The organism is Inquilinus sp. CA228 (assembly GCF_052078665.1).
Taxonomy (GTDB): domain Bacteria; phylum Pseudomonadota; class Alphaproteobacteria; order DSM-16000; family Inquilinaceae; genus Inquilinus.
Map to the genome: position 1 here is coordinate 1 of NZ_JBQJIK010000027.1, position 52,544 is coordinate 52,544.

A 52,544-nucleotide genomic window follows, 5' to 3' on the forward strand; every position below is an offset into this window, starting at 1 on the left:
CGACCCCAGCCTGCGGGTGCTGACCTCTCCGCCGGCGGTGCCACCGCCCTTGCCGCGCCCATGCTCGACCCAGCCTGCCGCCGTCGCCGCGGCGCCGGCCGAGCCGGCACCTGCCGCGACCGCGGCCCCGCAGCCCGCCGCGCCGCACGTGGTCGAGATCGACCCCAGCCTCCGGGTGCTGACCTCGCCCCCGGCGGTGCCTCCGCCGCTGCCGCGCCCAGGCTCGACCCAACCTGTCGCCGTTGCCGCGGCGCCGGCCGAGCCGGCACCCGCCGCCGCGCCCATCGCGCCGGCTCTATCCGCGGCGCTGGCCTCGCCCCTGGCGCCGGCTGCGCCCCCGGCCGTGCCCCCGGCACCGGCCGCTTCGCCCGTCCCGAATCCCGTGGCGGCAGCCTCCGCCCCGAAGGCGCCGGAATCGCTGATCAACGTGCCGCCCGCCGCCTTTGCCCCGGCCCCGGCGGTGGAGGCGCTGCTGCCCCGGACAGACACTGCGGCGACAGTGCCGGCGCCCTTCACCGTGCCGCCGCCGCGGTTCCGGCCGGTCGTGGCCGCGGCCCGTCCGGTCCAGGGCGTCGCGCCGCCGGCAACCCGGCCGCCGCCGCCCACGGCGGTGGATGTGCCGGTGCCGCGGCGTCGTCCCGGCTGAGCTGCCGGCGTGACGGTTCCGTGCAATCACCCTGTGCGACGCCCCGGGTGCGCCCTATAGTCCTTGCATGAACATCGTGTTTCTCGTCCTGGCCGTGATCTGCATGCTCGGGGTGGTCGCCTCGCTGGCCACCGGCGTGTTCGGCATGGCGCAGAGCGGCCCGTTCAACCGGAAATGGGGCAACAAGCTGATGCAGGCCCGCATCGGTTTCCAGGCCCTGGCCATCCTGTTCTTCCTGCTGGCCCTGTGGACGGCTTGAGCGACCCGGAAATGCGGCAGCCATGGTCACGCTGACCCGGATCTACACCCGCGGCGGTGACGCCGGGCAGACCTCGCTGGTCGGCGGCCGGCGGGTGGCCAAGCACGACCTGCGGGTCGAGGCCTATGGCACGGTGGACGAGGCCAATGCCGTGATCGGTATGGCCCGGTTGCATACCGAAGGCGAGGCTGACGCCATGCTCGGCCGGATCCAGAACGACCTGTTCGATCTCGGCGCCGACCTGGCGACGCCGGAGGAGCCTGATCCCAAATATCCGCCGCTGCGGGTGACGGCGGCGCAGGTGGAGCGGCTGGAGCGCGAGATCGACGCCATGAACGCTGTTCTGGCGCCGCTGAACAGCTTCGTGCTGCCGGGCGGCAGCGCCGCCTCCGCCCATCTGCATCACGCCCGCACCGTGGTGCGGCGGGCGGAGCGGCTGGTCTCGGCCCTGATGGCGGTGGAGGCGGTCAACCCCGAGGCGCTGAAATACGCCAACCGTCTGTCCGACCACCTGTTCGTCCTGGCCCGCCACATGAACGGCGACGGCAAGGACGACGTCCTCTGGGTTCCCGGAGCCCACCGGTGAGCCCTTTTGCCCACGGCTTGGGCAAGATGCTTGCGTGGGCGGCAGTCGCGTTGACAAGCTCTGTCGGACATCACTATCGTTCGACCTCTTTGCTGCACCGCACCAATGCGGGCGGCCGGCGGGACAGGGACGTTCGGAGCGGAACCCAGGCATGATCCAGACGATCGGCGTCATCGGCGCAGGGCAAATGGGCAGCGGCATCGCCCAGGTCGGCGCCCAGAGCGGCTTCACCATCCGGCTCCTGGACGTCGATCCGAAGGCCCTGGATCGGGCGCGGGAGTCCATTGAAGGCCATGTCGACCGGCTGATCGGCCGCGGCAAGCTCACCGCCGAGGAGAAGCCGACGGTCCTGGCCCGGATCCACACCGCCGCCGAGTACCAGGCGTTCAAGGATTGCGACCTGGTGATCGAGGCGGCGACCGAGAGCGAACCGATCAAGCGCGAGATCTTCAAGCAGCTGGTGCCGCATCTGAACGAGCGGGCGATGGTGGCGACCAACACCAGCTCGATCTCGATCACCCGCCTCGCGGCCACGACCGACCGGCCCGAGCGCTTCATCGGCATGCACTTCATGAACCCCGTGCCGGTGATGAAGCTGGTGGAGATCATCCGCGGCATCGCCACCGACGACGCGACCTACGAGTCGATCCGCGACCTGGCGCTGAAGCTGGGCAAGACCCCGGCGGTGTCGGAAGATTTCCCGGCCTTCATCGTCAACCGCATCCTGCTGCCGATGATCAACGAGGCGGTCTACACCCTCTATGAGGGCGTGGGCTCGGTCGAGGCGATCGACACCTCGATGAAGCTCGGCGCCAACCACCCGATGGGGCCGCTGGAGCTGGCCGACTTCATCGGCCTCGACACCTGCCTGTCGATCATGAACGTGCTGTATGACGGCCTGGCCGACAGCAAGTACCGGCCCTGTCCGCTGCTGGTGAAATACGTCGAGGCCGGCTGGCTCGGCCGCAAGACCAAGCGCGGCTTCTACGACTACTCGAAGGACGTACCTGTTCCCACCCGGTGACGCCGCCGACCCAGGTCGGCTCATTGCGTTGCCTCTCCCGCCTGGCGGGAGAGGTCGGGCTCGCGGAGCGAGACCGGGTGAGGGCGGGCACTGGCCTCGACAAAATCCCCTCACCCGGAGGCGCCAGCCGGTCGAGCATGCGCGCCGCCTGCTCGGCATCGGCCTGGTCGAGGGCCGGTGCGGCTGGCTGAGGGGTAGGGACGGACTGCGCCTTGTTCATAGAACGTATCATGCGATGGCGGCGCGGATGCCTGGTCGGTCATTGCTGAGCGCTTTAGCAGGGGGGCGACCGTCGCCTTTGGGCGCGGAAAGCAGACATGTCTGCTACTCTAATCGCTTCACCGATCCTACGGTCCTGACAGGGATGGCAATTAGACGTCTCTTTGAAGTCGGGCGGCGCTGAAAGGGGGCATCATGGTCAGGGTCGGATTTCTTGCCGTGATGGCGATCATGGCCGCAGGCTGTGCGCCCAAAGCACCTGAGGTGGTGGTGCTAGATGAAGGCCGACGACCAACCTTGGTGGTGTTCGAGAAGGGCAGTGCGGCGCTGTCTCCTGCGCAAGAGGGGACCGTTCTCGGCGCTGCCTACGAGATCTGCATGAGGGAGACCACGAAGGTCCTCCTGACGGGAGAGGCTGACGATGAACCCATACCAGCGCTGAACCGAGGCCTGTCAATGCGGCGCGCGGAAGCGGTTCGGCTCAAGCTGATCGAACTTGGCATTTCCGATCAGCTAATCACGGTCGAGGCGAAAGGCCAAGACAACCCTCTTTTCTCGGAGGAGGAGAGGAAAAGCGCTGGCCTCGGCCGGATTGTTATGATCGCCTTCGAGCCGGTGAGCCCGCCGCTAGGCAAGGCTACCTGTGCCCCGGGTCTGGATTAATCTGGCGATAGGTGTCCTTTAGCGAGGCCGAAGTGGCCCGTCTGCAATGGGTCCGAAAGCGGTCAACCGCCCTGCTGGCTCGGCCGCAAGACCAAGCGCGGCTTCTACGACTACTCCAAGGACGTGCCGGTCCCGACGCGCCGAGCGTCAGGCCGTGTTCCGGCCATCCTCGAACCAGACCAGGGCCAGGCACAGCGCGGCCGCGCCGGCGGCGATCGTGCGCGCCCAGTTCCAGGCGTCCCACGGTCCGAAATAGCGGGCCCGCGCCGTCGCCAGATCGGCCGTGCCGTCGAGCGGGACCGTCGCCAGCCATTGATTCAGCGGCACGCTCGCCAGGAAGGTCAGGGCGAAGCCGGCCAGGCCGTACAGGGCCACCGCCGCGGCCAGCCAGATCTCCGACCGGCCGAACCGGGCGCGGGCCAGCCGCAACGCCAGCAGCGCCGCCGGGAAGGCGAGGGCGCCGAAGAACGCGAAGGCGAAGACCGGGTTGCGCACGGTGGCGTTGATCGCCTGCATGGCGCCGATCGCGGCGCGGTCGTCGAGCTGGGCCAGCCCGTACAGCACCGAGCAGGCATAGGCGTAGAAGAAGCCCGCCGCCAGCGCGACGGCGAGGGTCGACAGCGCCAGCAGGCCACGATCGAGATAACGAAGCCGCAGCATCGGGTTCCTCCAGATCTGTACCGTACCGATCGGTACTGATAGAGTGTCGGGACTGAGTTGAAGGGTCAAGAGGGAACGGATGGCGCGGCAAAGCGAGGAACGGCGGCGGGCGGTGCTGGATGCGGCGCTGGCGGTGCTGGAACGCCAGGGCTATGCCGGCACCAGCATGCTCGACATCGCCCGCGAGGCCCGCGCGTCGAAGGAGACGCTCTACGCCTGGTTCGGCGACAAGAAGGGCTTGTTCGCGGCCCTGGTCGCCGACAATGCCGCGGCCGTGAACGCGGTGATCGAGGCGGTGCCGGCGGACCCGCCGGAGACGCCGATCCGCACCGTCCTGTCGGAGTTCGGCGTGGCGCTGCTCGGCCTGCTGCTCGGCCCGCGGGCGGTGGCGATCAACCGGGCCGCGGCGGCGGAGGCCGCCCGGGACGGCGAGCTGGGGCGCCTGCTCGTCGCCTCCGGCCGGGCGGCCACGGGCGGCCGGATGGTGGCCCTGCTGCGGGATCGCGCCGCACGGGGCGAGATCGAGGCTGCCGATCCGGAGGACGCCTTCTCGGTCTTCCTCGGCCTGCTGCTGCGCGACCTGCAGATCCAGGTGTTGCTCGGGGCGGCCGCGGCGCCGGACGGCGAGGCCCTGCGGCGGCGTGCGGCGGCGGCGGCGGAGCTGTTCCTCAGGCTCTATGGGCCCAGCTGACGCGTCACGCCCCGATCGGCACCTTGGTCTCGTACTTCACCCGGGACAGGTTGAAGCTGGTGCGGAAGCGCTTGATGTTGTGCTCGTTCGCCAGCACGCGGCGGCAGAACAGGTTGTAGGCCTCCATGTCGCGGCAGGTGACGACCAGCAGGTAGTCGGTCTCGCCGGACACGAAATAGCATTGCTGCACCTCGGGCTCGGCCGCGATCTTGCGCTCGAAGGCGGCCAGCACGTCCTCGCGCTGGCGGTCCAGCTCGACCCCGACGAAGGCGACGATGGTCTGGCCGACCTTCTCCGGGTCGACCAGCGCCACGTCGCGCACCACCACCCGCTCCTGGCGCAGCCGGCGCACTCGCTTCAGGCAGGCCGGCGGCGACAGGCCGACCCGCTCGGCCAGCGCCAGATTGGTGATCTGGTTGTCCTCCTGCAGCGCGTCGAGGATGCGGCGGTCGATGGCGTCGAGCTCGATCGGGGCCGGGCGGATTCGGTCCGGGCTTTTCATGGATTTCTCCGAAGCGGCATCGGCACATTCCACAACGGAAATTCCGGACGCGCAAATCGAAATCCGTTGCCGATGATTTCGTCATAGCCTCGATCGAACGAACAGGAGGCGACCATGGACTCACCGGATCTGTCGAACCGCATCGAGGTGCATGACCGGAAGGCGCTGGCGACGGCGCGGGCCGTGCTCGATGCCTGCGCCGATCCGGCGGCGATGGGCGAGGCCGTGAAGGCGGCGGTCGGGCACAACGCCCAGTGGCGCGGTGAGGACTGCATCAACCTGCTGGCGCCCGAGGCCCCGACCAGCCCCGGCGTGCGGGCGCTGCTGGCGGCCGAGATCGGCACCCGCGCGGCGGAAGGCCATATCGGCCGGGTCAACCGCTGGTTCGCCGGCACCCGCCATATCGACGAGGTCGAGGCGCTGTGCGTCGAGCTGCTGAAGCGCCATTTCCGCTGCGCCTACGCCGACCACCGGCTGTGCGCCTCGATGATCGGCAACGCCGTCGTCTACACCGCGCTGACCGCGCCGGGTGACGTGGTGATGACCGCGGCGCAGCCCACCGGCGGCCATTCCTCGAACCGGCATGACGGCCCGGCCGGCGCCATGGGCCGCACCATCGTCGACATTCCGATGGACCCGGAGGAGCTGGTGGTCGACCTCGACCTGTTCCGCCGGGCGGCGCCGCTGGCCCGGCCGAAGCTGGTCGCGCTCGGCCTGTCGATGACGCTGTTCCCGCAGCCGGTGGCGGCGATGCGCGAGGTGATCGCGGAGTGGGGCGGCCGCTTCTTCTTCGACGCGGCGCATCAGCTCGGCCTGATCGGCGGCGGCCAGTTCCAGGACCCGCTGAAGGAAGGCGCCGACATCGTCACCGGTTCGGCCGGCAAGACCTTCGCCGGGCCGCAATCCGGCATCCTGCTGTGGGACGACCCGGCGATCACCGAGGCGGTGACGACGGCGGTGTTTCCGGTCTGGGCGGCGACGCACCAGGTCAACCGGGTGGCGGCGCTGGCCCTGGCGACGGCGGAGGCGATCGCCTTCGGCACCGAGCTGCAGGCCCAGATCGTCGCCAACGCCCAGGCGCTGGCGCGGGCGCTGCAGGAGCGCGGCATCCCGATGCTGGGCGCCCATAAGGGTTTCACCACCACGCATCAGGCGATCGCCGATGCGCGCGGCTTCGGCCGCGGCTTGGCGGCGGCGCAGATTCTGGAGCGCGCCAACCTGATCGTGAACAAGAACCTGCTGCCGGCCGACCGCAAGGAGGATTGGGATTATCCCGGCGGCCTGCGCATCGGCACCATCGAGGTCACCCGCTTCGGCATGCGCGAGCGCGAGATGGAGGCGATCGCCGAGCTGATCGCCCGGGTCCTGGTGCGCGGCGAATCGCCGGAATCGGTGCGGCCCGACGCGGTGGCGCTGCGCCACAGCTTCCCGACGATCCACTATTGCTTCGAGAATGGCTTGCCCCCAGGTTGAGGCTACAGGTTGCCCAGCGCCTGCTCGATGTCGGCGAGGATGTCGGGCGTGTTTTCCAGCCCGATCGACAGGCGCACCAGCCCCTCGCCGATGCCCTGCGCCGCCCGTTCCTCCGGCGTGTAGTTCGCATGGGTCATGCTGGCGGGGTGCTGGACCAGCGATTCCGCGTCGCCCAGGCTGACCGCCAGCGTCACCAGCCGCAGCCGGTCCATGAATTTGCGGCCGGCCTCGATGCCGCGCTCCAGCTCGAAGGCGATCAGGCCGCCGGGCAGCAGCATCTGCCGGCCGGCCAGCGCAAATTGCGGATGCGACTCCAGCCCCGGATAGAACACCCGCGCCACCGCCGAATGGCTCTGCAGCAGCTGCGCCACGGCAGTGGCGGAGCGGGAGTGCTGCGCCATCCGGATCTCCAGCGTCTTCAGCCCGCGCAGCACCAGATGGGCGTTCATCGGCGACAGCGTCGCGCCGGTCAGGTAGCGCAGCCCCTCGTTGCGCACCCGGTCGATGATCGGCTTGGGCCCGACCAGCACGCCGCCCAGCACGTCGCCATGGCCGCTCAGGACCTTGGTCGCCGAATGCAGCACCAGGTCGGCGCCGTGGTCCAGCGGCCGCTGCAGCACCGGGGTGCAGAAGGTGTTGTCGACCACGATCAGCGCCCCGGGCGCGGCCCGCCGGGCCAGGTCGGACACGGCGCGGATGTCGATCACCCGCAGGTTCGGGTTGGCCGGGGTCTCGAAATAGACCACCCGCGTCTTCGCGGTCAGCGCGGCTTCCAGCGCCTCCAGCCGGGTCATGTCGACCTTGGTGACCTTGACGCCGAACCGTGGCAGGCCCTGCATGAAGAAGGCGTAGGTGTTGCCGTACAGGGTGTGGTCGATCACCACCTCGTCGCCGGCCTGCAGCAGGGTCCACATCGGCGTGGTGACGCAGGCGATGCCCGACGCCATCGCCACCGCCGCGGCGCCGCCCTCCAGCCGGGCGAGCCGGTCCTCCAGGATGGTCTGGGTCGGGTTGTGGCGGCGGCCATAGACGTAGCCCTCGGTCTCGCCCCGGAACACCGCCGCCCCGGTCGCGGTGTTGGGGAAGGCGTAGGTCGAGGTCATGTAGATCGGCGGCGTCAGCGCGCCCTGGGCGCTGGCCGGATCGTAGCCATGGTGGATCGCCGTGGTGGAGGGGCCCCAATGCTCGTCATCGGGATCGGGTTCGGTCATCGGATCCTCCGGAGGATTGCGGCCTATTTGCCGGCGCGACGGGCCCTGGGGTGGGCGTCGGCATAGACGCTCATCAGCCGCTCGGTGTCGATCTCGGTGTAGCGCTGGGTGGTCGACAGGGCGGCATGGCCCAGCAGCTCCTGGATCGTGCGCAGGTCGCCGCCGCCGGCCAGCAGATGGGTGGCGAAGCTGTGCCTGAGGGCGTGCGGGGTCGCCGAATCGGGCAGGCCCAGCACGGCGCGCAGCTGGCGCATCTGCCGCTCGGCCACGCCGGGGTTCAGCGGCCCGCCGCGGACGCCCAGGAACAGCGGGCCCGTGGCGGCCAGCGGGAAGGGGCAGGCGGAGATATAGGCGTCGACCGCCTCGCGCACCGCCGGCAGCACCGGCACCATGCGCTGCTTGCGGCCCTTGCCGGTGACCACCAGCGTGTCGCCCTTCGGCGCCTCGCGCCGGGTCAGCCCCAGCGCCTCGCCCAGGCGCAGGCCGCAGCCATAGAGCAGGAACAGGAGGGCGCGGTCGCGCAGCCCGATCCATTCCTCGTCGCTCAGGGTTTCCACCGTGTCGACCGCGGCCAGCGCATCGGTCACGGCCAGCGGCCGCGGCAGGCGCTTCGGCAGCTTGGGGTTGCGCAAGCTGCCGATCGCCGCGTTGTGCAGCACCCCGGCCCGGTCGAGATGGGCCAGGAAGTTGCGGACGCCGGACAGGCCGCGCGCCCGGGTGGCGGCGCCGGCCCCGCTTGCGGCCCGGTGCGACTGAAAGGCGCGCAGGTCGGACAGGGCGGCGGCGGAGAGGTCGTTCAGGCTCGGCGGCCGGCCGAGATGATCGGCCAGGAAGCCGACGAAACGGCCGACATCGCCGAGATAGGCGCGCAGCGTGTGCGGCGACACCCGCTTCTCGTCCTCCAGCCAGACCCGCCAGCGGCCGGCGGCGTCGCGCAGATCCGCTGCCGCCGGCCAGCCGGCCATGAAGTCCGATGAGGGAATGAGCGCCGTATCGTCCGGGGCGCCCATCGGGCGGGTCCTAGTCCTGCCCGGGGCCGGTCAGCCAGGAACGGATGCAGCGCTCCAGCACCCGGCCGAGGAAGCCGACCAGCTCGGTCCGCATGCCGGGATGGAACATCTCCGGGTCGCGGCTGCCGAGGGCCAGGACGCAGGGCGGCACCTCCGGCGACACGTTCAGGCGGACCAGCGCCTGGCTGCGCACCAGCCCGGCGCCGGCGCCGAACAGCGCCTCCTCGCCGGCGATGTCCGATTCGAGCATCAACTCCTGCCCGCCCAGGCGGCGGCCGACCTCGCCGGGCCCGACGATGCGGACCTCGGCGCTGTGCGGCGGCGATTCCTCGCCCTCCGTCGCCTCGACCAGCAGCGTCACCACGTCGAGGTCGAGCAGCACGGCGAGGTCGGTCGACACCGTGTGGATCAGCTGCTCGAAGCTTTCGGCGTCGAGCAGGAACAGGATCGCGGCATGCACCCGGTTCTGGGTGTTGTGGTTGGCGCGGCTGGCGCCAATGAAGGCGCGCTGCTGCTCCTTCAGCCGGTCGACCTGGCCGCGCAGCCTTTCGGCCTGGAAGCCCTGCAGGTCGATCACCCCGTCGCCGCGATCCCGCGGCGGCAGGGCCAGCCGGCCCAGCAGATCCGGGTGCTGGACCAGGAAGTCCGGATGGGCCAGCAGCCAGGCCGAGACGTCCGCCGCGGTGAGCGCGGGGGCGTCCGGCTGCTTTACTTCCTGTGCCAACGGGCCGCCCTCACGCCGTCTTCTTGACGGCGGCGAGCTCGTGCTCGTCGAGGATGCTCTGGCCGGTCTTCGCCCAGTCGGCCACGAAGGCGGACAGGCCCTTCTCGGTCAGCGGGTGGCTGAACAGGGAGCGCAGCGCCGCCGGCGGCAGGGTGCCGACATGGGCGCCCAGCTTCGCAGCCTCGATCACATGCCGCGGCCCGCGGATCGACGCGACCAGCACCTGGGTCTTGATGTCCGGGTACTGGCGGTAGATCTGGACGATGTCGGCGATCAGGCCCATGCCGTCCTCGCCGACGTCGTCGAGGCGGCCGACGAAGGGCGAGACGAAGGTCGCGCCCGCCTTCGCCGCCAGGATCGCCTGGCCGGCCGAGAAGCACAGCGTGACGTTGACCATGGTGCCGGCGTCGGACAAGGTGCGGCAGACCTTGAGCCCGGCGGGCGTCAGCGGCACCTTGACCGCGATGTTCTTCGCGATCTTGGACAGCTTGAGGCCCTCGGCCATCATGGTGTCGAAGTCGGTCGCGGCGACCTCGGCCGAGACCGGTCCCTTCACCACCTCGCAGATCCGCGGGATCAGGTCCAGGAACTTGGCCCCGGACTTGGCGATCAGGGAGGGGTTGGTGGTCACCCCATCGACCAGGCCGGTGGAGGCCAGGTCACGGATTTCGTTGAAGTCGGCGGTATCGATGAAGAACTTCATGGGCCTCGTTCCAATGGCCAGCGGTCGCTTCGGGCCGATGCGCGGCACCGGTGTCGGCCCGCGGGAGCAAGTCTAGCCCATGGCGGAGTCCGAGGCCACAGCAGCGACAGCGGTCGAGGAGGAGAGTGGCGCGATCGCCACGGTTCGGGTGCTGCTGCCGCTGCCCTTGGCAGAAGCTTACGATTATGCGGTGCCCGAGGGCCTGGATCTTGCGCCCGGCAGCTATGTCGAGGTGCCGCTCGGCCGGCTGCGGCGGATCGGCGTGGTCTGGGGGCCGGGCACCGGCAAGGTCGCCCTGGCCCGGTTGAAGCCGGTCGCGCACCGCTTCGACCTGCCGCCGCTGCCGGAGGTGGCGCGCAATTTCATCGACCGGGTCGCCCGCTACACCTTGTCGCCCCCGGGCGCGGTGCTGCGCATGACCCTGTCCTCGACCGGGGCGCTGGAGCCGCCGAAGCCGATCACGGCCTATCGCCGGGCGGAGTCTCTGCCGGACGGAGCCAAGCTCAGTGGCGCCCGGCGGCGGGTGCTGGCGGTGCTGGAGGACGGGCCGGCGCGGCTGCCGGCCGAGCTGGCGCGCGAGGCCGGCTGCGGCGCCGGCGTGATCAAGGGCATGGCCGAGGCCGGGCTGCTCGAGACCGTGCTGCTGCCCGGCTTCGACCCGGTGCCGCAGCCCGATCTCGCTCGGCCGCGGGCGGTGCTGGGCGAGGCCCAGCGCGAGGCGGCGGACCGGCTGATCGACGCGGTCGCCGATGGCGGCTATTCGACCACGCTGATCGACGGCGTCACCGGCTCGGGCAAGACCGAGGTGTATTTCGAGGCGGTCGCGGCGGCGCTGGCGGCCGGCCGGCAGGTGCTGGTGCTGCTGCCGGAGATCGCGCTGTCGGCGCATTGGCTCGACCGCTTCGCCGCCCGCTTCGGCGTGCGGCCGACCGAATGGCATTCGGAGCTGAGCTCGACCCAGCGCCGGCGCAACTGGCGGGCGGTGGCCTTCGGCGAGGCCCGCGTGGTGGTCGGCGCCCGCTCGGCCCTGTTCCTGCCCTATCCCGAGCTCGGGCTGATCGTGGTCGACGAGGAGCATGAGAGCGCCTTCAAGCAGGAGGACGGCGTCGTCTACCAGGCCCGCGACATGGCGGTGCTGCGCGGCCATCTCGGCGGCTTCCCGGTGGTGCTGGCCTCGGCCACGCCGTCGCTGGAGACGCTGGCCAATGTCGAGGCCGGGCGCTATGCGACGCTGGAACTGCCGTCGCGGCACGGCGCGGCGCAGATGCCGGCGGTGAGCGCGATCGACATGCGCCGCGAATCGCCGCCGCGCGGCCGCTTCCTGTCGCCGACCCTGCGCGAGGCGGTGGTCGAGACGCTGGCGGCGGGGGACCAGGCGATGCTGTTCCTGAACCGCCGCGGCTACGCCCCCCTGACCCTGTGCCGGCAGTGCGGCCATCGCCTGGAATGCCCGCATTGCACGGCCTGGCTGGTCGAGCACCGCCTGGCCGGGCGGCTGGAGTGCCACCATTGCGGCCACCGGGCGCCGCTGCCCAAGGCCTGCCCGTCCTGCCACGCCGAGGGCAGCTTCGCCGCCTGCGGACCGGGGGTGGAGCGGATCGCCGAGGAGGTTGACGCCACCCTGCCGGAGGCGCGCTGGCAGATCGTCGCCTCCGACACCTTCTCAGGCCCCCAGGCGATCGCCGACCTGACGGCGGATCTCGACAGCGGCGCCGTCAACCTGCTGATCGGCACCCAGATCCTGGCCAAGGGCCACAACTTCCCGGGCCTGACCCTGGTCGGGGTGGTCGACGCCGATCTCGGCCTCGCCGGCGGCGACCTGCGGGCGGCGGAGCGGACCTGGCAGCTGCTGCACCAGGTCGGCGGCCGGGCCGGGCGCGGCGAAAAGCCGGGCCGCGTGCTGCTGCAGAGCTTCATGCCCGACCACCCGGTGATGCAGACCCTGGTGGCCGACGACCGCGACGGCTTCTTGGCGTCGGAGGCGGAGGCGCGGCGGTCGCGCGGCCTGCCGCCCTACGGCAAGCTGGTGGCGCTGATCGTCTCCGGCCCCGACCGCGGCGCGGTCGACCGGGTGTCGCAGGATCTCGGACGGGCGGCGCCGCAGGGCGACGGGCTGATGGTGCTAGGCCCGGCCGACGCGCCGCTGGCGATGCTGCGCGGCCGCCACCGCCGCCGCCTGCTGCTGAAGGCCGACCGGCGCATCGGGGTGCAGCCGCTGGTGGCGGACTGGGTGTCGCGGGTGCAGGTGCCCGGCACGGTGCGGGTGCAGGTCGACATCGACCCGTACAGCTTCCTATGAGTGCGGTCGTAGGCCCGTCGATTCAGACTTAATCGAAACCAATCGGCATGATTATATATGATTGAAGGAGATGCCGATGGATACCAAGGTGTTGACCGCGCATGTGCCGTTGCCGCTCGCCGAGAAGGTGGACGAGCTGGCTGCCCGGCTGGAGCGCTCGCGCGGATGGATCGTCCGGCAGGCGCTGGCGGCCTGGGTCGACCAGGAGGAGGAACGCCGCCGCCTGACGCTGGAAGCCCTGGCTGATGTCGATGCCGGGCACGTGATCGATCATCGGTCCGTTCAGGCCTGGGCCGACAGCCTCGACAGCGACACGCCGTTGCCGGTCCCGCGTTGATCGAGCTGAAATGGACCGGCAGGGCGCTCTCGGATCTCGCGCGTCTCCATGAGTTTCTCGCGCCGGTCAATCGCCAGGCTGCCGCCAGGACCGTGAGGTCGCTGACGGCAGCGCCAGCGCGGCTGCGCGCACATCCCCGCATCGGTGAGAAGCTGGACGAGTTCGAGCCGCGCGAGGTCCGGCGCATCCTCGTCGGCCGCACCGAGATGCGGTACGAGATTCAGGGCTCGACCGTCTATATCCTGCGCCTCTGGCGCACCCGCGAGGATCGCTAGGCCGCCCCCGCCACGTGAATATCGGTCTTGGAGAAGTCGTCGCCCTTGAACAGCAGCGGCACGCCATGCGTCCGGGCGCAGGCATAGGACATGCAGTCGGCGAGGTTGAGCTGCGCCGGATGGCCTCGGCCTTTGCCATAGGCGGCGAAGGCGGCGACGGCTGCGGTCGCGGCGTCGATCGGGATGACGGCGATCCCGGCATCGTCGAGCAGCATATGGATCAGGGCTTCAGCCCGGACCGGAGCGAGTTTGAGCAGTGTGGAGAGGCGCATCGCCGCCTCGAGGATCACGAGGCCCGAGGTCAGGCGCCGTTCGGCCCCCGCCAGGAGGTTGGTATAGCGGGGCGCATCCGGCTCACCGGCGATCAGGGCGACGATCACCGACGTGTCGACGAACATCAATGGCCCCACATCTCATCGATCTCGTCCTTGGTCATGGCACGCCCGCCCGGCCCGGCTTCCGCAGCGGCGATGGCCGCGATCCGGGCGATGCGATCGGCGAGGGGCTCCTTCTCCGCCTCGCGGCGCAGCTCGGCCTCCAGCGCCTGGATGACGGCTTCGGTCATGGTCACCTTGCGCCTGGCGGCCAGTTCCTGGGCAAGCTCGCGCGCACGGCCATCTCGGATCTGCAGCGTCACGGTAGACCTCCGCGGTGGATGGATCGGCTATCCATACAGCACTATATCGCTATCCATACGTGGATTGTGAAGGGTGTCGGGCCAAGCCCTGGCATCAGCCCTTCGCCGGGGCGTGGCTGGCGCGCAGCGGCAGCTCCGGCAGGAACAGGATCGCCACGAAAGCGGCGGCGATGACGCCGGTGCCGGCCAGGAAGGTGGTGGCGATGGCGTGGCGGTACAGCTCGACCGCGGCGGCATGCGCCTCGGGCGGCAGCGTGGCCAGTTGCTGGAGCCCGGCCTGGGCCAGGCCCTCGGTGCCGGCCGCGACGCGCAGCTGCCCGGCCAGCACCGCCCCGGCCGCGGCCACGCCGACGGCGCCGCCGAGCGAGCGGCAGAACGCCAGGGTGGCGGTGGCGGCGCCCAGATCCTCGCGCGGCACCGCGTTCTGCACGGCGATGGTCATGTTCGGCATCACCAGGCCGAGGCCGATGCCGACCGCGATCAGCGCCGGCTCGATCACCGGGATACCCTGAGCGGTCGCCGCCGCCCAGCTCAGCCAGGCGAAAGCCAGGGTGGCCAGGGCCAGCCCGCCGGTCTGCGCCGGCTTGTAGCGGCCGGAGCGCAGCAGCACCCGGCCGTTGAAGATCGCGGCGGCGACCAGCCCCACCATCAGCGGCCCGGTCAGCAGGCCGGAGCGGGCGGCGCTGACCCCCAGCACCAGCTGGAAGAACAGCGGAAAGAACACGCTGGCGGCCAGCATGCCCATGAAGGTCAGGGCCAGGACCAGGCAGCCGACGGCGAAGACGCGGTTGCCGCGCAGATGCAGCGGCAGCACCGGGTCGGGGAAGCGGCGGGCATGGCCGACGAACAGCACCGCCAGCGCCACAACGGCGGCGCCGATGCCGAGGATCTCGGGCGACGTCCAGGCGAACTGCGATCCGCCCAGGGTCAGGACCAGCAAGAAGGCGGTGGTGGCCCCGGTCAGCAGCAGGGCGCCGAGATAGTCGATCCGACGCTGTCGGGCCCGGTGCGGGCGGCGCAGGGCGCGGTGGACCACCACGAGCGCCACGGCGCCGATCGGCAGGTTGACGAAGAAGATCCAGTGCCAGGACAGCAGGTCGGTGATGGTGCCGCCGAGCGCCGGCCCGACCACGCTGCAGACCGCGAACACCGCCGCCACCGACCCCTGGCGGCGGCCGCGCTGGGCCGGCGGCACCAGGTCGCCGATGGTGGCCTGGGCCAGCGGCAGCAGCCCGCCGGCGCCCAGCCCCTGCACCGCGCGGAAGGCGATCAGCTGCGTCATGCTCTGGGCCAGGCCGCACAGCGCCGAGCCCAGCAGGAACAGCAGCACGGCCAGGGTTAGCATCGGCTTGCGGCCGTGCTGGTCGCTCAGCTTGCCGTAGAGCGGCATCACCGCGGTCGAGGCCAGGACATAGGCCGTCACCACCCAGGACAGGTGGGTGCCGCCGCCCAGGTCGCCGACGATGCTGGGCAGGGCGGTGGCGACGATGTTCTGGTCGAGCGCGCTGAGCCCGAGCACGATCATCAGCCCCACCAGCACGGCCCGGACCTCGCGGGAGGTCACGTCCGGCTCGGTTATCGGGGGAGGGGGAACCGCGGTCATTCGCCGAGCCTGACCAGGGCCGGGATCGCCGCCGCGATCGCCTGCCGCTCCGCCGGCGACAGGTGGTCCAGCCGGCGCGCCAGCCAGTCGGTCCGCTGCCGCCGCAGCGCCTCGGCCCGGCGGACGCCTTCCTCGGTCGCGACCAGGCCGGAGCGGCGGCGGTCCTCCGGGTCCGGCGGGGTGCGGGCGACCAGCCCGGCCGCCTCCAGCTGCTTGACGTGGCCGCTGACGGTCGGGCCGCGCAGCCCCTCGATCTCGGCCAGGGCGCCGACGCCGATGCCGGGGGACTTGATGATCAGGACCAGCAGCAGGTTCTGCAGCGGCGAGATGTCCCCGTCCTGGGTCTCGCGCCGTATCCGCCGGTACAGCCGCGCCAGCGCCGGGCGCATTGCCTCGGCCAGGATGTCGGAGGCACCGGACGGCGCCGGATCCGTGGAAGCCATGGCTGTGTCCCGGATATATAGATAGGTTGCCTATCTATATATCCGGGCCAGGACGCCTGCAATGATCCAGGCGCCGCGGCGCGTCAGCGCGGCGGTTCGCTCAGCTCCAGCCGATTGCCGGCCGGGTCGCGGGTGAACAGGCGGCGGTAGCCGACGGGCGGCCGCGGGTCGTCCTCGATCGGCGCCCCGGCGGCGCGCAGCCGGGTCTCGGCCGCATCCAGATCGGCGGCGATCAGGCAGAGATGGCGGTCCGCCGCCAGCTGCTCGGCGCGGCCCGGCGCGTCCGGCGACAGGTGGATCTCGGCGGCGCCGACCCGCAACCAGGCGCCCTGGCTGCGTCGGCCCTGCGGTTTCGGCAGGGCCTCCAGCCCCAGCGTCTCGACATAGAAGCGCACCGTCTCGGCCTCCAGCTCGGCCGGGAAGGTCAGGTTGACATGGTGCAGGGCGAGGATGGCCATCCGCCGCCCTAGTTGCCGGGCCGCCCCAGCAACTGGGCGAAGGCGGCCAGCACGGTGGCGTAGACGTCGCGCTTGAACGGCACGATCTCGGCCAGCACCCGGTCCGGTGGCGACCAGCGCCAGGCGTCGAACTCCGGATGCTCGGTCTCGAGGTCGATGTCGCGGTCCTCGCCCAGGAAGCGCAGCGCCACCCAGCGCTGCTCCTGGCCGCGGTAGCGACCGCCCCAGACCTTGCCGACCAGATGGTCCGGCAGGTCGTAGCGCACCGTCTCCGGCGCCTCGGCCAGGAATTCGGCCCGGTCCGTGCCGATCTCCTCCTTCAGCTCGCGGAAGGCGGCCTCGCGCACCGTCTCGCCCTTGTCGATGCCGCCCTGCGGCATCTGCCAGCCATCGGGTGTGTCGCGGCGGCGCGCCACGAAGACGCGGCCGTCGCGGTCCAGCAGCATGATGCCGACGCAGGGCCGGTAGGGCAGGGAGTCCCTTGGTTTGTCTGGCGTCGGCATGGCGCGGCGGCTCAGCCCGCCTGCCCCTTCTGGAACAGCGCCAGGCCGCGCAGCAGGTCGAGCGCCCGCGACAGCTGGTAGTCGACATCCGCCGGCTTGTTCGCGTCGGCCGCGCCGTCGGACGGCGGCGACGCCGCCTTGTCCTCGCCCGGGGTGGCGGGCTTGTCGGTCTGGGCGCCACCGCCAGCCGGCGGCGTCGTCGGCGCCGTCTGGTCGGCGCCGCCCTGGCCCGGCACGGTCTCCTTGTTGTCGTTGTTCAGCGCGCCCTTCAGGTCGGCCTCCCGATAGCCGCGCATCTGCGCGATCTCCTCGATCCGGGCCTGCTGCACCTCGATGTCCGGGGTGATGCCGAGCTGTTGGATCGACCGGCCGGACGGGGTGTAGTAGCGCGCCGTGGTCAGCCGCATCGCGCCATGGCCCGGCAGCGGGATGATGGTCTGGACCGAGCCCTTGCCGAAGCTCTGCGTCCCCATCAGCACGGCGCGGTGGTGGTCCTGCAGCGCGCCGGCCACGATCTCCGACGCCGAGGCCGAGCCGCCATTGATCAGCACCACCAGCGGCAGGCCGTCGGCCAGGTCGCCCGGGGTGGCGTTGTAGCGCTGCGCCTGGTCGGCCTTGCGCGACCGGGTCGAGACGATCTCGCCCTTGTCGATGAACGCGTCGGACACAGCGATCGCCTGGTCCAGCAGGCCGCCCGGGTCGTTGCGCAGGTCGAGGACATAGCCCTGCAGCTTGTCGCCGAGCTTTTTCTTGATGTCGGCGATGCCGCGCTTCAGCCCGTCCTCGGTGCGCTCGGTGAAGCTGGTGATGCGGATGTAGCCGATGTCGCCTTCGGTCCGCCAGCGCACCGATTCCACCGGGATGGTGGCGCGCGCCAGGGTCAGGTCGAAGGGTTCGGTGTCGCCGCGGCGGACGGTGATGACGATGTTGCTGCCCACCGGGCCGCGCATCTTATCGACCGCCTCGTTGAGGCTCATGTTGACGATCGGCTTGCCGTCGATGGCGATGATCAGGTCGCCGGCCTGGACCCCGGCCTTGGCGGCGGGGGTGTCGTCGATCGGCGACACCACCTTCACCACCCCGTTCTCCATCGTCACCTCGATGCCGAGGCCGCCGAAGCTGCCGCGGGTCTGGGACTGCATGTCCTGGAACTCGTCGGAGTTCAGGAAGTTGGAGTGCGGGTCCAGCGAGGTCAGCATGCCGTTGATCGCGGATTCGATCAGCTGCTTGTCGCTGACCTGCTCGACATATTCCGCGCGCACCCGCTCGAACACCTCGCCGAACAGGTCGAGCTGCTTGTAGGTGTCGGTGGCGTCGCTGCTGGTCGCGGCCTTGTCGGGGACCTTGTCCTGCGCCCAGCCCTGGAAGGTCAGGGTGTGCCCGCCGACGAAGGCCAGGCCCATCAGGGCCCCGATGGCAACGGCGTTCAGGTGCTTCTTCATGCTTGCCCTCGCTGGCGGCGGGTCGCCAGGCGCTCGAGTCAATCGGCCGGCCGGCCGTCTCCGGATCCGGAGGGGCGGCTGGCCAGGGTGGACGCCCATCGATGATATCTGCCGGGTTTCGGCGGGATCAAGTTACCTGACGTCCACTTTTGCAGTTTCGCGTCACCTTGCCGCCCTGATTGCGGTATTCAGGCGGCGTCGATGAGGCTGCGCCCGGTCATCTGCTCCGGTTGCGCCAGCCCCATCAGCTGCAGCAGGGTCGGCGCCACATCGGCCAGCCTGCCGTCATGCAGGCTGCGGCGCGGCTCCGGCGCGTTGACCAGGATCACCGGCACCTTGTTCAGCGTGTGCGCGGTGTGCGGGCCGCCGGTGGTGGGATCGCGCATCAGCTCGGCATTGCCGTGGTCGGCGGTGACGATCATGGCGCCGCCCTGGCGCCGGACGGCGGCCTCGACCTTGCCGAGGCAGGTGTCGACCGTCTCGCAGGCCTTGATCGCCGCCGCCAGGATGCCGGTGTGGCCGACCATGTCCGGGTTGGCGAAATTGACCACCACCAGGTCGTATTTGCCGCTGTCGATGGCCGCCACCAGCTTGTCGCACACCTCCGGCGCCGACATCTCGGGCTGCAGGTCGTAGGTCGCGACCTTTGGGGAGGGGACCAGGATGCGGTCCTCGCCGGGAAATTGCTTCTCCTCGCCGCCGTTGAAGAAGAAGGTCACGTGCGGGTACTTCTCGGTCTCGGCGGTGCGCAGCTGGGTCCTGCCGGCCTCCGCCACCACCTGGCCCAGACCCTTGTCGATCGATTTCGGCGGGAAGATCGCCGACATGAAGCGGTTCAGCAGGTCGGAATACTCGACCAGGCCGCAGGCATCGGCGAAGCGGATCGGGGTGCGGGCGAAGCCGTCGAAGGCCGGGTCCAGCAGCGCCTGCAGGATCTCGCGCACCCGGTCGGCCCGGAAATTGGCGCACAGCACGCCGTCGCCGTCCTTCATGCCGGCATAGTCGCCGATCACGCTCGGCAGGATGAACTCGTCGCCGGTGTCGGCCTTGTAGGCGGCCTCGATCGCGGCGACCGGGTCCGGCGCCGCCTCGCCCTTGGCCTCGGCGACGGCCCGGTAGGCCTTCTCGACCCGCTCCCAGCGCTTGTCGCGGTCCATGGCGTAGTAGCGGCCGTCGACCGTGGCGACGCGGGCGTTCGGCAGCCCGCCGATATCCTTCAGGAAGCGGCGCAGATAATCGGCGCCGGCGCGGGGCGGGGTGTCGCGGCCGTCGGTGTAGGTGTGGACGGCGACCGGCACGCCGGCCTCGGCGACGATCTTGGCCAGCGCCGCGATCTGGTCCTGATGGGCATGCACGCCGCCGGGCGACAGCAGGCCCATCAGGTGGCAGGTGCCGCCGGAGGCCTTCAGCGCCTCGATGTGCTGGCGCAGCGCCTTGGCCTTGGCCAGCGAGCCGTCGGCGATGGCGTTGAAGATCATCTGCAGGTCCTGGAACACCACCCGGCCGGCGCCGAGATTCATGTGCCCGACCTCGGAATTGCCGATCTGGCCATGCGGCAGGCCGACGGCCTCCTCGCTGGCCTGCAGGAAGGCGTGCGGCTCCGCGGCCCACAGCCGGTCGAAATTCGGCGTCTCGGCCAGGCGCACGGCGTTGTCCGCCTCCTCCTCGCGCCAGCCCCAGCCGTCGAGGACGCACAGGACGACGGGGCGGGGTGGGGTCACTGCGCTCATCGCATGTCCTTTCTCGGAATCCAGCCTTCATGTATCGATTGGCGCCGCCGGGGCAAGGGCGTTTCGCCCCGGCAGCGCGGAACGGAGGCGGCATGGCGACGTTCGATACCCGATGGTTCCCGGCGGCCCTGCTCCTCGTGGGCTGTGCCGGTCCCGTGGTCGGTGCCGCCTATGACACCAAGGACCCGGTCGACCGCTGGCAGGCGGCGCTGCGGGCCAACGCCGCGCGCTATGTCTGCGGCGCGGCGCTGGAGGAGGGGCGGGAGGCCCGGCTGTCCGACGCCATGGTCGAGGCCCAGCGCCAGGCGACCGAAGCGCTGGCCAAGCGGGAGGACACGGTGCCGACCGATCCGGAGGTGCTGGGCGACATCGCGTCCCGCCGCACGCAGCAGGAGCGGGTGGTGCGCGATGCGGTCGCAGAGCGCGGCTGCTCCGATCCGCAGATCATGGATCTGATCGCCCTCGCCGAACGTTTGTCCGCCGGTCAGGGCTGACCCGGCCTGGAACGACAACGGAGAACCGGATGCGCATCGCGCGCTTTGCATCGGTCGCGGCGGTCGCGGCTCTTGCCCTCGGGGCCTGCGTGCCGCAGCAGCCCTATTACGACCCCGAGCCGGCGCCGGTCTCGCCGCAGCCGGGCTATGCCGGCGATGCGCTGCAGCGCTACGACGCCATGGTCCGGGCCGAGGCCGCGGCGCGGTCCTGCCGGGTGCGGCTCGACCCGCAGCAGGAGCAGCGCTTCGGGGAGGTGCTGTCGCAGGCGGAATCCGATGCGGCGGGGCAGCTCGCCGGCGCCTCGGGCGCGCCTGGCGGCGAGTCCGCGGTGTGGCAGGAGCTCGGCTCCCGCCGCGCGGCGAATGAGCGCGACGCCGCCAGCCTGGCCCGCCAGCGCGGCTGCCGCTCCGGCCCGGTCGAGGAGTTGATCGGCAGCTACCGCAACTTCGCGGCGACCGGCTGACGGCACCGCCTCGGCGTGCCTCAGGGCCCGAACAGGACCTGGAACATGATCCGTCCGGGAACGGCGAAGGCCACGATCAAGGGGATGCCGAGGGCGAGATAGGCGATCCTCCGCATGATCCGGCGGTGACGCTCGACGTCGTGCCGCCGGGCGGCGGTGACCGCCTGCCATAGGCTGGCCAGGGTGAGGACGGCCAGGAGGTGAAGCCAGCTCACCGGCCCGACATGCGGCGGGATTGGGCGGTCCAGGATGAAGAAGGCGCTGATGCAGACGCCGACGACCGCCGCGGTCCAGATCCAGCCCATGGCGCGGTGGCGCGGCGTTCCCTTCGGCAGGATCAGCTGCAGCGGCGCCAAGATGACGGCGATGCAGACCGCGGCGACGTGCAGCTGGATGGCGAGTGGAGCGTCCAGCAGCGGTGCAAGCGACATGGCCTTCCGCCCCCTCTCGTCACGCCCTCAGGCCCGATGATACGGATGGCCGCTCAGGATGGTCTGGGCGCGGTAGATCTGCTCCGCCAGCATCGTCCGGGCCAGCATGTGCGGCCAGGTCAGGCGGCCGAAGGACAGCAGCAGCTCGGCGCGGTCGCGCACCGCATCGTCATGGCCGTCGGCGCCGCCGATCAGGAAGGCCGCCTCGGCGCGGCCCTCGTCGCGCCAGCGGCCGAGCAGGCGGGCGAAGCCGGCGCTGTCGAGGTCGCGGCCACGCTCGTCCAGCGCCACCACGGCGGCCCCGGCCGGCACCGCGGCCAGCAGCAGCGCGGCTTCCTCGCGCTTCAATGCGAAGCCGGACAGGCCCTTGCGGGCCTCGACCTCACGCAGGGTCAACGGCCAGACGGAGCGGCCGGCATAGTCGTCGAACAGGTCGCGCAACGGCCCCGTGCGGGCGCGGCCGACCGCGGCAATGGTCAGCCGCATCGCGGAGCCGTCGGGACCGGCTCAGGCGGTGCCGATGCGGCTCACCCGCTCGGCGTCGTCGTCCCACATCTTCTCGAGGGCGTAGAAATCGCGCACCTCGGGGCGGAACAGATGGACGACCACGTCGCCGGCGTCGATCAGCACCCAGTCGCCGCGCGCCTGACCCTCGATCTGGATCGGGCCGGGCGCCAGCGGCTTCAGCTTCTCCAGCAGATGGTCGGCCATGGCGGCGACCTGGCGCGAGGAGCGGCCGGTGGCGATGATCAGGCTGTCGGCGATGGAGGACCGGCCGGTCAGGTCGATCACGACCATATCCTCGGCCTTGTCGTCGTCGAGCGACGTCAGAGCAGTCTCGAGCAGAGGCCGGGCAAGGCTGGCGGCGAGACCCGGCGGCAGACGCCCGGCTTCGGCCCGGGGCGTCACGGTGTTCGGTCGTATGGCGGTCACCTCATGGTTGTGCGGCTGCACGGCGCTGATGCGCCCCCTTAGACTAACATAGTCATGGCGCGTCTGCGCCATGGGCGTCGACGGGGCTGGGGCGAGGCGACCGCGCGGCTCTCAGCGCCGTGGCCGAGGCCGGATGACGCTTCGCCAGGAAGAACACCCAGGCCGGTGCGGCCGTTCCGGCCAGTGCCCGGGTGTGATCCTGGTCGATCCGCGCCCGCGCGAACCGCTGCGCCGCCAATCCCGACAACGCTCTTAGAGAATAGGTAGGCCGGTCGTAGACGGCAACCGGCACGGTCTGGAAGATTTTCGCCCAGCGCTGCCAGTGGCGGATCTGCGCCAGGTTGTCGGCGCCCATCAGCCAGACGAACTCGGTCCGCGGGAAGCGGGCGGTCAGCGCCCGCAGCGTGTCGGCGGTGTAGCGGGTGCCGAGCTCGGCCTCGATGCCGGTGACGACGATGCGGGGGTGGCGGGCGGCGCGCCGGGCGGAGTCGATCCGCTCGGCGAAGGGCGCCATGCCGTCGGCCGGTTTCAGCGGGTTCTGCGGCGACACCAGCCACCACACGGCGTCCAGGCCCAGACGCTTCATCGCCTCCAGGCTGATGTGCCGGTGCCCGTCATGGGCCGGGTTGAACGACCCGCCGAGCAGCCCGACGCGGCAGCCGTCCCAGATCCGGCCATGCCGGGGATTGGGCGGAGTCAGCACGACGCGAACCTGCCTGAGGAATGAGCTGCGGCTGCATCATCCGTCCGGAGTGTGGATGGCAAGGGCATTGCTGATGGGTGCAATCGAGGGGGATCCCGCCGGCCGTCAGGGCCGGGTCTGGCCGGTGCCGCGGACGAGGTATTTGTAGCTCGTCAGCTGCTCGGTGCCGACCGGGCCGCGGGCGTGCAGCCGGCCGGTGGCGATGCCGATCTCGGTGCCCATGCCGAATTCGCCGCCATCGGCGAACTGGGTCGAGGCGTTGACCAGCACGATGGCGCTGTCGACCCGGGCCAGGAAGGCCTCGGTCGCGGCCTCGTCGGCGGTGACGATGCTGTCGGTGTGGTGGCTGCCGTGCAGGTTGACGTGCTCGATCGCGGCGTCCAGCCCGTCCACCGTCTTCACCGACAGGATGGCGTCGAGATACTCGGTGTCCCAGTCGTCGTCGGAGGCGGCGAGGACGCGCGGGTCGATCGCCTGGACCACGGTGTCGCCGCGGATCTCGCAGCCGGCCTCGATCAGGTCGTCCAGGATCGACCGCAGCATCGACCCGGCGACGCTGCGGTCGACCAGCAGCGTCTCGGTCGCGCCGCACACGCCGGTGCGCCGCATCTTGGCGTTGTAGACGACGCGCCGCGCCATCTCCGGGTCGGCCGCCTCGTGCACATAGGTGTGGCAGATGCCGTCCAGGTGCCACAGCACCGGGATCCGGCTGTCCGCCGCCACCCGGGCGGTCAGCGACTTGCCGCCGCGCGGGATGACGACGTCGACGAACTCGGTCAGGCCCAGCAGCTCACCGACCGCGGCGCGGTCACGAGTCGGCACCAGCTGCACCGCGCTGCGCGGCAGCCCGGCCTTCTTCAGCCCGTGCCCGACCGCGGCGGCGATGGCGGTGGAGCTGCGGAAGCTCTCCGACCCGCAGCGCAGGATGCAGGCGTTGCCGGATTTCAGGCACAGCGCGGCGGCATCGGCGGTGACGTTGGGCCGGCTCTCGAAGATCACGCCGATCACGCCGAGGGGCACCCGCACGCGCTGGATGCGCAGCCCGTTCGGCTGGGTCCAGTCGGCCAGCACCGTGCCGATCGGGTCGGGCAGGGCGGCCACGGCCTCCAGCCCCCGGGCGATCGCCTCGATCCGCGCCTCGTCCAGCGCCAGCCGGTCGAGGAAGGACCCGGCGACGCCGTTCCGCCGCGCCTCCGCCATGTCCTCGGCATTGGCCGCCAGGATCAGGTCGCGGTCGTCGCGGATCGCCGTCGCCGCCGCCGCCAGAGCCGCGTCCTTCTGCGGTCGCGGCGCCAGGGCCAGCGCGGCAGCGGCGCTGCGCGCGGCGGCGCCCAGGCGGCGCATCAACTCGGCGGTGCTCTCGGTGTCGGCGTCGAACAGGGCGGTCATCGTGCAGGCTTCCAAGGTCGATGCGGCAGCCTAGCGCAGAGTTCCGCCGGTTTCACTGCGCTTCGGCCGCAGGGACGTCATGTCCGTCCTGGCTGCGGTCCTCGGCCGGTCCGCGAATCTCGGCCAGGTTCAGGGCGGTGTTGATCACCCCGATATGGCTGAAGGCCTGCGGGAAATTGCCGAGCTGGCGTCGCGCGATCGGGTCGTACTCCTCCGCCAGCAGCCCGACATCGTTGGCCAGGCCCAGCAGGCGTTCGTACAGCACGGTGGCGCGGTCGACGGCGCCGATCATGGCCAGCGCATCGGCCAGCCAGAAGCTGCAGACCAGGAAGGTGCCCTCCTCGCCGGCCAGGCCGTCGACCCCCGAAACCGTCTCGTAGCGTCGGGCCAGGCCGTCGACGGTCAGCTCGCGCTCGATCGCCTCGACCGTGCCGATCACCCGCGGGTCGTCCGGCGGCAGGAAGCCCACCATCGGGATCTGCAGCAGCGCCGCATCCAGCAGATCGGAGCCGTAGGACTGGGTGAAGCTGTTGCGCTTCTCGGAGAAGCCCTTGGCGCAGATCTCGGCATGGATGCGGTCGCGCAAGGCCCGCCAGACCTTGACCGGCCCCTCCAGCCCGAACTGCTCGACCGCCTTGATCGAGCGGTCGAAGGCGACCCAGGCCATCACCTTGCTGTGCACGAAATGCCGCCGGGCCCCGCGGATCTCCCACAGCCCCTCATCCGGCTTGTCCCAGATCTTCTCGAGATAGCCGAGCAGCACCCGCTGCACCCGCCAGGCGTCGTGCGGATGGGTCAGGTGCTTCTTGCGGGCGACATGGATGGCGTCCAGCAGCTCGCCATAGACGTCGAGCTGCAGCTGGGCATGAGCGCCGTTGCCGATCCGCACCGGCTTGCTGCCCTCGTAGCCGGCCAGCCACGGGATCTCCAGCTCGGTCAGCCGGCGCTCGCCGCCCAGCCCGTACATGATCTGCAGCTGCTCCGGCCGCCCCGCCGCGGCCCGACGCAGCCAGTCGCGCCAGGACGCCGCCTCCTCGGTGAAGCCGGCGCCGAGCAGGGCGTAGAGGGTCAGGGTCGCGTCGCGGATCCAGCAGTAGCGGTAGTCCCAGTTGCGCTCGCCGCCGATCTCCTCGGGCAGCGAGGTGGTGGCCGCGGCGACGATGCCGCCGGTCGGCGCATAGGTCAGGGCCTTGAGGGTGAGGGCGGAGCGCAGCACCGCCTCGCGGTAGGGCCCCTCATAGGTGCAGTGATGGGCCCAGCCGTGCCACCAGGTCTCGGTGTCGGTCAGCGACCGGAACGGGTCGATCGCGCCCGGCTCGGGCATGTGCGACGGGTACCAGGTCAGGATGAAGGGCACCCGCTCGCCGGCCTCGACGGTGAAGTCGCCGACCGTCTTCATCGATTCGCCGTGCAGCGGGATCGGCGACCGGAAGCGCAGCGCGTCGGGCCCGGCGATGGCGACGATGCCGTCCGGCCGGTGCCGCACCCAGGGCACGATGCGGCCGTAGTCGAAGCGGAACGCCGCCTCCATCCGCATCGGCACGCTGCCGCTGCGGCCCTCGACCAGCCGGACGATCGAGATCTCGTCCTCGCGGTGCGGGAAGGGCATGAAGTCGATCAGCGCGACGGTGCCGGCCTCGGTCTCGAACTCGGTCTCCAGCACCAGCGTGTTGTCGCGGTAGCGCCGGCGGGTGTGGGCGGCGGTGTGGCTCTCCGGCGCGATCTGCCAATGGCCGTTCTCGGTGTCGCCCAGCAGGCGGGCGAAGCAGGCGTCGGAATCGAAGCGCGGCAGGCACAGCCAGTCGATCGAGCCGTCGCGGCCGACCAGCGCGGTGGTGCGGCAGTTGCCGATGATGGCGTAGTCCTCGATCCGCCCGGCCGGGCCCTTGAAGCGCCCCTCGGCGCGCACCCGCGGCTGCTTGCCGGTGGCCCGCCCCTCGGTGCCGTCGACGTCCGGGGTGGGGACTGCGTCCGGGTGCCCTGTCAGTGACGCCATATTGGTCTCCGCTGTGTCGTCATGCCGGGGAAGGTGGGAAGAGCCGGTTTGTTCCGCTGCGCTGATAGCTTACACCGCGACGGAACGCCGCGCGCCCGGCCACGGCGATCGATCCGATCACCATAGCGGTCCCGATCGCGATGTCGAATAATGCGCCGCCCGACTCCTTGCGTCGGACGCGCAGCCGCCTTTCGGTTATTGCAATCTTTGATGTTGTCTTCTCAGGAACGGGCCCCAATCTTCTGATTATGAAGGCGTTGCGCATCCTGGCTGTGGTCATGGCCGTTCTCGCGACGCCGTGCGGGACCCTCTCGGCGGCGGATGCGCCGATTCGTCTCGACGCGCTGCTCGACCAGCTCCGGACCGCCGAAGATCTGGCGGAGGCGCAGTGGCTGGAGCGGCAGATCTGGACCCGGTGGCTGAGCTACGAAGGGGCCGACCCGCTGGTGCCGGACCTGCTGCGGCGCGGCAACGCCGCCCTCCAGCAGCGCGACTATGCGCTGGCCGAAGCCGCCTTCACCGCGGTGGTGGAGCGGGCGCCGGATTTCGCCGAGGGCTGGGACCGCCGCGCGGTGGTGCGCTTCCTGCGCGGCGATTGCGACGGCGCGGTCCGGGACATCGACCGCACCCTGGTGCTGGAGCCGCGGCATTTCGGGGCGCTGTTCGGCCTCGGCCTGTGCCGGATCGTGCAGGGTGACCATCAGGCCGCGCTGGACGCCTTCGAACGGGTGCTGGCGCTGGACCCGCACTACGCGCCGGCCCGGAGCCAGGCGGCGCTGATGCGCAAATATCTCGCCGGCTACCCGCTCTGATCCGGTTCGCCTCTTGCCGAGCGGCCGGGCCGGACCGATCTTCATCCCATGCGCCGCATCCTCGTCCTGCTGCTGCCGATTCTGCTGTTCGTCCTGGCCGGCCCGGCCGTGGCCCAGGACCGGGCGGCGCAGCTGGATGCGCTGTTCGACAGGCTGAAGACGGTGGCGCCGGAGGACGAGCCGGCGCTGCAGACCCAGATCTGGCGGCTCTGGTTCGCCTATGACGGCACGGACCCGGACGTCCCGGGATTGCTGGAGCGCGGCAACACCGCGATGGCAAAGGACGACTACACCGTGGCCGAGGCCGCCTTCACCGCGGTGATCGAGAGCGACCCGGCCTATGCCGAGGGCTGGAACCGGCGGGCCACGGTGCGCTATCTGCGCGGCAACATTCAGGGCTCGATCGCCGACATCGACCAGGTGCTGGCGCGCGAGCCCCGCCATTTCGGCGCGCTGTCGGGACTCGGCCTGTGCCGGATCAAGCTCGGCGATATCCAGGGGGCGATCGATGCCTATCAGCGCGTCCTGGTCATAGACCCGCAGATGGCCACCGCCCACACCCAGATCGAGCGGCTGAAGAAGCTCCAGGCCGGGGACCCGATCTAAGCGGTCTCCGCGAGCATGTCGAGGACGGGACAGGCCGGCGACACCCGTCCGGAGCACTTCTCCACCGTGCGCGACAGGATGCCCTCCAGCCTGCGGAGGTCGGCGATCTTGGCGCGGACCTCGTCGAGATGCGCCAGGGTCAGGACCCTGACCTCGGCGCAGGAGGCGTGCCCCGGTTCAGCCAGGGCCAGCAGCGCCCGGATCTCCTCGATGCCGAAGCCGAGCTCCCGCGCCCTGCGGATGAACGACAGGCGCCGCACATGGTGGAGGTCGTAGCTCCGATATCCGCTTCCGGTCCGGGCCGGCTGCGGCATCAGGCCGATGCGCTCGTAGTAGCGCACGGTCTCCAGATGGATCCCCGCCGCGGCCGCCAGCTTCCCGACCGTCAGCCCCTTCGTCGACACCATCGCGATCCTGCTTGAGTCCGTAGTGGCTACGGGGTTCATGATGCGCTTGTCCGGCGAGGAATGCGACCTTCGCTGAGGCTGAGGTGGCCGACATGATCCAAATGACGTCTACCCTCACCTGTCCGCGCTGTGGCCACCGGGCCACCGAAACCATGCCCACCGATTCCTGCCAGTTCTTTTACGACTGCAGGGGTTGCGGGGCCGTGCTCAGGCCAAAGCCCGGGGATTGCTGTGTGTTCTGCTCCTACGGCACGGCGCCTTGCCCGCCGGTCCAGGAGGCGCGGATGGGCGGCGGGGTCTCCTGCTGCGGGGGCGGACATGGTTGAGGACTGCCAAACCTGTTTCGAGACGCCGGCCGGAGACTGGGCCGGCGACTGGCGCAGCCTGACTCTGTTCTGGGGACTTCCCTTCGCGGCGATGCTCGCCGGTTGGCTCCTGGTGGATCCGGGGCCTCGCACGGCTCTCTGGGGCGCGATGCTGGTCTGGATGGGTGGTGCCTGCCTCGCCAATGCGCGCCGATGTGGTCGCACCCATTGCCGGTTCACCGGTCCGTTCTTCCTGGTGATGGCCCTGCTGGTCGCGGCCTACGGGATGGGCGCACTGCCGATCGGCCCATGGGGCTGGGCCATCCTCGTCGGCGTCACGCTCATCGGCAACGCCGTCCTGTGGTGGGGAAGCGAGCGGTTGCTGGGCCGGCTCGTTCGGTGAGGTGACATTGCAGCGCCCATGGCCGCCGGCCGGGCCAGCCGCGCGACGATCCGACGCGACCGGGTTCAACCGGACGCTGGTGCCCCCATATCATGAGGGGTTCCTGCCGCATCGGGAGGTCGAGCGCCGCCATGTCGATCCGCCCCATCTTCGGCGACGGGCATATCCGGACCCGCGAAGACACGACGGTCCAGCTGCACCAGGCCTCCTGGTTCGGCTCCAGGGTGCTGTTCGATCACCGGCGCTGGGTGTGCCGCGAGGTGGAGATGCGCTGGACCGCGCCGCGGCACCTCCTGGTGCTGACCGCTGCCGGCCGGACCGCCGGCACCCGCGTCCAGGCCGAGGGCCGGCTCCTGTTCGACGGTCCTGACCGGCCCGGTGTCTTCACCTTCGTCCCGGCCGGCGCGGAGCGCACCGGCGTCTACCGCGGCGCCGACCTCCGTTACTCCGCCCTGTGGATCGACCCTGCCTGGGATCGCGCCGACCGCCTGGCCGACCTGCCGATCCTGGTGAACCGCAGCGACGCCGTGATCGGCACGCTGATCGGCGCGCTGCAGGCCGAGATCGCGCTCGGCTGCCGACCCGACGCCGCCTATGTCGAGCATCTGGTGGCCCTGCTCGGGTTCCGGCTGGCGGCGCTGGACCACGCCCTGCCGCCGGCGTCGCGGCACGGGCGGCTCGGCCGCCGCACCCTGGCGCGGGTCCGGGAGTATGTCGATTCCAACATCGCCGATGACATCTCGCTGACCGAGATGGCCGAGGCCGCCGGCATGGGCGCGGACAGCTTCGCCCGCCGCTTCAAGGCCACGACCGGCACGGCTCCCTATGCCTTCGTGCTGGAGGAGCGGATCCGCCGGGCCGAGGCGCTGCTCGCCGACGCCGCCCTGCCGATCGGGACCATCGCCATCCGCCTCGGCTTCTCGAGCCAGAGCCACTTCACCGCCACCTTCCGGCGCCTCCGCGGCACCAGCCCGCGGGCCCACCGGATGCGGATTCTTCCCGAAACCTGACAGTCCGGCCGGTTTCCTGACAGCGGCCCGGCGCGGGCGCCCCCACCTCCCCGTCATCGACGAGAACCGGCCCCGGCCGCCTCGTCCCGCAGACGGGGATGCTCCATGGCCGCAGCTGACGGCAACGCCGGACCGACGCGCCGTTCCGTGCTGGAGGCCGGCGCCGCAGCCAGCCTGGTCTTCACCGCCGCCACGCCCGCCGCGGCGCAGCAGCCCGCGCCGATCCGGACGGCGGCGGTGCGGCTCTCGATCAACGGGCAGGAGCGTGCGGTCGAGCTGGACACGCGGACGACGCTGCTCGACGCGCTGCGCAACACGCTCGACCTCACCGGGTCGAAGAAGGGCTGCGACCACGGCCAGTGCGGCGCCTGCACGGTGCTGGTGAACGGCCGGCGGATCAATGCCTGCCTGACCCTCGCGGTGATGCATGAGGGCGACGAGATCACCACCATCGAGGGCCTGGCGAACGGCGACACGCTGCACCCGATGCAGGCCGCCTTCGTCGCCCGCGACGCGTTCCAGTGCGGCTACTGTACGCCCGGGCAGATCTGTTCCGCCGTCGGCATGCTGGGCGAGGCCGCGGCCGGCTGGCCGAGCCATGCCACCGCCGACGGCGCCGCCTTCGCCGAGCTCAGCGATGCCGAGATCCGCGAGCGCATGAGCGGCAACATCTGCCGCTGCGCCGCCTACCCCAACATCGTCGCGGCGATCCGCGACGTGGCGGAGGCCTGACCGATGCAGCCCTTCACCTATGAGCGCGCGGTCCACGTGCAGGGAGCGGCCGCGGCGGTGGCGTCCCGGCCCGGGGCCCGCTTCATCGCCGGCGGCACCAACCTGCTCGACCTGATGAAGCTGGGGGTCGAGCGGCCGACCCATCTGGTCGACATCAGCCGGTTGCCGCTCGACCGGATCGAGCCGACGCCGGAGGGCGGCCTGCGCATCGGATCGCAGCTCCGCAACAGCGATCTCGCCGCCGACCCGATGGTGCGGCAGCGCTATCCGGTGCTGGCCCAGGCGCTGCTGGCGGGGGCGTCGGGGCAGATCCGCAACAAGGCCTCGACCGGCGGCAACCTGCTGCAACGCACCCGCTGCCCGTATTTCCAGGACCTCGCGCTGCCCTGCAACAAGCGCAGCCCGGGCTCCGGCTGCGCCGCGCTGGACGGTTTCAACCGCATGCACGCGGTGCTCGGGGCCGGCGATGACTGCATCGCCGTCCATCCCTCCGACATGGCGGTGGCCATGGCCGCGCTCGACGCCCGGGTCGAAACCATCCGGCCCGACGGCGGGATGCGCGCGATCCCGGTCGGCGGGCTGCACCGGCCGGCCGGCACCACCCCGGATGTCGAGACCGCGCTCGGCCCCGGCGAGATGATCACGGCGGTGGTCCTGCCCCCACCGCCACCGGGCCGGCAGCTCTACCGAAAGGTGCGGGACCGGGCCTCCTATGCCTTCGCCCTGGTCTCGGTCGCCGCCATCGTCGAGGCCGAGGGCGGCCACATCCGCAGCGCCCGTATCGCCCTGGGCGGCGTGGCCCCGAAGCCCTGGCGCGCCGAGGAGGCGGAGCGGGTGCTGGCCGGCGCCGCCGCGGCGGACGACAGCTACCGCGACGCCGCCGCAGCCGCCCTGGCCGATGCGCGAGGGCGCCCCGGCAACGCATTCAAGATCCAGTTGGCCCAACGGACGCTGCGGCACACTCTGGCCGCGGCCGTCGTGCACGCGTGAGGGAGCGATGGCGAATGACAGCGCCGTGATCGGCAAGCCGGTCGACCGGGTCGACGGCCCCCTCAAGGTCACCGGGCGGGCGACCTACGCCTATGAGCATGTGCCGGACGAGGCGCCGGCCTATGGCGTCATCCTCGGTGCCGCCATCGCCCGCGGGCGGATCGCCGCGATCGACACGGCGGAGGCGGAGCGGGCGCCGGGCGTGCTGCATGTGATGACGCATCGCAACGCGCCACCCCAGGCCGCCTTCGGCCCGCCGGTCACGCCGACCGTGCCGGAGGTGTTCACCCGCGCCCGACCGATGCTCGCCGACGACCGGGTGCGCTTCCATGACGAGCCGGTGGCACTGGTGGTGGCCGAGAGCTTCGAGGCCGCCCGCGCCGCCGCCGGCCTGATCCGGGTCCGCTATGAGGAGGAGGTCGGCGCCTTCGATCTTGCCGGCCGCCTGGCCGAGGCCTATGCGCCGCCGCGGACCAATGCCGGGATGCAGACCGACAGCGCCATCGGTGATTTCGAAGGCGCCTTCGCTGCCGCGCCGGTCAAGGTCGAGGCCCTCTACCGGACGCCCTATGAGCACCACAACCCGATGGAGCCGCACGCCACGCTGGCCGAATGGTCCGGCGACATGGTGACGATCCGCACCGGGGCCCAGACCCTGGCGAATTTCCGCGCCGGCATCGCCAACACCCTCGGCCTCCCGCCGGAGAATGTCCGGATCGTCAGCCCCTTCACCGGCGGCGGCTTCGGCGCCAAGCTGACGGTGCATGCCGACACGGTGCTGGCCGCCCTGGCCGCGCGCGTGCTGCGGCGCCCGGTCAAGATCGCCCTGACCCGGCAGCAGATGTTCGGCAATGCCGGGCATCGGGCGGAGATGATGCATCTGGTCCGCCTCGGCGCGGACCAGGAGGGGCGGCTGACCGCGCTCGGCCACGACGTCTGCTCGGCCACCTCCCGGGTCGAGGAGTTCTGCGAGCAGACTGCGGTCGTCACCCGGTCGCTCTACGCCGCCCCGAACCGGCTGACCCGGCACCGGCTGGTGCCGGTCGATCTCCGCCGCGGCGAATGGATGCGCGCGCCCGGCGAGGCGCCGGGCCTGATGGCCTTCGAATGCGGCATGGACGAGCTGGCCGAACGGCTCGGCCTCGATCCGATCGAGCTCAGGATCCGCAACGAGCCGGCGCAGGATCCGGAGCGCGGCGTGCCCTTCGCCAGCCGCAACCTGGTCGGCTGCCTGCGCGAGGGCGCGCGCCGCTTCGGCTGGGACCGCCGCAGCGCCGAGCCGGGGCAGGTCCGCGAGGGGCGCAAGCTGATCGGCATGGGTGTGGCGGCGGCGATCCGGGCCAACTACATCGGCGCCGCCGCCGCCCGGGTGGCGATCGACGCCCGCGCCCGGGTGACCGTGCAGCTCGACATGACCGATATCGGCACCGGCACCTACACCATCCTGGCCCAGATCGCGGCCGAGCGGCTCGGCGTGCCGCTGTCGGCGGTGACGGTCGAGCTCGGCGACAGCCGCTTCCCGCGCACCGCGGGATCCGGCGGCTCCTGGGGCGCGGCCAGCTCGGGCTCCGCCGTGCACCAGGCCTGCCTCACCCTGCGCGCGAAGATCGCCGAAGCCGCGGGGGTTGGCGACGGCACGCCGCTGCCCGATCTCCTCGCCCGCATCGCCCCGGACGGGCTCGAGGCCGAGGGGGCGTCGACCCCGATGGCCGCGAACCCGGACTACAAGGCCTACTCGCAGCACTCCCACGGCGCCCAGTTCGCCGAGGTCGCGGTCGACATCGACACCGGCGAGATCCGGCTGCGCCGCATGCTGGCGGTGATCGATGCCGGCCGCCTGCTCAACGCCAAGACCGCGCGGTCGCAGATCATCGGCGGCATGACCTGGGGCCTGGGCGCGGCGCTGATGGAGGAGACGCATCTCGACCCGCGCCACGGCCGCTTCGTCAACCGCGACCTCGCCGAATACCACGTCCCGGTCCATGCCGATGTGCCGGAGCTCGAGGTCGTGTTCCTGGAGCAGCCGGACGAAAAGGCGAACCCGCTCGGCGCCAAGGGGATCGGCGAGCTCGGCGTCTGCGGCGCCGGCGCGGCGGTGGCCAACGCCGTCCACAACGCCACCGGCGTGCGGGTGCGCGACTTCCCGATCACCCTCGACAAGCTGCTGCCCGGCCTGCCCTTGGCGGATGTGTGACCGGCAGGCCCGCTGTTCAGGAAGGCGTCAGCCTCCATATCTCCATATCCTTCGAGGTCGATGCCGAACCAGGAGCAAGCCATGCGTGTCCATGACAGCGATCCCGGCGGCCCGTCTCGGCGCCGTTTCGTACTGGCCTCGGCGGCAACGGCTCTGGGGCTGGTGGCGACGGGCACGCCGCGTCCCGCCGCGGCCCAGCCCGCCGATGCGCCGGCCGCACCCGGAGTGGACTTGAGGAAGGAGGACCCCATGGCGCTGTCTCTGCAGGAGATCTCGGACCGGCTCGAAATCCAGGATCTCCTGACCCGTTACTGCTATGCGGTCGACGATCGCGACTGGGATGCGTATCGCCGTGTCTTCACGCCCGAGGCGGTCATCGACGATACGGTGACCGGTGGGATCAAGAGCGGCGTCGAAGCGCATGTGACCTATCTCGACCGCGCCCTGTCCAAGATCCTGATCTCGCAGCACGCGATCTCGACCGTCCTGGTGGAGGTCCGCGGCGACGAGGCCGCGGCGCGGCTGCACTGCTCATGCCCGATGGTGGTGAACCTCGGCGACGGAAAGACCCAGGTCTTCTTCCAGGGGCTTTGGTATCGCGACAAGCTGACCCGAACCCCGGGCGGCTGGCGCATCAGCGAGCTCGTCGAGGAAGGCTACTGGAACCACAACCTGCCGGCCGGATTCAGGTTCTGACGCGTTGCGACAGCATGGTCAGTGGATGGTGCCGGCCGGCTTGGCGGGGGTGGCGGCGGCCTCGCGGGTCGGGCCGGCCTGGTGATGCACCAGGCGCCAGCCTTCGGGCTCGCGGCTGAACACGTTGGTGGCCGCCAGCCGGTTGTCGCCGATCTTCTCGATGCACAGCACGATGGCGGTGTCGCCGTAGTCCAGCAGCCGTGCCGCCTCGGCGCTGATGCGCGGCGGATCCTTCAGGATCGCCGCCCAGCTCTTCATCACCGCCTCGCGCCCGGCCAGGACCGGCCAGCCCGGATGGATGCAGGCGACCGGCTGGCGGCGCGACCACAGCGCCTCCATCGCCGCTGCGTCACCCTGCGCAAGGGCGGCATAGAAGGCCTGGTTGGCGGCGAGCGGGGAACTGGTCATCGGCGGCCGGTCAATCCTCGATCCAGGCGATGCGCAGCACATTGGTGTTGCCGGGGGTGCCGAAGGGCACGCCGGCCGTGACCACGATGCGCTGCCCGACGCTGCCGAAGCCGTCATGCTTGGCCAAGCGGCAGGCCTTGCCGACCATCTCGGTGAAGTTGCTGACATCCTCGGTGTGCACCGCGTGCACGCCCCAGCACAGCCCCATGCGGCGGGCGGTCTGCAGGTTCGAGGTCAGGCACAGGATCGGCACCTCCGGCCGCTCGCGCGCCGCGCGCAACGTGGTCGAGCCCGAGGTGGTGTAGGTCGCGATCGCCACCGCGCCGATGGTGTGCGCCACCTGGCTCGCCGCGGCGCTGATGGCGTCGGCCGAGGTGTTCTCCGGGTCGTAATGCACCGCGTCGAGGATGGTGCGGTAGATCGGGTCCTTCTCCACCCGCCGGGCGATGCGGTCCATCATCGTCACCGCCTCGACCGGGAACTCGCCCGAGGCGGTCTCGGCTGACAGCATCACCGCATCGGCGCCGTCGAACACCGCGGTGGCGACGTCGGAGGCCTCGGCCCGGGTCGGGGTCGGGGACATGATCATGCTCTCCAGCATCTGGGTCGCCACGATCACCGGCTTGCCGGCCTGGCGCGAGGCGCGGATGATCTGCTTCTGCAGCGACGGCACGTCCTCGGCCGGCATCTCGACGCCCAGGTCGCCGCGGGCGACCATCACCGCGTCGGTCAGCTCGACCAGCTCGTCCAGGTGCTGGATCGCCGCCGGCTTCTCCAGCTTCACGATCACCTGGGCCCGGCCGGCGATCAGCTTGCGCGCCTCGGCGATATCCTCCGGCCGCTGCACGAAGGACAGCGCCACCCAGTCGACGTCGATGTCGAGGGCGAAGCGCAGGTCCTCGCGGTCCTTGTCGGTCAGCGGCGACAGCGGCAGCACCGCGTTCGGCACGTTGACGCCCTTGCGGTCGGACAGGCGCGAGCCGGCCTCGACCACGGTGTCGGCGAAGTCCGGGCCGCAATCGACGACCTTGAGGCGCACCTTGCCGTCGTCCAGCAGCAGGATCTGCTCGGGCTCGAGGACGGCGAAGATCTCCGGGTGCGGCAGGGTCACGCCGGTGGCATCGCCCGGGCGCGGCTGCAGCGACAGGCGGAAGCTCTGGCCTTCGGTCAGCTTGACCGGGCCATCGGCGAAGGTGCCGAGGCGCAGCTTCGGCCCCTGCAGGTCGGCCATCACCGCGATCGGATGGTCGAAGTCCCGCTCGACCTCGCGGATCAGGGCCAGCCGGGCGGCGTGGTCTTCCTGCTTGCCGTGGCTGAAGTTCAGGCGGAAGACGTCGACGCCCGCCTCGAACAGCTTGCGGATCGCCTCGGCCGAACTGGTGGCGGGGCCCAGCGTGGCGACGATCTTGGTCTGGCGCGTGCGGCGGAACGACGGGCGCTTCTTGGGCATGGCTGAACTCCCGGATCACGTGTCGGCGCAGGGCCCGGGCACGACGATCCCCCAGACCCGCCGCGCCGACGGGCGGGAAGAAATCACATCCGCGGCCCTTCGCCAACGTCGAATGTGCGCGGAGATTCGGATATTACGCGGACTTAATATTTCGTCGCGAGCCCGATTTGCGCGGAAATGCCCGGCTTCGGGGCCGGTGTTGCGGGTCAGACACGCACCGTGTTTTCCCGTTGCAGCACCGTCGTCGCGGCCTCCAGGTCGGCCGTCCGGACCAGCAGGTAGTCGGTGTCATAGGTCGAGATCGCGAAGATGCTGATGCCGGCTTCGGCCAAAGGCGTCGCGAGTCGGGCCAGGATGCCGGTCAGGGCGAAGTCGAGCGGGCCCTCGACCTTGAAGCCGCGCCAGCCGCGCTCGGCCTGCGCGTCCGCCGGCACCCGCGCCTCGGGGCACACCACCGACAGCTCGTCGCGGGTGCGGCTGACGGTGACGAAGGGATCGGACCAGTCGATCCAGCCGGGCAGCGCCGCTTCCGCCGGCAGCCGGGCCACCGCCAGCGTCTCCGGCAGCAGGCTCAGGGTGAGGCGGGGCTCGGCCATGGCGGTCACGCCTTCCGGGCCAGCAGGATGCCGGCCAGCACCAGGGCGCCGCCCAGCCCCTGGGCCGGGCCGAGCGGCTCGGCCAGGATGATCCAGGCCAAAGCCGCCGCGGCCACCGGCTGGATCAGCAGGGTGAGGGAGGAGAAGGCCGGCGGCAGCCAGGCCAGCGCATAGGTGATCAGGCTCTGCCCGGCGACCTGCGAGACCCAGGACAGGCCGATCAGCACGGCCCAGCCATAGAGCGTCGGCGGCAGCAGGGTTGGCTCCATCAGCAGCGCCAGCGGCAGCGTCGCCGCGGCGGCGACGGCGCTGGTCCACAGCATGATGGTGGCGACGGAGAAGCGGTCGCGCAGCCGGCCGACCGCCAGGATGTAGCCGCCATAGAATACGGCGGCCAGCGCGGCCAGGGCGTCGCCGGCCAGGGCGCCGTCGCCGAAGCCGCCGCCCTTCAGCACCACCACGCCGGCGATGGCCACGGCCAGGCCGGCGGCGAAGATCGGGCGGATCGGCGTGCGGAACAGGACGAAGGCGCCGAGGGTGACGAAGATCGGCGCCAGATTGGCCAGCAGCGTGGCGTTGGCGACCGAGGTGATGGCCAGCGCCCAGTGCCACGCCACCAGGTCGGCGGCGATGAACAGGCTGGGCAGGGCCAGGGCAGCGCAATCGGCCAGGCTCTGCGGCCGCGCCGCCTCGCCCCGTGCCCGCTCTGCCCGGTACCAGAGGAACAGGATCGGCAGCGCCAGGGCCACGCGCCAGACCGCCGTCGCGATCGGCCCCACCTCGGACAGGCGCACGAAGATCGGCGAGCTGCCGATCGCCAGCCCGCCCAGGATCAGGGCAGGCAGCGCCAGGCGCTGGGCGGGGGAGGCTAGGACGGCGTCGCTCATGATGGCCGAGAGCTTAGCGGCGGCATCCGGCCCTCCGCCATCTCTGCGCCCGCAGGGGAGACCGGCGCGCCGCGCGGGACCATCATCAAACCGTCACGGCGCCGCGGCAGGATGCGGCCGCCGCAATCGGGAGGATTCGCCATGCATTGCTTCGCCGCCCTGGCCGCCGGGGTCGTCCTGGCTGCCATCTCCACCACCGCCGTCGCAGCGGGGCCGGACGAACTGGCCCAGCGGATCGAGGGGCTGTCGCGCTCGACCCAGTGGCGGCTGGTCGAGACCATCCCGGTGCCGTTCGACACCTATCATCCCCAGGGCTTCGCCCGGGCCGGCGACGCCCTCTTCGCCTCCTCGGTCGAGATCACCGTGCCGACCAAGCGCTACCCCCAGCCGCAGGACGGCACGGACCGCGACGCCGGCCAGGGCGTCGGCCATCTGTTCAAGCTCGACGCCCAGGGCCGGCAGATCGGTCATGTCACGCTGGGCGAGGGCGCGATCTACCATCCCGGCGGCATCGACTATGACGGGCGCTGGCTGTGGGTGCCGGTCGCCGAATACCGACCGAACAGCCGGTCGATCCTGTACCGGGTCGACCCGCAGACGCTGGAGGCGGTCGCGGTCGGCCGCGTCGACGACCATATCGGCGGCCTGATGCACGACACCGACCACAACATGCTGCACGGCGTCAGCTGGGGCTCGCGCCGCTTCTACACCTGGCGCCTGGATGCGGAAGGCAAGATCGACGCCTCCACTCCGCCGGTGCGCACGCTGAACCCCGAGCACTATCTCGACTACCAGGACTGCGCCTATCTGCCGGTCGGCCGCGCCATCTGCACCGGCATCACCGAGTTCCGCCGCACGCCGGACGCACCGGTGTTCGGCTTGGGCGGGATCGAGATCGTCGACCTCGGCACCGGCCGGCCGACCTTCCAGGTGCCGGTGCTGCTGTGGACCGAGGACGGCACCGCCATGACCCGCAACCCGGTGCTGGTCGAGGCGACGCCGGCCGGCCTGCGCCTGACCGCGATGCCGGAGGACGGCCGGTCGCGGATCTTCGTCTACGAGACGCCCTGAACTTTTTTCAGGGCGGGATGTCGGAGCCGCCCCGACGGCGGCGTCCTTGGGCCATCGCATCATGGCGGATCGCACGCCGCCAGCCAGGGATGGAGCCCGACATGCTGAAGACGATCCTGACCGGTGTTCTCACGGCCGCGACTCTCGTCGCCGGGCCCGCCGCCGCCCAGACCCAGGCGGTCCGCAGCGGCCATGCCGAGGCCGGCGGCATCAGCTACTATTACGAGGTCCGCGGCCAGGGCGAACCGCTGCTGCTGCTGCATGGCGGGCTCGGCTCGATCGACATGTTCGCGCCGCTGCTGCCGGTGCTGACGGAGAAGCGCCAGGTCATCGCCGTCGACCTGCAGGGCCACGGCCGCACGCCGCTCGGCGACCGGCCGATCGACCTGGTGGCGATGGGCGCCGACATGGCCGCCATCCTGCGCCAGCTCGGCGTCGAGAAGGCCGATGTGCTGGGCTATTCGCTGGGCGGCGGCGTCGCCTTCCAGCTGGCGGTGCAGCATCCGGAACTGGTGCGCCGCCTGGCCCTGGTCTCGGCCGGCTATGCCCAGGACGGCTTCTATCCGGAGATGCTGCCGCAGCAGGCCGCGGTCGGCGCCGGCATGGCCGAGATGATGAAGGGCACGCCGATGTACACCTCCTATGTCGCGGTGGCGCCGAAGCCGGAGGACTTCCCGCGGCTGCTCGACGCCATGGGCGCGCTGATGAAGAAGCCCTACGACTTTTCGGCGGAGGTGCCGAAGCTGACCATGCCGGTGATGCTGGTCTTTGGCGACAGCGACATGTACCGGCCGGAGCATGTGGTGAAGTTCTACCAGCTGCTCGGCGGCGGGCTGCGCGATGCCGGCTGGCAGCGCGAGCACATGTCGCAGAACCGCCTGGCCATCCTGCCCGGCGTGACCCATTACGACATCTTCCTGTCGCCGCAGCTGCCGGCGACGGTGCTGCCCTTCCTGAACGGCGAGAGCAGCACCGCCGACTGGAAGTGACGGGCGACTGGGCCGGCCCGGCCGCGAAGTAGCTACGGCATCGACTGGCCGCCGTTGATCTCGACCATCTGGCCGGTGACGTAGCCGCTGGCGGCTTCGGAGGCGAGGTAGAGGAAGGCGGCGGCGCAGTCCTCGGACGCGCCCAGCCGGTTCATCGGGATCGTCGCCTGCATCGCCGCCAGCTGCTCCGGGGTCGAGAAGCGCTCGTGGAACGGGGTGGTGATGACGCCGGGCGAGACGGCGTTGACCCGGATCCCGTCCTTCACCAGCTCCTTGGCCCAGCCGCGGGTGGCGACGGCGACGAAGCCCTTCGCGGCAGCGTAGATCACCGAGCCGGGGCCGCCGCCGCTGCGCGCGGCGATCGAGCTGAGATTGATGATCGCCCCGCCGCCGCCCTGCCGCCGCATCTGGGCCGAGCCCTCGCGCATGAAGCGGATGACATGGCGGACATTGACGTCCAGCACCGCATCGACGAAGTCGTCGGTGTACTCGGCGATCGGGGTGCGCCTGACCAGCGCGCCGGCATTGTTGATCAGCACGTCCAGCCGGCCGAAGGCGGCCACGGTCTGCTCGACCAGGGCCTGCGCCGTCTCGGGCCTGGTGACGTCACCTGGCGCGAGGATCGCCTCGCCGCCGGCGGCCTTGATGTCGGCGACCACCGCCTCGGCGGCCGCGCGGCTGGAGTTGTAGTTCACCGCCACCCTGGCCTTGTTCTGGCCGAAGGCGCGGGCCGCGGCGGCACCGATGCCGGTGCTGGCGCCGGTGATCAAGACGGCCTTGCCGGCGAGATCCGGGAAGACGGGGAGGGTGGTCATCGGCTTACCTCGAATGGCGTTGATAGGTCCTATGATGTCCGACAATTCGCCGCCGCGCACCCTGGCGTTGCGTCGCGCCGCTCTCCACAGCCCCACGGCGCCCTGCTAGGCTGCCCGGGATGACGCTCCTCGGACCCGACGACCCGCCGCCCTTCGAGCTGGTGAACCCCGACGGCAAGGCCTGCGCCCTGCTGGTCGCCGACCATGCCGGCCGGGCCTTCCCGCAGTCCCTCGGCACGCTCGGCCTGGGGCCGGAGGCGCTCGACCGCCATGTCGCCTACGACATCGGCATCGAGGCCTTCTCCCGCCGCCTGGCCGAGCGGCTCGACGCGCCGCTGCTGCTGCACCGCTATTCGCGGCTGATCCTCGACCCGAACCGGCAGCTGGACGACCCGACCTCGATCTGCGCCATCAGCGACGGCGTGATCGTGCCCGGCAACGCCAAGCTGACCCGGGCGGACGAGGCGGCGCGGGCCGATGCCTTCTTCCATCCCTATCACGACGCGATCGCCGAACAGCTGGACCGGATCGCGGCGCGCTGCCCGGCGCCGGCGCTGCTGTCGCTGCACAGCTTCACGCCCGTCATGCGCGGCTTCGCCCGGCCCTGGCAGGTCGGGGTGCTGTGGCGCGACGACGGCCGCATCCCGCTGCCGCTGATGGAGGCGCTGCGCCGCGACCCGGCGGTCACGGTCGGCGACAACCAGCCCTATTCCGGCCGCAACGCGCATGGCTACACCATCCACAGCCACGCCGAGCCGCGCGGCCTGCCGCATGTGCTGATCGAGATGCGGCAGGATTTGATCGCGGCCGATGCGGCGGCCGAGGCCTGGGCCGACCGGATGGCCGACATCTTCGCCCCGATCCTGGCCGACCCGGCCCTGTACGAACCCTTGCAGGCAGTGGCATGACCGAACCGGCCCTGACCCTCGGCATCGAGGAAGAGTACCTGCTGGTCGACCCGGTCAGCCGCGACCTGGTGCCCGACCCGCCGCCGGAGCTGGTCGAGGCGCTGGAGAACCGGCACGAGGGCGCCGTCGCCCGCGAGTTCTTCCGCTGCCAGGTCGAGGTCGGCACGCCGGTCTGCCGCAGCATCGCCGAGGCCCGGACCGAGCTGACCCGGCTGCGCCGGTCGGTGGTGGAGGAGGCGGAGCGGCACGGCCTGGCGCTGATCGCGGCCTCGACCCACCCCTTCGGCACCTGGCGGCCGCAGAAGCACACCGACCGCAGCCGCTACGACCAGCTGGCGCGCGACCTCGGCGTGCCGGTGCGGCGCCTGCTGATCTGCGGCACCCATGTCCATGCCGGGATCGAGGACCCGAACCTGCGCATCGACCTGATGCGGCAGATCCGCTACTTCCTGCCGCATCTGTTGTCGCTGACCACCTCCTCGCCGTTCTGGCAGGGCACCGACACCAAGCTGAAATCCTACCGCCTGGCCGTGTTCTCCGAGCTGCCGCGCACCGGCATGCCGGAGGAGTTCCAGAGCTATGGCGAATACGAGGCGGCGCTGGCGGCGCTGGTCCAGGCCGGGGTGATCGAGGACGGCAGCAAGATCTGGTGGGACATCCGCCCCTCCGCCCGCTTCCCGACGCTGGAGATGCGGGTCACCGACGTCTGCACCCGGGTCGAGGACGGGCTGGCCGTCGCCGCGCTGTACCAGTGCCTGCTGCGCATGCTGTGGCGCCTGCGGGCCCAGAACATCGCCTGGCGCCGCTACCGCAGCGTGCTGATCGAGGAGAACCGCTGGCGCGCCATGCGCTACGGCTTCGAGGAAGGGCTGATCGACTGGGGCAAGGGCAAGCTGGTGCCCTATGCCGAGCTGCTGGAGGAGGTGCTGGCGATGGTGGCGGAGGACGCGGCGGCGCTGGGCTGCGAGGCCGAGATCGCCCATGCGCGCCAGATTCTCGCTCGCGGCACCTCGGCCCACCGCCAGCTCGCCGCCTATTACGAGGCCCTGGCCCAGGGCGCCGACGAGGCCGAGGCGCTGCGCCGGGTGGTCGACTGGCTGATCCTGGAGACCAAGGAGGGGCTGCAGCCCGCCTCCGCCAACCCCACATCCTGACTTCCGGAACCCGTGGACACCGCCATGACCGAGCCCCCCAAGACCGAGATGGACGCCAAGACCCGCACCGAGCTGGAAGCCGCCGCCTTCCGCACCCTGGTCGAGCATCTGCGCCAGCGCACCGACGTGCAGAACATCGACCTGATGAACTTGGCCGGATTCTGCCGCAACTGCCTGTCGCGCTGGTACCGCGAGGCCGCGGAGCAGCGCGGCATCCCGCTGCCGGACGCCGAGGCGCGCGAGGTCGTCTATGGCGAGCCGTATGACAGCTGGAAGGCCAAGCACCAGAAGGACGCCTCGGCCGGCCAGAAGCAGGGATTCGAGGCCGCGAACAAGCACTGAGAGTCGTTTCCTTTTGCCTCTCCCGTTTACGGGAGAGGTCGGAGGCGCGAAGCGGCTCCGGGTGAGGGGAGTTCGTCGAGGCCGGGACCAGCCCTCACCCGGTCGTCCTGCGGACGCCCGACCTCTCCCGCCAGGCGGGAGAGGCAACACGAGACCACCTCGGGGCGATTGGCCGGGGCCCCGAATCGGAGTGGCCGAGCCCACCCGCCGCCGGCCGGACTCCCGCGCCGGCGCTGGGCTGGGACAGCCCGCTTGCCGGCCCGGCCCGGCCGCTTTATGGTCCCGCGCCCTGAAAGACCCTGTTGAGGACCAGCCATGTCGGATGTCGGTGGTATCGCCGCGGATCGCCTGAAGTCGTTCATCGAGCGCATCGAGAGGCTCGAGGAGGAAAAGGCGGGAATCGCGGGCGACATCAAGGATGTCTATGCCGAAGCCAAGGGCACCGGCTTCGACGCCAAGATCATCCGCCAGATCATCCGCCTGCGGAAGATGGAGCAGGACGACCGCCGCGAGCAGGAGGAGCTGCTCGATCTCTATAAGCAGGCCCTCGGCATGCTCGAGTAGAGACCGCCCCGAAACTCTACTCCGGCGGCCATCTGACGCGGTTTTCTGCGCTTCCGGTGCTCACGGACTTTAACGTCCGCTGCGCGCCGGTTCTCGAAAACCACGCCAGCTGACTCGCCAGAGCGAGTTTCAGGACGGTCTCTGGGCAGGCGATCGGAGCGACGGATCATGCGACTCGAGACGCCCCGGCTGCTGCTGCGCCCCTGGGAGGATCGCGACCGGGCGGATTTCGCCGCGATCAACGCCGATCCGGAGGTCCGCCGCTACTACCACCCGAGCGTGCTGACGCCGGCCGAGACCGACGTCCTGATCGACGAGGCGGCGGCCGGGCTGGCGGAGGACGGCTTCGGCTTCGTCGCGGTCGAGCGCAAGGCCGACGGCGCGCTGGTCGGCGGCGGCGGGCTGTCGCGCCCGGGCCCCGAGGTGCCGGGCGGCCATCCGGCCGAGATCGGCTGGATCCTCGGCCGCGCCTTCTGGCGCCAGGGCCATGCCACCGAGATCGGCCGGGCCTGCCTCGACGCCGCCTGGGCCCGCTTCGGCCTGCCGGCGGTGATCGGCTACACCTCGGCGATCAACACCCCGTCGCGCCGCGTCCTGGAGCGCCTGGGCCTGGCCCATGTCGCCGGCGCCGATTTCGAGGACGTCACCGTCCCGCCCGGCGACCCGCTGCGGCCGCATGTGCTGTACCGGATCGCCCGGCCTCCGGCGACGATCGGCCCGTGACGCTGCCGGCCGCGCTCCTCGGCGCGCGTGCCAGCATCAGGTTGGAACCCGCCCAGATGCACAGGCAGATCATCGTGGCAGCCGGCAGGATCGACCGATCCAGCGCAACGGCCGTGGCATGCTCCCGAAATTGTCCGCAATCGCGCCGAGCGTCAGCAGCATCGTCGGCGCACGGCTCAGCACGACCGAGAGGGGGCTGCCGAGTCGCCGGGGGCCTTCCGACAGCGCACTGAGCGGATCCCACTCTTGCCGTGCTGCCTGTCGGATAGGCTTCAAGCCGAGGGAATCGCGCTACGGCCGTAGCCGACCTTGTCTCAGCTTGCGGCGGCATCGGTATCGGTCGCGGCCGACGTCCGTCCGCACGGTCCCCGAGCCTGCGGGAGGCTCCGGAGCGTCCGCCATCCGGTCGGGGACGGTCTCGGACGCATCAATGCGTCAGCGTGCGGTGGATCACCCCTTGCATGTGACGCTGCAACGCCTCGACCGCGCCCGACGCATCCCGCCGCGACAACGCGTCGATGATATCCATATGCTCCTGCAGCGCCTTGACCGTGCTGCTGGTGTTCACGGAATCCAGGTTGACCAGATAGATCAGATACATTTTCTGCGATAGCCGCTGATAGTTCGCCGTGATCTGCTCATTGTCGAAGGCTGCAATGAAGCTGTCATGGAACGCCTGTTCCAGGGATCTCATCGGCTTGGCGAAGATGCGATGGTCGGCGACTTGGCGGACATAGTCGATCATTTCGCGATGACCGCCGGTGGTGGACTGGATCCACTCATCGGTGACCACATCCGTAAAGCGGCGCAGGCCCTCGGCCTCCAGCAATTCGCGGAACTGGAAAGTGCTGCCGACGAATTTGACGTCGGGATAGAAGATCGTGACACCCAGGCGCTTGCGGATCTGCACCAGGCCCTCGGCCTCGAGCAGCGTCATCGACTCGCGCAGCGGCGACAGCGACAGCTTCAGGATATCGCAGAGCTCTTCCTGCCTCAGCGTCTGGCCGAGCTTCAGCCGGCCTTCGATGAGCGCATCGACGAAGGCGATGAAGCCCGGATTGTTGATGCCGCCGTCCACTATCCCTCTCCCGCCCAGCATCCGCTTCCCAACGCCGCCGTTCCGCGAACGCCCCCGATTTCACGTCGCGCTCGATACGCCGTTGACAGCGGAACGTGCCTTCATATAGCTATTATATAGTTATATCAAAAACAAATATATTTTATCGATGAACAAATGTCGGAAGGCGGCGACCGACCCGCCGGTCGGCAAGGAGGAGACGCATGACGACCAAAGACATCGTGCCGACGGGCGGCTGGACCCGGAGAGGGGTGCTGGCCGCGGGCACTGCGGCCATCCTGCTGGGCGACCGCCTGGCCGCACCGGCGATCGCCCAGACCGCCAAGCTCGGCGGCAAGCTGACCTACTGGGGCGGGCTGATCTTCTCCGACCCCGCCAACGCCTTGCTGGTGGACACGGTCGGGCGCTGGGGCGAGGAGAACGGCGTCGAGACCGAAGTCGTGATGATCAATCAGAACGAGACGGTCCGGAGGGTCTCCGCCGCTGTCGCCTCGCAGACGATGCCGGACTTGCTGGACCTGAGCCTCGATCTGCTCCTGCCACTGTCGATCCAGGGCCTCTTCGCCGGCGTGGACGATCTTTACGACCAGATCGGCAATGCCCAGGGCGGCTGGTACGACGGCGTCGATCGGGCGTCGAGGACGGCTGGCGGTCGCACCGGCATTCCCTTCGGGGTCAGCGGCAATCTGCTCCTGCGCCGCAAGGACCTGCTGGAGCCAGCCGGATTCAAGGATCCCCCCGCGAGCTGGGACGAACTCGTGGCCCAGGCGGCGGCGGTGACCGGCAGCGGCGTCTACGGGCTCGGGCTCGCCCTGTCCAATGTCGGCGACGGCAATGTGCAGATCAACGTGATGCAGTCCTTCGGCGGGCGGATCGCCGCCGATGACGGCAAGACGGTCACGATCCGGTCGGATGCGACGCGGACGTATCTGCAATGGCTGAAGGGCACGTGGGAGAAGAAGGTCTTCGCGCCCGGCAATGCGACCTGGGACGGCGCGGGCGACAACCAGGCCTATCTCTCCGGCCAGGCCGCCTTCATCGCCAACACCGGTTCGGTCGGCATCGCCGCGCGGTCGCAGGATCCCGAGCTGTACGAGGCGACGGCCTTCTCGCCCTTGCCGGCCGGGCCGAAGGGGACGATCTCGCCGATCCAGCCGCAGCTGCGCTCGATCCCGAAGACGAGCCCGAACCAGGATGCCGCGCGGGCGCTGATCCTGCATCTGTCGAGGCCGGAATTCCTGAACGAATACTACAAGCTGGCGATCTACGGTCCCGTGCTCGTGACGCAGAGGGCGCTGGACGCCTTCACCTCGGACGACCCCATCCTGGCGGCCCTGCTCGGCCTCGCCGAAACCGGCACCGCGCCGGCCTATCCGGACGTCTACAACGCGGCCTATGGCGAGCTGCTGAACAACTACATCGTCCCGAAGATGGCGCAGCGCGTCGTCATCGACGGCTGGGACTTCGACCGGGCGATGGACGAGGCCCAAGCCCAGGCCCAGGCAATCTACGACAAGTACAGATAGCCCGTCGCTTCGACCTCGCGCGGCGGCCGGGCCGCCGCAGCCTCGCAAACCGATGGACTCCGCCATGTCGCCCATCTCGATCGACGACCCCGCCGCCGGGAGGCGGCGAAGGATCCGCGGGCATCTGCGTGCGAATGTCTTCGCCTATGTCCTGGTGGCGCCGGCCGTCGCCCTCATCCTCGGCCTCGTCGCCTATCCCTTCCTCTACGCGATCTATGTCGCCTTCACCAACCGTGTGGTCGGCAATGACGGCGAATGGGTCGGACTGGCCAATTTCCGCTATCTGGCCGGGACGGCGATCTTCGCTTCGGCGATCCGCAACACCGTGCTCATCGTCGTGGTGACCGGTCTCCTGAAGCTGGGGCTCGGCCTCGGCCTGGCGTTGCTCGTCACCCAGCACATCCCCGGCCGCGGCGTCTTCCGGGCCTTCCTCATGCTGCCCTGGGCCATGCCCGCCTTCGTCGCCTTTCTGACGTGGCGCGTGCTCTACCAGCCGATCGGCGGCGGCATCAACCTGATCCTGACCGGGACCGGTCTCTATCCCGATGTGGTCGACTGGCTCGGCCAGAGATCGACCGCCATGCCCGCCGTCATCATCGCCTCGGTCTGGCGCGGCTTTCCCTTCTGGTTCGTCAGCATCCTGGCGGCGCTGCAATCCATCCCGAAGGATCTCTACGACGCGGCGCGCGTCGACGGGGCCAATGCCCTGCAGCGCTTCTTCGCCGTCACGCTGCCGGGCATCCGCCAGGTGCTGATCATCACCGCGCTGCTGTCCTCGATCTGGACGGCGAATGCGTTCGAACATGTCTGGCTGCTGACCCAGGGCGGACCCTCGGACGCGACGATGGTGTTCCCGGTGCTGGCCTATTTCGGCATGCAGACGCAGCGCATCGGCGAGGCCGCCGCCGTGTCCGTGGCCATGCTGCCGGTCCTCGCGATCCTGGTCATCGCCGCCACCGTCTTCATGCAGAAGGATGAGGACTGATGGCTGCCATTGTGTTCCGAACCTCCCGTTCGCGCCGCCGCCTGGGGCTCGTGCTCTCCATCGCCACCCTGACCATCGCCGTCCTTCTGGTCCTGTTCCCGATCTACTGGATGGCGATCACCTCGCTGAAGCTGCCGCGCGAGATCTACCGGATGCCCTCGCTCTGGCTGCAGAACGTCACGCTGATCAACTACCAGACCCTGCTGGAGCAGAAGGGCTTCCTGGTCGCGATCCGGAACAGCCTCCTCGTCTCGGCGACGGTGACGATCATCTCCGTGCTGATCTCCTCCTTGGCCGCCTATTCCATGGTGCGGTTCCGCTATCGCTTCCGCGGCCTCATCGGCAAGCTCATCCTGTTCGCCTATCTGACGCCGACCTCGCTGCTCTTCATTCCGCTCTCGATCCTGCTGGCGCGGCTCGGTCTCGGCAATTCGCTGACGGGCCTCATCCTCGTCTACCTGACCTTCTCGCTGCCGCTCAGCACATGGCTGCTGCGGGGCTATTTCCGCGGGGTGCCGCGCGAATTGGAGGAGCAGGGACAGATCGACGGGCTCAGCCGTCTCGGCGTGCTCATCCGCATCGTGCTGCCGCTGTCCGCCCCCGGGCTCGCCGCGGTCTCGATCTTCACCTTCACCGGGGCGTGGAACGAATTGCTGCTGGCGATGGTGCTGATCACCTCGGAATCCCGGCGCACCGCGCCGCTGGCCCTCAACTATCTCATCACCAGCGACACGCTGCCCTGGGGGCCGCTGATGGCCGGCGCCGTGCTGTCCTCGGTGCCGCTGATGATCCTCTACTTCATCGCCCAGCGCTTCATGGTGCAGGGGCTGACCACCGGATCGGTCAAGGGGTGACATCCGCCGACCGTCCCGCCGATCCGCGGCCCTGCCGCCATGGATCTTCATTGCCAGAGGGAGAATGGATATGAGCATCCGGATCGCCGTCGGGCAGTTCAACGAACTGACCGACGAGAAACTGCGCTTTGCCGCCCAGATCGGGGCGTCCGGCATTCAGATGAACACGCCGATCCTGCCCGGCGAGGAGCGTTGGGAAGAGGCCGATCTGCGCCGGCTCGTGGAAAAGACGGAGGCTGCCGGCCTTGCGCTCGAGGCGATCGAGAACGTGCCGGTGCATTTCTACCACAAGGCCATGCTGGGCCAGCCGGGCCGCGACGAGCAGATCGAGAACTACTGCCGGACGATCCGCGCCGTCGGCCGTGCCGGCATCCCGATCCTCGGCTATCACTTCATGCCGAATTCGGTGTGGCGGACCGATCGCGCGGCGCTCGGCCGCGGCGGCGCCGGCAACACGCGCTTCGACCAGGCCGTCGTGGATTCATTCGAGAATGTCGAGGATCTGCGGCAGTTTCTCCCGACTGCGCTCGGCCATCGCACCGCCATGCCGCTGATCGGCAAGGGCGAAGCCGTCATCACCGAAGAGCAGATGTGGGACAACTACGCCTATTTCATCCGCGCCGTGCTGCCGGTGGCGGAGGAGGAGGGCGTCAAGCTCGCGCTTCACCCGGACGACCCGCCGGTGCCGATGCTGGGCGGCGTCGCGCGGCTCTTCTACAAGCCGGAAAACTTCTTCCGCGCCTACGAACTCAGCGAGGGCAGCCCGGTCTGGGGGCTCGACCTTTGTCTCGGTTGCTGCTCGGAGATGATCGGCGACAAGAAAAACGTCCAGGAGATGATCGAGTTCTTTGGGCCGAGGGGACGTATCTTCTACGTGCACTTCCGGGACGTGCAGGGGGCAGTGCCGAACTTCATCGAATGCTTCATCGGCGAGGGCAATTTCGACCCGGCCGACGTGATGGTGATGCTGCACAAGAACGGCTTCGACGGTTTCCTGCTGGACGACCACGTTCCGCAGATGGACGGGGACACGCCCTGGAACCATCGCGGGCGCGCCCATGCCATCGGCTATATGCAGGGCCTGATCCGGATGGCGCAGCATCTGAAGGCCGCCTGACGGCCAGGACCGATGCCCCGACGGGCAGGGCCGCCGCATGGCGGCCCTTGACCCGAGACGCCGCCGATGTCGGATTCGCACTGTCGCGATCAAATTTTCAAAGAAATTGCTTTTGAAATTAGCGAAAGATATAACAAGAAAAGTCTTGCAAAAAGGACGGGTCATGGAGGAAACGATCGACGGCCGGTGGGGCGAGCTGCTGACCCGGCGCTATGCCGCGACCGTCGCCACGCTGTGCCTGGGCGTGGCGCTGTACGCGCTCAACGCCTTCCTGGTCTCGACCTCGCTGCCCACCGCGGTGGTCGAGCTCGGCGGCGTCGGGCTGATCAGCTGGGCCTTCACCGTCTTCCTCGTCGCCGCCATCGTCGGCGGCGCCGCTTCGGCGATGCTGAAGCAGCGCCTGGGCACCCGCCCGGCGCTGCTGCTGGCGGCGCTCGCCTTCCTGGCCGGCACGCTGGTCTGCGGCTTCGCCACATCGATGCCGATGGTGCTGGTCGGCCGCCTGTTCCAGGGCGCGGGGGAGGGGGTGATCGCCGCGATCTGCTACGCGCTGATCCCGGAGATGTTCCCGTCGCGGCTGATCCCCAAGGTGTTCGGGGCCGAGGCGATCGTCTGGGCCGCCGCGGCCTTCGGCGGGCCGCTGCTGTCCGGCGTGCTGACCGAGACCGTGTCCTGGCGCGCCGCCTTCCTGGTCAATGTGCCGCTGATCGCGATCTTCGCCCTGCTGGTCGGCATCGTCGTGCCGGCCGAGCGCAGCCGGAGCGGCGGCACGGTGCCGGTGCTGCGCCTGCTCGGCTGCGCTGCCGGCATCATGCTGGTCTCGGTCGCCGGCATCGTGCCGCAGAGCTGGCAGGCGGCGCTGTGCGTCGCGGCTGCGATGCTGGTGCTGGCGGCGGTGGTGCTGGCCGACCGGCGCAGCCGCGACCGGCTGTTCCCGTCCGACGCCTTCACCTTCCGCTCGACCGTCGGCGCCGGGCTGTGGGTGGTGCTGCTGATGCCGGTGGCCCAGGCCGCGACCACGGTCTATCTCGTCATCACCATCCAGCATCTCTGGGGCTACGGCCCGACCATGGCCGGCTATGTCAGCGCCCTGATGGCGCTGGCCTGGAGCGGCTCGGCCGTGCTGGTCGCCGGCATCGTCCGGCCGGAGGCGCAGCGCCGGCTGATCCGGATCGGGCCGTTCCTGCTGGCGCTCGGCCTGCTCGGGGTGATGGCGGCGCTGGCGACGGGGCGGCCCTGGCTCTTGATGCTGTGCCAGGTGCTGATCGGCGCCGGCTTCGGCATCTCCTGGGCCTTCCTCAGCCAGGCGGTGATGGAGGCGGCGCGGCCGGGCGAGCGCGATTCCGCCTCGGCCCTGCTGCCGACGCTGCAATCCGGCGGCTATGCCGTCGGCGCCGCGATGGCGGGGCTGATCGCCAACGAGGCCGGCATGGCCGCGGCGCTGACTCCGGCGGCGATCGTCCATGCCGCCACCTGGGTGTTCGGCATCGCCGCGCTGCTCGGGACGCTGGGGTTCCTCGCCAGCTTCGGGGTGCGACCTGGGGGGCGGTGAGGCGGGCTTCGGTACGGAGCGTCTCCTGTGTTAGGATGTACACAATCGCACACGGGAGCGGATGATGGCCGAGAGCACCACCATGACCATCCGGCTCGACCCCGAGGTCAAGGAGAAGCTGGGCCGGATCGCCCGGGACACCCGTCGCAGCCGGTCGTTCCTGGCGGCGGAGGCCGTCGCGGCCTTCGTCGATCGCGAGTTGGAGATCATCGAAGGCATCCAGCGCGGCCTCGCCGATATGGAGGCCGGCCGGGTCGTGCCGCATGAGCAGGTCGTGGCGGAGGGCCGCGCCATCATCGACGCCGCAAAGGCGGCGAAGAAGGCCGGGCGCGGGTGAGGACTGTCGTCTGGTCGGACGCCGCCCGGCGCGACTATCTCGACATCATCCGATACATCTCCGAGGACGATCCCTTCGCCGCGGATTCGGTCGCGGAGCGGCTGGATGCGGCTGCGCTGCGGCTGGGTCGAATGCCGACCGGCCGCCGGGGGCGCATTGTCGGGACCTATGAGAAGGTCGTGACGGGATTGCCCTACATCATCGCCTACGCCATCGGCCCGTCCCCGGCGGGCGGCGAGGCGGTGACCATCCTGCATGTCATCCACGGTGCGCGGGACTGGCCGGCCGGGCGCTGGCCGACGTAGTGGCCGACTCGACTCCCCCCGGGCCGCGCCGCTACCGTTGCTGCAGAGACGAGCAAGCGGGAGGCGGCGATGCTGGCGAGTTCGGTCCTGGCGTTTCTCGGGGTGTCGGCGCTGGTCATCGTCACGCCCGGGCCCGACACCGCGGTGACCGTGCGCAACGCCCTGCTCGGCGGCCGCGCCGGCGGCATCTGCACCGCCCTCGGCGTCGCGGTCGGCCAGG

63 protein-coding genes and 1 pseudogene (1 of these 64 running past the window's edge) are annotated in these 52,544 nt (G+C 70.5%); 36 read left to right on the plus strand and 28 right to left on the minus strand.

Annotated features, from left to right (window positions below):
• From ACTOWL_RS15145 to ACTOWL_RS15165, 5 genes and pseudogenes are all read left to right on the plus strand, one after another.
• A pseudogene (locus ACTOWL_RS15145) lies at positions 1 to 646 on the plus strand (hypothetical protein); the annotation flags it as partial.
• Between the two features lie 67 nt (positions 647 to 713).
• Positions 714 to 905, plus strand: a complete 192-nt coding sequence (locus ACTOWL_RS15150) for a twin transmembrane helix small protein (RefSeq protein ID WP_441322076.1) — start codon at positions 714 to 716, stop codon at positions 903 to 905.
• Positions 906 to 927: 22 nt separating this feature from the next.
• Complete coding sequence (locus tag ACTOWL_RS15155) at positions 928 to 1,491, plus strand: cob(I)yrinic acid a,c-diamide adenosyltransferase (RefSeq protein ID WP_441322077.1); 564 nt, start codon at positions 928 to 930, stop codon at positions 1,489 to 1,491.
• Positions 1,492 to 1,642: 151 nt separating this feature from the next.
• Positions 1,643 to 2,515: a 3-hydroxybutyryl-CoA dehydrogenase gene (locus ACTOWL_RS15160; RefSeq protein ID WP_441322078.1), complete on the plus strand. Its 873-nt coding sequence runs from the start codon at positions 1,643 to 1,645 to the stop codon at positions 2,513 to 2,515.
• Between the two features lie 414 nt (positions 2,516 to 2,929).
• Positions 2,930 to 3,397 (plus strand): OmpA family protein, encoded by a 468-nt coding sequence (locus tag ACTOWL_RS15165; protein WP_441322079.1) that lies wholly within the window; start codon positions 2,930 to 2,932, stop codon positions 3,395 to 3,397.
• A gap of 147 nt (positions 3,398 to 3,544) precedes the next feature.
• On the opposite strand, the gene ACTOWL_RS15170 is transcribed toward ACTOWL_RS15165, so the two are convergent.
• Positions 3,545 to 4,057, minus strand: coding sequence for an anthrone oxygenase family protein (locus ACTOWL_RS15170; protein ID WP_441322080.1), 513 nt, complete (start codon positions 4,055 to 4,057; stop codon positions 3,545 to 3,547).
• Between the two features lie 79 nt (positions 4,058 to 4,136).
• Here ACTOWL_RS15170 and ACTOWL_RS15175 point away from each other — a divergent pair, with 79 nt between their 5' ends.
• Positions 4,137 to 4,748: a TetR/AcrR family transcriptional regulator gene (locus ACTOWL_RS15175; protein WP_441322081.1), complete on the plus strand. Its 612-nt coding sequence runs from the start codon at positions 4,137 to 4,139 to the stop codon at positions 4,746 to 4,748.
• Between the two features lie 4 nt (positions 4,749 to 4,752).
• Here ACTOWL_RS15175 and ACTOWL_RS15180 read toward each other — a convergent pair whose 3' ends face one another.
• Complete coding sequence (locus ACTOWL_RS15180; RefSeq protein WP_441322082.1) at positions 4,753 to 5,250, minus strand: Lrp/AsnC family transcriptional regulator; 498 nt, start codon at positions 5,248 to 5,250, stop codon at positions 4,753 to 4,755.
• Positions 5,251 to 5,364: 114 nt separating this feature from the next.
• On the opposite strand from ACTOWL_RS15180, the gene glyA reads away from it, so the two are divergent.
• Positions 5,365 to 6,723 (plus strand): serine hydroxymethyltransferase, encoded by a 1,359-nt coding sequence (gene glyA / locus ACTOWL_RS15185; RefSeq protein WP_441322083.1) that lies wholly within the window; start codon positions 5,365 to 5,367, stop codon positions 6,721 to 6,723.
• Positions 6,724 to 6,725: 2 nt separating this feature from the next.
• Here glyA and ACTOWL_RS15190 read toward each other — a convergent pair whose 3' ends face one another.
• The 4 genes from ACTOWL_RS15190 to fsa are packed head-to-tail and all read right to left on the minus strand — an operon-like array spanning position 6,726 to position 10,371.
• A complete protein-coding gene (locus ACTOWL_RS15190) occupies positions 6,726 to 7,934 on the minus strand; it encodes a trans-sulfuration enzyme family protein (protein ID WP_441322084.1) in 1,209 nt (402 codons plus the stop codon).
• A 23-nt stretch (positions 7,935 to 7,957) separates the two neighbouring features.
• Complete coding sequence (locus tag ACTOWL_RS15195) at positions 7,958 to 8,944, minus strand: tyrosine recombinase XerC (protein ID WP_441322085.1); 987 nt, start codon at positions 8,942 to 8,944, stop codon at positions 7,958 to 7,960.
• Between the two features lie 10 nt (positions 8,945 to 8,954).
• A complete protein-coding gene (locus tag ACTOWL_RS15200; protein ID WP_441322086.1) occupies positions 8,955 to 9,668 on the minus strand; it encodes a DUF484 family protein in 714 nt (237 codons plus the stop codon).
• Between the two features lie 10 nt (positions 9,669 to 9,678).
• A complete protein-coding gene (gene fsa / locus ACTOWL_RS15205; protein WP_441322087.1) occupies positions 9,679 to 10,371 on the minus strand; it encodes a fructose-6-phosphate aldolase in 693 nt (230 codons plus the stop codon).
• 79 nt (positions 10,372 to 10,450) lie between these two features.
• Here fsa and ACTOWL_RS15210 point away from each other — a divergent pair, with 79 nt between their 5' ends.
• The 3 genes from ACTOWL_RS15210 to ACTOWL_RS15220 all read left to right on the plus strand — a co-directional run bounded on the left by ACTOWL_RS15210 (position 10,451) and on the right by ACTOWL_RS15220 (position 13,282).
• On the plus strand, positions 10,451 to 12,670 hold the full coding sequence (locus tag ACTOWL_RS15210) for a primosomal protein N' (protein WP_441322088.1): 2,220 nt from the start codon (positions 10,451 to 10,453) through the stop codon (positions 12,668 to 12,670).
• A 76-nt stretch (positions 12,671 to 12,746) separates the two neighbouring features.
• The gene (locus tag ACTOWL_RS15215) at positions 12,747 to 13,007 is read left to right on the plus strand and encodes a CopG family ribbon-helix-helix protein (RefSeq protein WP_441322089.1); all 261 of its coding nucleotides are present in this window, start codon (positions 12,747 to 12,749) and stop codon (positions 13,005 to 13,007) included.
• On the plus strand, positions 13,004 to 13,282 hold the full coding sequence (locus tag ACTOWL_RS15220) for a type II toxin-antitoxin system RelE/ParE family toxin (RefSeq protein WP_441322090.1): 279 nt from the start codon (positions 13,004 to 13,006) through the stop codon (positions 13,280 to 13,282). Before ACTOWL_RS15215 ends, ACTOWL_RS15220 begins: the two co-directional genes overlap by 4 nt.
• Here the strand turns inward: ACTOWL_RS15220 and ACTOWL_RS15225 are convergent.
• The 8 genes from ACTOWL_RS15225 to gpmI form a co-directional block, all read right to left on the minus strand.
• Positions 13,279 to 13,680 (minus strand): type II toxin-antitoxin system VapC family toxin, encoded by a 402-nt coding sequence (locus ACTOWL_RS15225; RefSeq protein WP_441322091.1) that lies wholly within the window; start codon positions 13,678 to 13,680, stop codon positions 13,279 to 13,281. The genes ACTOWL_RS15220 and ACTOWL_RS15225 overlap by 4 nt on opposite strands.
• Positions 13,680 to 13,919 carry a type II toxin-antitoxin system VapB family antitoxin gene (locus ACTOWL_RS15230; RefSeq protein WP_441322092.1) on the minus strand — a complete coding sequence of 80 codons (240 nt, stop codon included), beginning with the start codon at positions 13,917 to 13,919 and terminating at the stop codon, positions 13,680 to 13,682. Before ACTOWL_RS15230 ends, ACTOWL_RS15225 begins: the two co-directional genes overlap by 1 nt.
• A gap of 94 nt (positions 13,920 to 14,013) precedes the next feature.
• The gene (locus ACTOWL_RS15235; protein ID WP_441322093.1) at positions 14,014 to 15,483 is read right to left on the minus strand and encodes an MDR family MFS transporter; all 1,470 of its coding nucleotides are present in this window, start codon (positions 15,481 to 15,483) and stop codon (positions 14,014 to 14,016) included.
• A gap of 35 nt (positions 15,484 to 15,518) precedes the next feature.
• Positions 15,519 to 15,965, minus strand: coding sequence for a MarR family winged helix-turn-helix transcriptional regulator (locus ACTOWL_RS15240; RefSeq protein ID WP_441322094.1), 447 nt, complete (start codon positions 15,963 to 15,965; stop codon positions 15,519 to 15,521).
• A gap of 83 nt (positions 15,966 to 16,048) precedes the next feature.
• On the minus strand, positions 16,049 to 16,423 hold the full coding sequence (locus ACTOWL_RS15245; RefSeq protein WP_441322095.1) for a VOC family protein: 375 nt from the start codon (positions 16,421 to 16,423) through the stop codon (positions 16,049 to 16,051).
• 8 nt (positions 16,424 to 16,431) lie between these two features.
• Positions 16,432 to 16,926: an RNA pyrophosphohydrolase gene (locus tag ACTOWL_RS15250; protein WP_441322096.1), complete on the minus strand. Its 495-nt coding sequence runs from the start codon at positions 16,924 to 16,926 to the stop codon at positions 16,432 to 16,434.
• Positions 16,927 to 16,937: 11 nt separating this feature from the next.
• Positions 16,938 to 18,368 (minus strand): S41 family peptidase, encoded by a 1,431-nt coding sequence (locus tag ACTOWL_RS15255; RefSeq protein WP_441322097.1) that lies wholly within the window; start codon positions 18,366 to 18,368, stop codon positions 16,938 to 16,940.
• A 188-nt stretch (positions 18,369 to 18,556) separates the two neighbouring features.
• A complete protein-coding gene (gene gpmI / locus ACTOWL_RS15260) occupies positions 18,557 to 20,098 on the minus strand; it encodes a 2,3-bisphosphoglycerate-independent phosphoglycerate mutase (protein WP_441322098.1) in 1,542 nt (513 codons plus the stop codon).
• 92 nt (positions 20,099 to 20,190) lie between these two features.
• Here gpmI and ACTOWL_RS15265 point away from each other — a divergent pair, with 92 nt between their 5' ends.
• A complete protein-coding gene (locus tag ACTOWL_RS15265) occupies positions 20,191 to 20,592 on the plus strand; it encodes a hypothetical protein (protein WP_441322099.1) in 402 nt (133 codons plus the stop codon).
• A gap of 29 nt (positions 20,593 to 20,621) precedes the next feature.
• Entirely contained in the window at positions 20,622 to 21,056 is a 435-nt protein-coding gene (locus ACTOWL_RS15270; RefSeq protein WP_441322100.1) for a hypothetical protein, read from the plus strand.
• 20 nt (positions 21,057 to 21,076) lie between these two features.
• On the opposite strand, the gene ACTOWL_RS15275 is transcribed toward ACTOWL_RS15270, so the two are convergent.
• From ACTOWL_RS15275 to ACTOWL_RS15305, 7 genes are all read right to left on the minus strand, one after another.
• Positions 21,077 to 21,487 (minus strand): DUF2306 domain-containing protein, encoded by a 411-nt coding sequence (locus ACTOWL_RS15275; protein WP_441322101.1) that lies wholly within the window; start codon positions 21,485 to 21,487, stop codon positions 21,077 to 21,079.
• A gap of 27 nt (positions 21,488 to 21,514) precedes the next feature.
• Positions 21,515 to 21,973 (minus strand): 23S rRNA (pseudouridine(1915)-N(3))-methyltransferase RlmH, encoded by a 459-nt coding sequence (gene rlmH / locus ACTOWL_RS15280; protein ID WP_441322102.1) that lies wholly within the window; start codon positions 21,971 to 21,973, stop codon positions 21,515 to 21,517.
• 21 nt (positions 21,974 to 21,994) lie between these two features.
• The gene (gene rsfS, locus ACTOWL_RS15285) at positions 21,995 to 22,441 is read right to left on the minus strand and encodes a ribosome silencing factor (RefSeq protein WP_441322103.1); all 447 of its coding nucleotides are present in this window, start codon (positions 22,439 to 22,441) and stop codon (positions 21,995 to 21,997) included.
• A gap of 31 nt (positions 22,442 to 22,472) precedes the next feature.
• Positions 22,473 to 23,123: a nicotinate-nucleotide adenylyltransferase gene (locus ACTOWL_RS15290; RefSeq protein WP_441322104.1), complete on the minus strand. Its 651-nt coding sequence runs from the start codon at positions 23,121 to 23,123 to the stop codon at positions 22,473 to 22,475.
• A 105-nt stretch (positions 23,124 to 23,228) separates the two neighbouring features.
• Positions 23,229 to 24,512 (minus strand): glutamate-5-semialdehyde dehydrogenase, encoded by a 1,284-nt coding sequence (locus tag ACTOWL_RS15295; RefSeq protein WP_441322105.1) that lies wholly within the window; start codon positions 24,510 to 24,512, stop codon positions 23,229 to 23,231.
• A gap of 52 nt (positions 24,513 to 24,564) precedes the next feature.
• Entirely contained in the window at positions 24,565 to 26,508 is a 1,944-nt protein-coding gene (locus ACTOWL_RS15300; RefSeq protein ID WP_441322106.1) for a glycoside hydrolase family 15 protein, read from the minus strand.
• Positions 26,509 to 26,527: 19 nt separating this feature from the next.
• Positions 26,528 to 26,788, minus strand: coding sequence for a hypothetical protein (locus tag ACTOWL_RS15305; RefSeq protein ID WP_441322107.1), 261 nt, complete (start codon positions 26,786 to 26,788; stop codon positions 26,528 to 26,530).
• On the opposite strand from ACTOWL_RS15305, the gene ACTOWL_RS15310 reads away from it, so the two are divergent.
• A complete protein-coding gene (locus tag ACTOWL_RS15310; RefSeq protein ID WP_441322108.1) occupies positions 26,787 to 27,320 on the plus strand; it encodes a tetratricopeptide repeat protein in 534 nt (177 codons plus the stop codon). The genes ACTOWL_RS15305 and ACTOWL_RS15310 overlap by 2 nt on opposite strands.
• 48 nt (positions 27,321 to 27,368) lie before the next feature.
• Entirely contained in the window at positions 27,369 to 27,926 is a 558-nt protein-coding gene (locus tag ACTOWL_RS15315; protein ID WP_441322109.1) for a tetratricopeptide repeat protein, read from the plus strand.
• On the opposite strand, the gene ACTOWL_RS15320 is transcribed toward ACTOWL_RS15315, so the two are convergent.
• Positions 27,923 to 28,333 (minus strand): MerR family transcriptional regulator, encoded by a 411-nt coding sequence (locus ACTOWL_RS15320; RefSeq protein ID WP_441322110.1) that lies wholly within the window; start codon positions 28,331 to 28,333, stop codon positions 27,923 to 27,925. The genes ACTOWL_RS15315 and ACTOWL_RS15320 overlap by 4 nt on opposite strands.
• Positions 28,334 to 28,425: 92 nt before the next feature.
• Here ACTOWL_RS15320 and ACTOWL_RS15325 point away from each other — a divergent pair, with 92 nt between their 5' ends.
• The 7 genes from ACTOWL_RS15325 (at position 28,426) to ACTOWL_RS15355 (ending at position 34,663) form a co-directional block, all read left to right on the plus strand.
• Entirely contained in the window at positions 28,426 to 28,659 is a 234-nt protein-coding gene (locus ACTOWL_RS15325; RefSeq protein WP_441322174.1) for a GDCCVxC domain-containing (seleno)protein, read from the plus strand.
• A complete protein-coding gene (locus ACTOWL_RS15330; protein WP_441322111.1) occupies positions 28,652 to 29,041 on the plus strand; it encodes a hypothetical protein in 390 nt (129 codons plus the stop codon). Before ACTOWL_RS15325 ends, ACTOWL_RS15330 begins: the two co-directional genes overlap by 8 nt.
• 131 nt (positions 29,042 to 29,172) lie before the next feature.
• Complete coding sequence (locus ACTOWL_RS15335) at positions 29,173 to 30,051, plus strand: helix-turn-helix transcriptional regulator (protein WP_441322112.1); 879 nt, start codon at positions 29,173 to 29,175, stop codon at positions 30,049 to 30,051.
• A gap of 105 nt (positions 30,052 to 30,156) precedes the next feature.
• Positions 30,157 to 30,783 (plus strand): 2Fe-2S iron-sulfur cluster-binding protein, encoded by a 627-nt coding sequence (locus ACTOWL_RS15340; protein ID WP_441322113.1) that lies wholly within the window; start codon positions 30,157 to 30,159, stop codon positions 30,781 to 30,783.
• Between the two features lie 3 nt (positions 30,784 to 30,786).
• Entirely contained in the window at positions 30,787 to 31,773 is a 987-nt protein-coding gene (locus ACTOWL_RS15345) for an FAD binding domain-containing protein (RefSeq protein WP_441322114.1), read from the plus strand.
• Positions 31,774 to 31,780: 7 nt separating this feature from the next.
• A complete protein-coding gene (locus tag ACTOWL_RS15350) occupies positions 31,781 to 33,967 on the plus strand; it encodes a xanthine dehydrogenase family protein molybdopterin-binding subunit (RefSeq protein WP_441322115.1) in 2,187 nt (728 codons plus the stop codon).
• Between the two features lie 81 nt (positions 33,968 to 34,048).
• A complete protein-coding gene (locus ACTOWL_RS15355) occupies positions 34,049 to 34,663 on the plus strand; it encodes a nuclear transport factor 2 family protein (protein WP_441322116.1) in 615 nt (204 codons plus the stop codon).
• An 18-nt stretch (positions 34,664 to 34,681) separates the two neighbouring features.
• Here the strand turns inward: ACTOWL_RS15355 and ACTOWL_RS15360 are convergent, their stop codons facing one another.
• The 4 genes from ACTOWL_RS15360 to ACTOWL_RS15375 all read right to left on the minus strand — a co-directional run bounded on the left by ACTOWL_RS15360 (position 34,682) and on the right by ACTOWL_RS15375 (position 38,004).
• On the minus strand, positions 34,682 to 35,071 hold the full coding sequence (locus ACTOWL_RS15360; protein WP_441322117.1) for a nuclear transport factor 2 family protein: 390 nt from the start codon (positions 35,069 to 35,071) through the stop codon (positions 34,682 to 34,684).
• A gap of 10 nt (positions 35,072 to 35,081) precedes the next feature.
• Positions 35,082 to 36,521, minus strand: a complete 1,440-nt coding sequence (pyk, locus tag ACTOWL_RS15365) for a pyruvate kinase (RefSeq protein WP_441322118.1) — start codon at positions 36,519 to 36,521, stop codon at positions 35,082 to 35,084.
• 206 nt (positions 36,522 to 36,727) lie between these two features.
• A complete protein-coding gene (locus ACTOWL_RS15370; protein ID WP_441322119.1) occupies positions 36,728 to 37,117 on the minus strand; it encodes an ACT domain-containing protein in 390 nt (129 codons plus the stop codon).
• A gap of 5 nt (positions 37,118 to 37,122) precedes the next feature.
• Positions 37,123 to 38,004, minus strand: coding sequence for a DMT family transporter (locus ACTOWL_RS15375; protein ID WP_441322120.1), 882 nt, complete (start codon positions 38,002 to 38,004; stop codon positions 37,123 to 37,125).
• 141 nt (positions 38,005 to 38,145) lie between these two features.
• Here ACTOWL_RS15375 and ACTOWL_RS15380 point away from each other — a divergent pair, with 141 nt between their 5' ends.
• Entirely contained in the window at positions 38,146 to 39,075 is a 930-nt protein-coding gene (locus tag ACTOWL_RS15380; RefSeq protein ID WP_441322121.1) for a DUF6454 family protein, read from the plus strand.
• Between the two features lie 101 nt (positions 39,076 to 39,176).
• Positions 39,177 to 40,064, plus strand: a complete 888-nt coding sequence (locus ACTOWL_RS15385; RefSeq protein ID WP_441322122.1) for an alpha/beta fold hydrolase — start codon at positions 39,177 to 39,179, stop codon at positions 40,062 to 40,064.
• 32 nt (positions 40,065 to 40,096) lie between these two features.
• Here the strand turns inward: ACTOWL_RS15385 and ACTOWL_RS15390 are convergent, their stop codons facing one another.
• Positions 40,097 to 40,879, minus strand: a complete 783-nt coding sequence (locus ACTOWL_RS15390) for an SDR family NAD(P)-dependent oxidoreductase (RefSeq protein ID WP_441322123.1) — start codon at positions 40,877 to 40,879, stop codon at positions 40,097 to 40,099.
• Positions 40,880 to 40,998: 119 nt separating this feature from the next.
• Between ACTOWL_RS15390 and ACTOWL_RS15395 the strand changes: the two genes are divergently transcribed.
• From ACTOWL_RS15395 to ACTOWL_RS15415, 5 genes are all read left to right on the plus strand, one after another.
• The gene (locus tag ACTOWL_RS15395) at positions 40,999 to 41,787 is read left to right on the plus strand and encodes an N-formylglutamate amidohydrolase (RefSeq protein WP_441322124.1); all 789 of its coding nucleotides are present in this window, start codon (positions 40,999 to 41,001) and stop codon (positions 41,785 to 41,787) included.
• On the plus strand, positions 41,784 to 42,941 hold the full coding sequence (locus tag ACTOWL_RS15400; protein ID WP_441322125.1) for a carboxylate-amine ligase: 1,158 nt from the start codon (positions 41,784 to 41,786) through the stop codon (positions 42,939 to 42,941). Before ACTOWL_RS15395 ends, ACTOWL_RS15400 begins: the two co-directional genes overlap by 4 nt.
• 24 nt (positions 42,942 to 42,965) lie before the next feature.
• Positions 42,966 to 43,283 (plus strand): DUF1244 domain-containing protein, encoded by a 318-nt coding sequence (locus tag ACTOWL_RS15405; RefSeq protein WP_441322126.1) that lies wholly within the window; start codon positions 42,966 to 42,968, stop codon positions 43,281 to 43,283.
• 315 nt (positions 43,284 to 43,598) lie between these two features.
• Entirely contained in the window at positions 43,599 to 43,847 is a 249-nt protein-coding gene (locus tag ACTOWL_RS15410; protein WP_034834984.1) for a DUF2312 domain-containing protein, read from the plus strand.
• Between the two features lie 168 nt (positions 43,848 to 44,015).
• Complete coding sequence (locus ACTOWL_RS15415) at positions 44,016 to 44,570, plus strand: GNAT family N-acetyltransferase (protein ID WP_441322127.1); 555 nt, start codon at positions 44,016 to 44,018, stop codon at positions 44,568 to 44,570.
• A 427-nt stretch (positions 44,571 to 44,997) separates the two neighbouring features.
• Here ACTOWL_RS15415 and ACTOWL_RS15420 read toward each other — a convergent pair whose 3' ends face one another.
• Positions 44,998 to 45,648 carry a GntR family transcriptional regulator gene (locus tag ACTOWL_RS15420; protein ID WP_441322128.1) on the minus strand — a complete coding sequence of 217 codons (651 nt, stop codon included), beginning with the start codon at positions 45,646 to 45,648 and terminating at the stop codon, positions 44,998 to 45,000.
• Positions 45,649 to 45,851: 203 nt separating this feature from the next.
• On the opposite strand from ACTOWL_RS15420, the gene ACTOWL_RS15425 reads away from it, so the two are divergent.
• The 8 genes from ACTOWL_RS15425 to ACTOWL_RS15460 form a co-directional block, all read left to right on the plus strand.
• Positions 45,852 to 47,174, plus strand: a complete 1,323-nt coding sequence (locus ACTOWL_RS15425) for an ABC transporter substrate-binding protein (RefSeq protein ID WP_441322129.1) — start codon at positions 45,852 to 45,854, stop codon at positions 47,172 to 47,174.
• A 64-nt stretch (positions 47,175 to 47,238) separates the two neighbouring features.
• The gene (locus ACTOWL_RS15430) at positions 47,239 to 48,159 is read left to right on the plus strand and encodes a carbohydrate ABC transporter permease (protein WP_441322130.1); all 921 of its coding nucleotides are present in this window, start codon (positions 47,239 to 47,241) and stop codon (positions 48,157 to 48,159) included.
• Positions 48,159 to 49,013 carry a carbohydrate ABC transporter permease gene (locus ACTOWL_RS15435; protein WP_441322131.1) on the plus strand — a complete coding sequence of 285 codons (855 nt, stop codon included), beginning with the start codon at positions 48,159 to 48,161 and terminating at the stop codon, positions 49,011 to 49,013. Before ACTOWL_RS15430 ends, ACTOWL_RS15435 begins: the two co-directional genes overlap by 1 nt.
• Before the next feature lie 70 nt (positions 49,014 to 49,083).
• Positions 49,084 to 50,130, plus strand: a complete 1,047-nt coding sequence (locus ACTOWL_RS15440) for a mannonate dehydratase (RefSeq protein WP_441322132.1) — start codon at positions 49,084 to 49,086, stop codon at positions 50,128 to 50,130.
• A 163-nt stretch (positions 50,131 to 50,293) separates the two neighbouring features.
• The gene (locus ACTOWL_RS15445; protein ID WP_441322133.1) at positions 50,294 to 51,682 is read left to right on the plus strand and encodes an MFS transporter; all 1,389 of its coding nucleotides are present in this window, start codon (positions 50,294 to 50,296) and stop codon (positions 51,680 to 51,682) included.
• A 64-nt stretch (positions 51,683 to 51,746) separates the two neighbouring features.
• Complete coding sequence (locus ACTOWL_RS15450; RefSeq protein WP_441322134.1) at positions 51,747 to 52,019, plus strand: CopG family ribbon-helix-helix protein; 273 nt, start codon at positions 51,747 to 51,749, stop codon at positions 52,017 to 52,019.
• Positions 52,016 to 52,324, plus strand: a complete 309-nt coding sequence (locus ACTOWL_RS15455) for a type II toxin-antitoxin system RelE/ParE family toxin (RefSeq protein WP_441322135.1) — start codon at positions 52,016 to 52,018, stop codon at positions 52,322 to 52,324. The genes ACTOWL_RS15450 and ACTOWL_RS15455 overlap by 4 nt, the downstream gene beginning before the upstream one ends.
• Positions 52,325 to 52,393: 69 nt before the next feature.
• Positions 52,394 to 52,544, plus strand: the start of a protein-coding gene (locus ACTOWL_RS15460; protein ID WP_441322136.1) for a LysE family translocator. The gene runs 488 nt beyond the window's last position; the window shows 151 of its 639 coding nt (coding positions 1-151); the start codon lies at positions 52,394 to 52,396; the stop codon falls past the right edge of the window.

Excerpts from the sequence above, each read along its gene's own strand:
- ACTOWL_RS15150 (WP_441322076.1), top strand. The coding sequence starts at position 714 with ATGAACATCGTGTTTCTCGTCCTGGCCGTGATCTGCATGCTCGGGGTG.
- ACTOWL_RS15155 (WP_441322077.1), top strand. The coding sequence starts at position 928 with ATGGTCACGCTGACCCGGATCTACACCCGCGGCGGTGACGCCGGGCAG.
- ACTOWL_RS15160 (WP_441322078.1), top strand. The coding sequence starts at position 1,643 with ATGATCCAGACGATCGGCGTCATCGGCGCAGGGCAAATGGGCAGCGGC.
- ACTOWL_RS15165 (WP_441322079.1), top strand. The coding sequence starts at position 2,930 with ATGGTCAGGGTCGGATTTCTTGCCGTGATGGCGATCATGGCCGCAGGC.
- ACTOWL_RS15170 (WP_441322080.1), bottom strand. The coding sequence starts at position 4,057 with ATGCTGCGGCTTCGTTATCTCGATCGTGGCCTGCTGGCGCTGTCGACC.
- ACTOWL_RS15175 (WP_441322081.1), top strand. The coding sequence starts at position 4,137 with ATGGCGCGGCAAAGCGAGGAACGGCGGCGGGCGGTGCTGGATGCGGCG.
- ACTOWL_RS15180 (WP_441322082.1), bottom strand. The coding sequence starts at position 5,250 with ATGAAAAGCCCGGACCGAATCCGCCCGGCCCCGATCGAGCTCGACGCC.
- glyA (WP_441322083.1), top strand. The coding sequence starts at position 5,365 with ATGGACTCACCGGATCTGTCGAACCGCATCGAGGTGCATGACCGGAAG.
- ACTOWL_RS15190 (WP_441322084.1), bottom strand. The coding sequence starts at position 7,934 with ATGACCGAACCCGATCCCGATGACGAGCATTGGGGCCCCTCCACCACG.
- ACTOWL_RS15195 (WP_441322085.1), bottom strand. The coding sequence starts at position 8,944 with ATGGGCGCCCCGGACGATACGGCGCTCATTCCCTCATCGGACTTCATG.
- fsa (WP_441322087.1), bottom strand. The coding sequence starts at position 10,371 with ATGAAGTTCTTCATCGATACCGCCGACTTCAACGAAATCCGTGACCTG.
- ACTOWL_RS15210 (WP_441322088.1), top strand. The coding sequence starts at position 10,451 with ATGGCGGAGTCCGAGGCCACAGCAGCGACAGCGGTCGAGGAGGAGAGT.
- ACTOWL_RS15215 (WP_441322089.1), top strand. The coding sequence starts at position 12,747 with ATGGATACCAAGGTGTTGACCGCGCATGTGCCGTTGCCGCTCGCCGAG.
- ACTOWL_RS15225 (WP_441322091.1), bottom strand. The coding sequence starts at position 13,680 with ATGTTCGTCGACACGTCGGTGATCGTCGCCCTGATCGCCGGTGAGCCG.
- ACTOWL_RS15240 (WP_441322094.1), bottom strand. The coding sequence starts at position 15,965 with ATGGCTTCCACGGATCCGGCGCCGTCCGGTGCCTCCGACATCCTGGCC.
- ACTOWL_RS15245 (WP_441322095.1), bottom strand. The coding sequence starts at position 16,423 with ATGGCCATCCTCGCCCTGCACCATGTCAACCTGACCTTCCCGGCCGAG.
- ACTOWL_RS15250 (WP_441322096.1), bottom strand. The coding sequence starts at position 16,926 with ATGCCGACGCCAGACAAACCAAGGGACTCCCTGCCCTACCGGCCCTGC.
- ACTOWL_RS15255 (WP_441322097.1), bottom strand. The coding sequence starts at position 18,368 with ATGAAGAAGCACCTGAACGCCGTTGCCATCGGGGCCCTGATGGGCCTG.
- gpmI (WP_441322098.1), bottom strand. The coding sequence starts at position 20,098 with ATGAGCGCAGTGACCCCACCCCGCCCCGTCGTCCTGTGCGTCCTCGAC.
- ACTOWL_RS15265 (WP_441322099.1), top strand. The coding sequence starts at position 20,191 with ATGGCGACGTTCGATACCCGATGGTTCCCGGCGGCCCTGCTCCTCGTG.
- ACTOWL_RS15270 (WP_441322100.1), top strand. The coding sequence starts at position 20,622 with ATGCGCATCGCGCGCTTTGCATCGGTCGCGGCGGTCGCGGCTCTTGCC.
- ACTOWL_RS15275 (WP_441322101.1), bottom strand. The coding sequence starts at position 21,487 with ATGTCGCTTGCACCGCTGCTGGACGCTCCACTCGCCATCCAGCTGCAC.
- rlmH (WP_441322102.1), bottom strand. The coding sequence starts at position 21,973 with ATGCGGCTGACCATTGCCGCGGTCGGCCGCGCCCGCACGGGGCCGTTG.
- ACTOWL_RS15295 (WP_441322105.1), bottom strand. The coding sequence starts at position 24,512 with ATGACCGCCCTGTTCGACGCCGACACCGAGAGCACCGCCGAGTTGATG.
- ACTOWL_RS15300 (WP_441322106.1), bottom strand. The coding sequence starts at position 26,508 with ATGGCGTCACTGACAGGGCACCCGGACGCAGTCCCCACCCCGGACGTC.
- ACTOWL_RS15310 (WP_441322108.1), top strand. The coding sequence starts at position 26,787 with ATGGCCGTTCTCGCGACGCCGTGCGGGACCCTCTCGGCGGCGGATGCG.
- ACTOWL_RS15305 (WP_441322107.1), bottom strand. The coding sequence starts at position 26,788 with ATGACCACAGCCAGGATGCGCAACGCCTTCATAATCAGAAGATTGGGG.
- ACTOWL_RS15315 (WP_441322109.1), top strand. The coding sequence starts at position 27,369 with ATGCGCCGCATCCTCGTCCTGCTGCTGCCGATTCTGCTGTTCGTCCTG.
- ACTOWL_RS15320 (WP_441322110.1), bottom strand. The coding sequence starts at position 28,333 with ATGGTGTCGACGAAGGGGCTGACGGTCGGGAAGCTGGCGGCCGCGGCG.
- ACTOWL_RS15325 (WP_441322174.1), top strand. The coding sequence starts at position 28,426 with ATGATCCAAATGACGTCTACCCTCACCTGTCCGCGCTGTGGCCACCGG.
- ACTOWL_RS15330 (WP_441322111.1), top strand. The coding sequence starts at position 28,652 with ATGGTTGAGGACTGCCAAACCTGTTTCGAGACGCCGGCCGGAGACTGG.
- ACTOWL_RS15335 (WP_441322112.1), top strand. The coding sequence starts at position 29,173 with ATGTCGATCCGCCCCATCTTCGGCGACGGGCATATCCGGACCCGCGAA.
- ACTOWL_RS15340 (WP_441322113.1), top strand. The coding sequence starts at position 30,157 with ATGGCCGCAGCTGACGGCAACGCCGGACCGACGCGCCGTTCCGTGCTG.
- ACTOWL_RS15345 (WP_441322114.1), top strand. The coding sequence starts at position 30,787 with ATGCAGCCCTTCACCTATGAGCGCGCGGTCCACGTGCAGGGAGCGGCC.
- ACTOWL_RS15350 (WP_441322115.1), top strand. The coding sequence starts at position 31,781 with ATGGCGAATGACAGCGCCGTGATCGGCAAGCCGGTCGACCGGGTCGAC.
- ACTOWL_RS15355 (WP_441322116.1), top strand. The coding sequence starts at position 34,049 with ATGCGTGTCCATGACAGCGATCCCGGCGGCCCGTCTCGGCGCCGTTTC.
- ACTOWL_RS15360 (WP_441322117.1), bottom strand. The coding sequence starts at position 35,071 with ATGACCAGTTCCCCGCTCGCCGCCAACCAGGCCTTCTATGCCGCCCTT.
- pyk (WP_441322118.1), bottom strand. The coding sequence starts at position 36,521 with ATGCCCAAGAAGCGCCCGTCGTTCCGCCGCACGCGCCAGACCAAGATC.
- ACTOWL_RS15370 (WP_441322119.1), bottom strand. The coding sequence starts at position 37,117 with ATGGCCGAGCCCCGCCTCACCCTGAGCCTGCTGCCGGAGACGCTGGCG.
- ACTOWL_RS15375 (WP_441322120.1), bottom strand. The coding sequence starts at position 38,004 with ATGAGCGACGCCGTCCTAGCCTCCCCCGCCCAGCGCCTGGCGCTGCCT.
- ACTOWL_RS15380 (WP_441322121.1), top strand. The coding sequence starts at position 38,146 with ATGCATTGCTTCGCCGCCCTGGCCGCCGGGGTCGTCCTGGCTGCCATC.
- ACTOWL_RS15385 (WP_441322122.1), top strand. The coding sequence starts at position 39,177 with ATGCTGAAGACGATCCTGACCGGTGTTCTCACGGCCGCGACTCTCGTC.
- ACTOWL_RS15390 (WP_441322123.1), bottom strand. The coding sequence starts at position 40,879 with ATGACCACCCTCCCCGTCTTCCCGGATCTCGCCGGCAAGGCCGTCTTG.
- ACTOWL_RS15395 (WP_441322124.1), top strand. The coding sequence starts at position 40,999 with ATGACGCTCCTCGGACCCGACGACCCGCCGCCCTTCGAGCTGGTGAAC.
- ACTOWL_RS15400 (WP_441322125.1), top strand. The coding sequence starts at position 41,784 with ATGACCGAACCGGCCCTGACCCTCGGCATCGAGGAAGAGTACCTGCTG.
- ACTOWL_RS15405 (WP_441322126.1), top strand. The coding sequence starts at position 42,966 with ATGACCGAGCCCCCCAAGACCGAGATGGACGCCAAGACCCGCACCGAG.
- ACTOWL_RS15410 (WP_034834984.1), top strand. The coding sequence starts at position 43,599 with ATGTCGGATGTCGGTGGTATCGCCGCGGATCGCCTGAAGTCGTTCATC.
- ACTOWL_RS15415 (WP_441322127.1), top strand. The coding sequence starts at position 44,016 with ATGCGACTCGAGACGCCCCGGCTGCTGCTGCGCCCCTGGGAGGATCGC.
- ACTOWL_RS15425 (WP_441322129.1), top strand. The coding sequence starts at position 45,852 with ATGACGACCAAAGACATCGTGCCGACGGGCGGCTGGACCCGGAGAGGG.
- ACTOWL_RS15430 (WP_441322130.1), top strand. The coding sequence starts at position 47,239 with ATGTCGCCCATCTCGATCGACGACCCCGCCGCCGGGAGGCGGCGAAGG.
- ACTOWL_RS15435 (WP_441322131.1), top strand. The coding sequence starts at position 48,159 with ATGGCTGCCATTGTGTTCCGAACCTCCCGTTCGCGCCGCCGCCTGGGG.
- ACTOWL_RS15440 (WP_441322132.1), top strand. The coding sequence starts at position 49,084 with ATGAGCATCCGGATCGCCGTCGGGCAGTTCAACGAACTGACCGACGAG.
- ACTOWL_RS15445 (WP_441322133.1), top strand. The coding sequence starts at position 50,294 with ATGGAGGAAACGATCGACGGCCGGTGGGGCGAGCTGCTGACCCGGCGC.
- ACTOWL_RS15450 (WP_441322134.1), top strand. The coding sequence starts at position 51,747 with ATGGCCGAGAGCACCACCATGACCATCCGGCTCGACCCCGAGGTCAAG.